Here is a 55,055-nt window from a genome sequence, read left to right on the forward strand (position 1 = left end):
CAGCAACGCGTCGAGAATGGTGTCGCTGATCTGGTCAGCGATCTTGTCGGGATGTCCCTCGGTGACGGACTCCGAGGTGAACAGACGACGGGACATGGCTCTCCAGACGTTGCGGGACGTGCTCCGGACTCTCACGGGGATCGGTCGGGGGCCGCTCGACCGGGGCCGCCCTCCCCGGCGCGTGCCGCGGCGGCGGAACGGCCGCCGTCAGGAGGCCCAGGTGCCCGGCGCGCGGTACGCCGGTCCGGGCCGGTGGGGAAGCCTGCCGCTCCGCGGTCCGGCGGACGGACCGGTCTCGTGGAGCCGGCACAGACGGGCCATGAGCAGCGCGGCCACGGCGGCGGTCTCCTCGGGCGTGGGGTTTCCCCGGGAGATGTGGATCGAGGCCATCGCCAGCGCCGTCGAGGGCGGAGGGCCGGCGGGTCCGGCCGGCCGGGGCGGGTGGTCCGGCGCGTTCCCGGAAGCGGGCGTGCGGGTGCCGTCGTTCGCCGGCGGCCGTTCGTCGACGGTGCTCATGCGGGCCCTTTCGGCAGTACCTTCCGGAAACGTCCGGCGTCGCGTTCCCCGGCTCTCCGGAGACGCTCGATCCCGACTCGGGCCGTCCCTTCGGAACGCCCGGTGAATACCGCTCCGCTCCACCGGCCCGGCGGCCGTCCGCAGCTTTTCCGTCGGAACGAATTCCGACGGAAAGAATTCCAGTGGAATTCGAGAGCCGCACGGAGGGCGCCGGGCGGAATTCATTCGGCGCGCACGGGAATCCGTCGCGGTCGCGCCGGAGGAGGGGGCCGCGTCCGGTGGGCGCCGCCGGGCCCGCCCCTCCGGATCAGAAGTTGCCGAGGCCGCCGCAGACGTTGAGGGCCTGGGAGGTGAGGGAGGCCGCCGTGTCGGTGGTCAGGTAGCCGACCAGGCCGGCGACCTCCTCCGGGGTGGAGTAGCGGCCGAGCGGGATCTTCGCGGTGAACTTCCGCATGATCTGCTCCTCGGAGGTGTCGTACGCGGCCGCGTAGCCGGAGCGCACGCGCTGGGCCATGGGGGTCTCGACGTATCCCGGGCAGACGGCGTTGACGGTGATGCCGGTGGGGGCGAGTTCGTTGCCGAGGGCCTTGGTGAAGCCGACGACACCGTGCTTGGAGGCGGAGTAGGGGGCTCCGAGGACGACGCCCTGCTTGCCGGCGGTGGAGGCGATGTTGATGATCCGGCCGCGGCCGGATTCCCGCATGCCGCCGTTCCTGAGGACCTCCCGGGTGAGCCGGAAGACGCTGGTGAGGTTGGTGGCGATGACGTCGTCCCACAGCTCGTCGGTGAGGTCGGCGGTGGGGCCGCCGCCGCTGCGTCCGGCGTTGTTGACGAGGACGCCGATCGGGCCGAAGGTCTCCACGGCGGTCGCGACGAGCGCCACGACCGACTCGGGGTCGCGGACGTCGGCGACGGCGCCGGCCACCTCCAGGCCCTCGGCGAGCAGTTCCGCCACCGTCTCCTTGACCTGCCGCTCGGTCCGGGCGCAGAGGAAGACCCGGTGACCGCGGCGGGCGAGGTCGCGCACCACGGCCAGTCCGATTCCGCTGGTGCCGCCGGTGACGAGGGCCGCCGTGCTGGTCTGTGTGGTCATGGGTCTACCTCCGTCAAGGTCATGGATGCCCCCGACCTTTTCCCGGCCCACTCGACGGCTGCCCGAGCGGCGCTTGAGGGAAGGTCTTCGCGGCCCGTTCCCGGAGTCCCGCTGGAAACGCGCTCGAATCCCGCTGCACGCTCCGTCGAATTCCTTTCCCGGATATCCCAGGAGGTTGTCGGGACGGCTTCCCGACCCGCAGGATTGCGAAAGAACCGGAGGACCGGAGACACATTCCCCGGAAGGAATGCGATGAGCAGCCAGACAGATGCCGTGCGCCGGATGATCCAGGCGTACAACACCGGAAACACCGACGACGTGGCGGAGTACATCCACCCGGACTACCTCAACCCGGCCGCGCTGGAGCACATGGACCTGCGCGGCCCCGATTCCTTCGCCATGGCCGTCAAGTGGCTGCGGATGACGTTCTCGGAGGAGGCCCGGCTGGAGGAGGTGCAGCTGGAGGAGCGCGGGGAGTGGGTGCGCGCGTACCTGGTCCTGTACGGCCGTCACGTGGGGGACCTCGTCGGCATGGCCCCCACCGGCCGCGTCTTCTCCGGCGAGCAGATCCACCTCCTCCGCTTCGTCGACGGCAAGATCCGCGACCACCGGGACTGGCCGGACTACCAGGGCACGTACCGGCAGCTCGGCTCGCCGTGGCCGGAGCCGCGCGGTTGGAGGGACTGAGCCGTGTTCCTGGTCACCGGAGCCACCGGCAAGGTCGGCCGCGAGGCCGTCGACCAGTTGCTCGCGCTGGGCCTTCCGGTCCGCGCGCTGAGCCGCAGTCCCGAGGAGGCGAACCTGCCCGGGGGCGTGGACGTGGTGGCGGGCAGTCCCGCCGATCCCGCCTCGCTGACGGCCGCCTTCGACGGGGTCACCGCCGCCCTGGTGGTGCTCTCCGGCGACGTCGGCGGTGAGGCCGCCCACGTGGCGGCCGCCGCCCGCGCGGCCGGCACCTCCCGGATCGTGCTGCTGTCCTCCGCCGGCATCGAGCACCCGGTGCCGCACGGCATCGCGGAGGAGCACCGGGCGGCCGAGGTGGTGATCGAGGGGTCCGGGGTGCCGTGGACCTTCCTGCGGCCGGGCCCGTTCCACGCCAACACCTCCTGGTGGATCCGTACGGTCCGCGAGTCGGGCTCGGTGCGCTGCTGGATCGGCAACAATCCCGGCGCCCCGATCGACGAGTACGACATCGCCTCGGCGGCGGTGGTCGCGCTCACGCGGGACGGCCACCTCGGGAAGTCGTACCTGCTCACCGGTCCGGAGACGCTGACCTCCGAGGAGCAGGCCCGCATCCTGGGCGGCGTGCTGGGACGGGAGCTGGAGTTCTCGGTGGCGCCGCCCGAGGAGGTGGTGGACGTGTTCGCCGGGATCACCGGGGACCGCCCGGCCGCCGAGAGCAACGTGGCGGCCCTGCGCAGTCCCGAGGTGCCCTGGGCCAGGCCCACCGGCGCGGTGCGCGACCTCACCGGGCGCGATCCGCGCCCCTACCGCCGGTGGGCCGCGGAGAACGCGGCCCTGTTCCGCTGAACAGCCGGGAAACGCGTCAAGGGGATGGAGGGAACGGTCAGATGAGCAGGATCCTGGTGACCGGTGCGACCGGTCTGCAGGGCGGGGCGGTGGCGCGCGAGCTGGTCCGCCGCGGCCGGCCGGTGGCCGCGCTGGTGCGGGACCCGGCCTCGGAGCGGGCGCGGGGGCTCGCGGACCTGGGGGTGGAGCTGGTCCGGGGCGACCTCGACGACGAGGCGTCGCTGCGGTCGGCGCTGGAGGGCTTCCACGGTCTGTTCGCCGTGCAGAACTTCATGACCCCGGCCGGGCTGGGGGGTGAGGTCCGCCAGGGCCGGGCTCTCGCGCGGGCCGCGAAGGCTGCCGGAACCGGTCACGTGGTGTACACGTCGGTGGGCGGCGCGGAGCGGGAGAGCGGGGTTCCGCACTTCGACTCCAAGCGGGGCATCGAGCGGTACCTGGAGAACACGGGCGTGCCGCTGACGGTGCTGCGCCCGACGTTCTTCATGGACAACTTCGCCGCTCACGGGCCCGAGCGGGTGGACGGCACGCTGGTGGTGCGGCTGGCGCTGAAGCCCGACACCCGGGTGCAGTTCATCGCGGTGGACGACATCGGCTGGTTCGCCGCCGAAGCCTTCGACCGGCCGGAGGAGTACGTGGGCCGGGCGGTGGAGATCGCCGGTGACGCCCTGACCGCGACGGAGATCGCGGAGGCGTTCTCGGTCCGCTCGGGCCTGCCGGCCCGGTTCGAGGAGCTTCCGCTGGACGCGGTGGCGGGCAACCCGTACATCCCCAACGCCCCCGACATCGCCTTGATGTTCGAGTGGTTCCAGGAGCACGGGTACCGGGCGGACATCGAGGCGCTGCGGACCGCGCACCCGGGGCTGCGGTCCTTCGCGACCTACCTGGAGGGCATCCCGGTGCCCACGGCCTGACGGCCGCGCCGGGCGGGCGACGGGGCCGGGGACCGCGCGGGCGGTCTCCGGCCCCGTCCGCGTGCGGGCCGGCGGCCGCGCGCCCGAGGCGCCGTCCGCGTGCGCGCGAGCGGGACTCCAGCGGCGGACGCGACGGTGGGAAGGCCGTCGAGCGCACCGGCAGCCCGGCGGACGGCGCGCGACGCGCACGGCCGGCACGGAACGCGAGACGAAAGCGAGACAGCCTTGGCAACCCCCACGCGGCACCGCCCCCCATCCGGCGTCGACCAGCCCGGGGAACCGTCCGGAAGAGAGAGGAAGGGAGCGCCGCCCGGGGCCCCGGCCCCGGCGGCGCGGAAACCCTTCCGGCTGAGTCCCCGAGGGCGGAAGCTGACCCTCGTCCTGCACATCCTGTCGTCGGTCGGCTGGCTGGGCCTGTCCCTGTCGATGGCCACCCTCGCGCTCATCGGACACCTCACCTCGGACCCCGGCGTGGCCGAGGGCGCGTACTACGCGATGTACGTCTTCGACGAGAGCACCGTCTCGGTGGTCAGCCTGGTCTGCGGGGTCACCGGCGTGCTGCTGGGGTGCGGGACGCCCTGGGGCCTGATGCGCCACTGGTGGCTGGTGGTGAAGTGGGTCCTCACCCTGGTCGTCACGGCCTTCGCCTGGGTGTACACCCATCCGCTGGTGCTGACCGCCGCCGAGAAGGCGGCCGCGACCGGGGGCGGGGTCCACCGGCCGAGCCCGGAGGGGACGCTGCTGGCCTGGACCGTGCCGCCGGTCTTCGGCGTGCTGGTGCTGGTGGGCGTCGTCTCGGTCTACAAGCCGTGGGGGCGCACCCGCCGGGGACTCCGGTACGCGCGGGCCCTCGCGGGCTCCTCCGTCCCGGCCCCCGGTTCCGGCCCGGCCGCCGGGCCGGTCCGGGCCGGGGACGTACCGGTGACCGTCGGGGCCGTCGACCGGCCGGCCGAGGGCGTCGTGGGCCTGCGGCTGGTCCCCGCCTCCGGGGCGGCCACCGAGCCGTGGCGGCCGGGCGCGCACATCGACCTCGTCCTGCCCTCGGGGAAGGTGCGCCAGTACTCGCTGCACGGCGATCCGGCGGACGGGTCGGCCTACCACGTGGCGGTGCTGCGGGAACCGGCGGGCAGGGGCGGTTCGGCCGAGGTCCACGGCCTGTCCGTGGGCGACCGCGTCGCCGTGCGCGGGCCGCGCAACCACTTCCCGCTGGCCGGCGCCTCCGCCTTCCTGTTCGTCGCGGGCGGCATCGGGATCGTCCCCTTCCTGCCCATGATCGAGGAGGCCGAGCGGCGGGGCACCCCCTGGCGGCTGCTGTACGTGGGCCGCAGCCGCGCCTCCATGGCGTTCCTGCCCCGGCTGGAGCGGTACGGCGCGGAACGGGTCTCCGTGTACGCGCGCGACCTGACGGGCCGTCCCGACCTCGCCGCGCACCTGTCGGCGTGCCCGGCGGGCACGGCGGTGTACTGCTGCGGCCCGGACGGGCTGATGCGGGCCGTCGAGGAGCTGATGGACACCGCCTGTCCCGGAGGGGTCCTGCACCTGGAGCGGTTCGCGGCCCCGGCGGACACGGCCGCGGGCGAGAACCTCCCGTTCGAGGTCGAACTCGGCAGCACCGGTGCGGTGGTGGGCGTCCGGGCCGACCAGTCGGCCCTGGACGCCCTGCGGCAGGAGGCGCCCGCCCTCTCCGCCTCCTGCGAGGACGGCCTGTGCGGAAGCTGCGAACTGCGCGTGCTGCGGGGCGTCCCCGACCACCGTGACCACGTCCTCTCCCCCGCCGAGCGGGAGCGTACGGACGTGATGTACCCGTGCGTCTCGCGGGCCCGCGGCGGCCGGGTCGTGGTGGACCTGTAGCGCGCGGGCCCGGGACGGACGTCCGTCCGTTCCGGGCCCGCCGCGGCGACGGCCTCCGGGGCGCCTCAGCCGTCGAGGAGCTCGGCGAGGGCTTCGGCCGGGTCGTGGCGCGGTGCGGCGGCCGGCCACCACCGGCCGTCCTCCCACCGGTACGGGTACCAGCGGCCGTCCCGGCCGTAGCGGAGCTGGAGCCCGCCGCCGGCCAGCGTCCAGCGGTTGTCCCGCACCTCCGGCTCGGGGAGTTCGTCGCCCTCCCAGCCCGCGGTGAGCGCGGTACGGGCGCGGGCGGTGTCCTGCCCGGACGGCGTCCAGGGCTCCTCCAGCACGTCCAGGCCGGCGCTCCCGCCCAGCCGCCACGCCTCGGCCGCCCGGTCGAGCCGCTCCGGGCTGCCGCACGCCTCCCTCAGGCGGGTCAGGACGCGCGCGTCGGGGCGGTTCGCCGCGATCCGTACGCAGTCCCGCCAGAGGTCGAGCGGTGCCGGCGGTTCGGCGGTGAAGCCGTGGATGTGGGCGAGCAGTTCGCGGGCGCGCACGGCCGCGGTGGTGACCAGCTCCTCCAGCGGGTCGGCTCCCGCCCCGGCGGAGGAGGCGTCCCGCCCGGGAGGCGGTCCGGGCAGCGGCGGCAGGCCGGGCAGCGCCGCCGGTTCGCGGGCGAACGCGTCCTCGGCGGGAACGCCGTCCGGCAGCGGCACGGCGGTCCCCTCCTCCTCCGTCGCGTCCTCCTCCGCGTCGGCGTCTTCCTCGTCATCGTCCTCGTCGTCGAGGTCCCCGAGGTCGCCGATGATCGCCCGCATCAGCAGGACGGACCGGAGCTCCTCCCGTGCCTCCTCCGCGTCGCGCCCCCGCAGCAGGAGGAGGAGCGTCGCGTCCTCGTCGAGGAGCCAGGACACCTGGTAGCAGAGCGCGGCCGCGTGCTTGCAGGGGTGCTCGAAGGCGTCGCAGTCGCAGTCCGCCTCCAGGTCGCCGTAGCCCGGCAGGAGCCGGACCCGCGCGTCCTCGGCGGCCTCCAGCAGGTCGGGCGGCAGTTCGCCGGCGAGGAATCCGTCGGCGACGTCGGGCCGGTCGGCGGCCTTCTCCCAGAGCGCTTCCCAGTCGTCCTCGTCGAGCCGCTCCAGGGTGAGCACCGTCCTGAAGGGGGCGTCGCCCTCGTAGCCGGTGGTGGAGACGCGTCCGGGGCTGACCGTGATCGGTCCGAGCCGGCCGGCCCGCGCGTGGGCCCGGCCCTTCTTCAGCGCCTCCTCGTCCAGGGATGTGTCCTCCAGCGCGTCCGCCCAGGCCCTGCCCCACCAGGACTGGCCGCGTGCCCGACCGCCCCGTCGCGCGGCGAAGGCCGGGAAGCCCCGTGCGCCCGTCTCGTCCCCGCTCATCCCGCGCTCCTCAGTTCGACCAGGTTGGCCAGTTCGTCGTTGGTCAGTTCCGTCAGTGCCTGCTCCCCGGAGCCCAGTACGGCGTCCGCCAGGCCCTTCTTCGCCTCCAGCAGGGCGGCGATGCGGTCCTCGACGGTGCCCTCGGCGATCATCCGGTGCACCTGGACGGCGCGCGTCTGTCCGATGCGGTAGGCACGGTCGGTGGCCTGGGCCTCGACCGCCGGGTTCCACCAGCGGTCGTAGTGCACGACGTGGTCGGCGCGGGTGAGGTTGAGTCCGGTGCCGGCGGCCTTGAGGGAGAGCAGGAAGACGGGCACCTCCCCGTCCTGGAAGCGGCGGACCATCTCCTCGCGGCGGGGCACCGGGGTGCCTCCGTGGAGCATCAGGGTGGGGACGCCGCGTTCGCGCAGGTGCCTCTCCAGGAGCCGCGCCATGGTGACGTACTGGGTGAAGACCAGGGCGGCCCCGTCCTCGGCGACGATGGTGCCCAGGAGTTCGTCGAGGAGTTCCAGCTTGCCGGAGCGGCCCGCCAGCCGGACGTCCTCCGTCTCCTTGAGGAACTGCGCGGGGTGGTTGCAGATCTGCTTCAGGCCGGTGAGCAGTTTGAGCACCAGGCCGCTCCGGGCGATCCCGTCGGTGGCCCTGATCCGCGCCATGACCTCGCGGACCTGGGTCTCGTACAGGGTGCGCTGCTCGGGGGTGAGGGAGACCGGGCGGTCCGTCTCGGTCTTGGGCGGGAGTTCGGGGGCGATGCCCGGGTCCGACTTCTTGCGGCGCAGGAGGAACGGCCGGACCAGTTCGGCCAGTCGCCGCGCGGTGGAGCCGTACTCCCCCTCCTCCCCCGGCGGCGGTCCGAACTCCTCGCGTTCCTTGCGCTCGGCCTCGATGGCGGCGATCCAGCGGCCGCGGAAGTGGCCGTGGCCACCGAGGAGGCCGGGAGTGGTCCAGTCGAGGAGGGCCCAGAGTTCGGAGAGGTTGTTCTCGACCGGGGTGCCGGTCAGGGCGATCTTGGCGTGGGCGGGGATGAGCCGCAGCGCCTTCGCGGTGCTGGAGTGCGGGTTCTTGACGTGCTGGGCCTCGTCGGCGACGACCGTGCTCCAGCGGTGCGCGCCGAGCTGCTCGGCGTCCAGGCGCATGGTGCCGTAGGTGGTGAGGACGAAGCCGGAGTCGGCGCCGGCCAGGGTGCGGGCGGGGCCGTGGTAGCGGCGGACGGGAGTGCCGGGGGCGAACCTGCCGATCTCGCGCTGCCAGTTGCCGAGGAGGGAGGCGGGGCAGACGACGAGGGTGGGGCCGGCGCTGTCCGGGTGCTCCTGGCGCAGCAGGTGCAGCGAGATCAGCTGGACGGTCTTGCCCAGGCCCATGTCGTCGGCGAGGCAGCCGCCGAGGCCGAGCGAGGTGAGGCGGTGCATCCAGCGCAGTCCGCGCAGCTGGTAGTCGCGCAGGGTGGCCGTGAGGGCGGCGGGCTGTTCGACCGCTCCGGCGCCGTCGTCGGTCTCGGTCAGGCGCCGGCGCAGGGCGAGGAGCCAGTCGCTGGGCGCGACGCGCACCTGCGCGCCGCCGACCTCGGTGTATCCGGTGAGGGCGACGGCGAGCGCCTCGATGGCGGTGAGCGGCTTGAGGTCGCGTTCGCGGGCCTTGCGGGCGATGTCGGCGCCGATGAGCACCCAGTTCCCGCGCAGCGGGACCAGCGGCTGTTCGGCGGCGGCGATCTCACCCATCTCCTGTTCGGTGAGGGGCTGTCCGTCGAGGTCGAGCCGCCAGCGCAGGTCTACCGTGCCGTCGCCGCCGAAGAAGGAGCGGAGGTCGGTGGGCGGGGTCCGTTCGCCGCCGACGACGACGTGGGCGGTCAGGGAGCGGGCGGCCTCCTCGGGCCAGATCACCTCGATGTCGTGGGCGGCGAGCCGGCCGGTGGTGTCGCCGAGCAGGTCCTGGACCTCGCGGGCGGTGAGTTCGAGGGAGGAGGGCACCGGCAGCAGGCGGGAGAGGGGCGGCCAGACGTCGGCGGCCCGTCGTACGGCGAGGACCGTGTCGGCCTGGGCCCGCGGTCCGAGCCCGGCCGCCCCGGCCGAGGCGAACAGCTCGTCGGCGTCGGCGCCGAGGGTCGGGTCGGCGCGGCTGGTCACCCGGGGGACGAGGCGCACGGCGGGCGGGCGGCCGTCGGAGGCGGGCACCAGGTCCAGGCGCAGGGCCAGCCGTACGCCCGAGTCGATGCCGGCGGAGATCTCCTCGGCCCAGGCGCGCAGCTGGGGAACGTACTGGGGCTCGACGGCGGCGAAGGCCGGGCGGCCGGCCACGGCCTGGGCGGCGGCGGTGCGCGGGAGGGTGTCGGCGACCGCGTCGACGAAGGAGCGGAGCAGGGTGGTGGCGTCGGGCAGGAGCAGCGGGCCGCCGGGCGGGACGGGCAGGGGGGTCGCGAGCGCCTCGGCCGGTGCCGCGGCGGCCAGTTCGCGGATGCGCCCGCTGTCCTCCGGGGCGAGCGGGCCGGCGCGCCAGGTGTCGTAACCGGTGGCGGAGACGCCGGGGAGCAGCCGTTCGCGGGCGGCGAGATGCAGGCCGAGGGCGGTGGCGGCGCCCCAGAACGCGGCGGACGGGCTGGGAACGACGCCGTCCGTACCGCCGCCGGCCGCCCCGGTGCGCAGCCGGCGGGCCAGGGTGAGGACGGGCAGCGCCTCGGCGACGGTCAGCCGCAGGACGCGGTGGCGGCGCACCTCGGGGGTGCCGTCGTCGGCGGTGACCAGGTCGGCCTCGCCGGGTTCGCCGGGGAGGGGCGGCGCGTCGGGGTCGCGGCCGGCCGGGGTGCCGGCGTACCGGAAGACGAGCTTTCCGGTACGCGCCGGATCGCCCGCCTCGAAGACCACCGGGCACTGCGCCAACAGGCCGGCCTGTTCACGCGACATCCACACCATCTCTGCTCCGCCCCCTGGTTCCGCGGTCCGGTCAACGCGCGCCGTTCACAAGGCGCTTCGTCCAGTCCTGCACGTAGGGGTACCACGTGGGCGCGGTGCGGTGCATGTTGAGGCTGTGCCCGGTGGCCGGAACGAGGAGGGTTTCCAGCCGGGCCCGGGGCCCGTACAGGGGGGCGGTGGCGGCCTTCAGGGCGGCGGGACTGGAGCAGTCGGCGCCCTGGTCGCCGCAGATGAGCTTGTCGTTCTGGCCGACGACGACGAGGACGGGGACCTGGATGCGTCCGTTGAGGGAGATGTCGCCGTAGGCCGGATCGTTGGGGTAGACGCTCGGCTCGGTGGTGAGTTCGTCGCGCAGCAGCACGCGCGGCTCGGTGGTCCGGCGGTCGTAGAACCAGTCGGCCTTGGCGCCGGTCCGCAGGGCGAGGTAGCCGTCGTCGAGGCGGCGCCAGGACAGCAGCGGGTGCTGCCCGGCGGGCATGTACAGGTGTCCCATCTCCTCGAACGCCGCCAGGTTGGGCGGGGCGCCCTCGCCGGTGAGGACGAGTCCGTCGATGGCGTCGGGGTGCTTGACCGCGACCATGCGGGCCACCGTCGCGCCGAAGGAGTGGCCGACCAGGACGACCTTCCGGTAGCCGCGGTCGCGCAGGGCGCGGACGAGCTGGAGGGTCACCCACTCGTGGGTGGTCTCGGTGAAGCGGGAGCTGTGCGGGGCGGAGCTGGTGCCGGTGCCCAGCCGGTCGAACGCCAGCGTGGCGTGTCCCGCCCGGGTGGCGGCCTCCACGTAGGTGGGACCGCCGGTGCGGCCGCGGGCGCTCCAGTAGTCACGGTCGTAGGTGCCGCCGTGCACCAGCAGCTGGACCGTGGTGGCGCGGGGGCCGCGCGGGGTGCAGAGGGTGCCGGCGATCCGCTGGTCGGCGGAGGTGTCCTCGGCGGGGGACACCCGGGTGGCGAACGGCACGCAGGTCGTCCCGGCCGGCCCGCCGGAGCGGGCGGTCCGCTCGGTGGAGGCGGTCCGCTCGGCGGAGGCGGTCGCGGGGTTCGCGGACAGGGACAGCAGAAGCGCGGCCGCGGCGGCTGCCGCCAGGGCTCGGGGGCGCAGGGCCATTCTGGTTCTCCTGGAGAGGTCGGTGCGGGGGGGGGCGGGGACGGCCGGTCGGGCCGTCCCCTCGGTACGGCGGTACGGCGCTGCGTCAGTACGGCGCTGCGTCGGTACGTCGGTACGGCGCTGCGTCAGTACGTCGGCGGTGTCGTCAGTTCGTCAGGTTGCGGTAGCGGTGGACGGCCAGCGGGAAGAAGACCGCGAAGAGGACGACGGGCCAGACGACGGCCATCGGGGTGGCGTGCTGCGCGATCCAGGAGTCGCCGCCCCACCCCGGGTTCCCGAACAGCTCACGGGTGGCCGCGACGGTGGAGGACAGCGGGTTCCACTCGGCGAGGGTGCCGAGCCAGCCCGGCATCGTGGCCGGTGCGACGAAGGCACTGGTCAGGAAGCCGACGGGGAATTCCAGGGTCTGCACCATGGTGATGCCCTCCGGGCCCTTCATGAGCAGCCCGAGGTAGATGCCCACCCAGGTCAGGGCGAAGCGCAGCAGCAGGAGCAGGCCGACCGCGCCCACGGTCGCGCCGGCGGTGCCGTGCGCGTCCCAGCCCATGAGGAGGCCGACCGCGAACAGCACGGCGAGGCCGAGCACCGAGTTGAGCATGTCGGTGACGCAGCGGCCGACGAGGACGGCCGAGGGGGCCATCGGCAGGGAGCGGAAGCGGGAGGTGACGCCGCGGTTCTTGTCGGCGGCGACGGCTGCCACCGTCTCGCCCATCCCGAAGACCATGGTCATGACGAACATGCCCGGGACGAGGAACTCGCGGTAGTCGCCGCCGCCCGGGACCTGCATCGCGCCACCGAAGAAGTAGCCGAACATCAGGACCATCATCACGGGGAAGAGCATCGCGCTGACGACCGTGCCGGGTTCGCGGGTCCAGTGGGTCAGTCCGCGCAGGGTGACGGTCCAGCCGTCGGCGAGCGCCCAGCGCAGCCGGGACAGCGGTCCGGCGGGGGGTTCGGGGACGGTGACGCTCATGCCTTCACGACCTCCGGCTCCGGTTCCCGTCCGGCGTCCGCCCCGGTCCGTGGCGGCCGGCCGGCTCCGGTGAGGTGGAGGAACACCTCGTCGAGGGTGGGTCTGCGCAGGGCGATGTCCTCGGCGGCGACGCCGGCGGAGTCCAGGGCCCGCACGATGTCCGCCAGGGCGGTGGCGCGGTCGCGGACCCGGACGCTGATCCGCCGGGTGTCCTCGTTCACGACCGGTTCCGCCCCGCCGACGCGGGCCACGGCGGCGGCGGCCCTGCCCAGTTCGTCGGCGCGGCGGGCCACGACGTCGATCCGGTCGCCGCCGATGCGGCTCTTGAGCTGTTCCGGGGTGCCCTCGGCGACGACCTTCCCGGTGTCGATGACCGAGATGCTGTCGGCGAGCTGGTCGGCCTCCTCCAGGTACTGGGTGGTGAGCAGCACGGTGGTGCCGCCGTCGACCAGGGCGCGGACCGCGTCCCAGACCTCGTTGCGGCTGCGCGGGTCGAGGCCGGTGGTCGGCTCGTCGAGGAACAGGACGGGCGGGGCCAGCACCATGCTCGCCGCCAGGTCCAGCCGGCGGCGCGTGCCGCCGGAGCAGTCCTTCACCGGCTTGCCGCCGGCGTCGGTGAGGCGGAAGCGCTCCAGCAGTTCGTCCGCGCGGCGGCGGGCGGCGGCCGGGGACAGGTGGTGGAGCCGGCCGAACATCACCAGGTTCTGGCGGCCGCTGAGGACCTCGTCGAGGGCCGCGTTCTGGCCGACGAGTCCGATGCGGTAGCGGACCCGGGCCGCCTGCCGGACGACGTCGAAGCCGGCGACCTCGGCGCGGCCCCGGTCCGGGGAGAGCAGGGTGGAGAGGATGCCGACGGTGGTGGTCTTGCCGGCGCCGTTGGGTCCCAGGAGTCCGCACACCGTGCCCCGCGGTACGACGAGGTCGAGCCCGTCGAGCACCTGGGTCGTGCCGTAGCTCTTGCGGAGCCCCTCGGCGACGACCGCCGGTCTGCTCGGTTCCACGTCCCGTTTCCTTTCGTTCGGAGGGGTCCGGATCAGTACGGTCCGACGAATCCGGCGTCCACCCCGGTCAGGGCGGGCACGGTGGTCCCGTTCCAGCCCACCAGGTCGAGGCAGGCCCGGGCGATCTTCTCGGCGCTGGGGTGGAACGCCTCCTCCAGCGGCCAGGACACCGGGGCGGGGCAGTCGGGGGGAGTGATCCTGCGGACCGGCGCGCGCAGTTCGCCCGGGACGCGTTCGGCGATCACGGCGGCCACCTCGGCCGAGAAGCCGTAGCGCGCCCAGCTCGTGTCGGCCACCACGACGCGGCCGGTCCGGGCGGCCGACTCGCAGATGATGTCCTCGTCCAGCGGCCGGATGCTGCGCACGTCCACCACCTCGACGCCGATGCCCTGCTCGGCGAGCAGGTCGGCGGCGCGTTCGGCCTCGTGGACCATCAGCGAGGCGGCCACCACGGTGACGTCGGTGCCGTGCCGGGCGATGCGGCCCACCCCGAAGGGGACGGGGGTGAGTTCCTCGGGCACCTCGCCCTCGACGGGGTAGAGGGAGCGGTTCTCCATCAGCACCACGGGGGTGTCCGTGCGCAGGGCGGTGGCCAGCAGGCCCTTGGCGTCGGCCGGGGAGGCGGGAGCGGCGACGTAGAGGCCGGGGAAGTGGCCGAACGTCGCGTGCAGGCTCTGCGAGTGGGTGGCGCCCTGACCCCAGCCGCGGCCGACGACGCCGCGCATGACGACCGGCACGCCGCCCTTGTCCCCGTACATGTAGCGCCACTTGGAGGCCAGGTTGATCATCGCGTCCATGGCCAGGAACATGAAATCGGCCCGGGTGTGCACCACGAGGGGGCGCAGGCCCTGGTCGGCGGCGCCGATGCAGATGCCGGCGACGGCGTTCTCGCTGTTGGGGGTGTCGATCACCCGTCCCGCGCCGAAGCGTTCGAGCGCGGAGCGGGTGGTGCCGTAGGAGCCCTTGTGGTCGTCGACGTTCTGTCCGGCGACGACGATGCTCGGATCGGCCTCCATCGCCTGGACGGTGCCCTCGGCGATGGCCTGCCAGTACGTGAGCTTCCGGCTCATCGTGCTCTCCTGTCAGCTCGTGCCGGCCGGGCGCCCGTAGGCCCCGTCGGTCAGCCGGTCCACGTCGGGGTAGGGCGCCGCCTTGGCGGCGGTGACCGCGAGCAGGGTCTCGTCGCGGAACTCCTCGTCCCAGCGGGCGACGCGCTCGTCGATGTCGGGCGTGCCGGGGCGCAGTGCCGCCGCGCTCCGGCGGACCGGGCAGCGCTCCAGCCAGCTCTCGACCTCGGGCCCGGGGCGGTCGATCCCGGTGTCGAAGCCCGGACCGACGTGCTCGCGCCAGCGGTAGGTGTCCAGTTCCAGGAGGTACGGGCCCCGGCCGGCCCGGCAGTGGGCGGCGGCCCGCAGGGCGGCCTCGTGGACGAGGGAGACGTCGTTGCCGTCGACGCGCTCGGCCGCGATCCCGTACGCCCGGGTCCGCTCGGTGATCCCGGTGGTGGCGGAGTTCGCCGGCTGGCGGGCGGAGAGCGGGGAGGAGATCGAGTAGGAGTTGTTCTCGCAGACGAGGACGACCGGGACGTGGTGGACCGCGGCGAAGTTGAGGGATTCGTGGAAGACGCCCTCCTCGGAGGCCCCGTCCCCGAAGAAGGTGACCACGACCCGTGAGGAGCCCTGCCGGGCCAGGGCCCAGGCGGCACCGGTGGCCACGGAGATCATCTCGCCGAGGATCGCCGCCGATCCGGCGAAGCCGACGGCCCGGTCGGTCAGGTGCACGGATCCCCCGCGCCCGCCCGAGCAGCCCGTCTCCTTCCCGTAGAGTTCGGCGACCATGGCGGTGAGGTCCCCGCCCTTGGCGAGGTAGGCGGCGTGGCTGCGGTGCCCGGTGTAGACGAGGTCGTCCTCGCGCAGGGCGGCGCAGACCCCGACGGCGGCGGCCTCCTGGCCGACGGAGAAGTGCACCGGGGTGCGCATCTCCTGCTCGTCGCGGTAGAGGTCCGCCAGCTCCTCCTCCACGCGGCGGATGCGCACCATGTCGCGGAGCAGCGTGGCCGGATTCGCCACCGGGTCCTCGGGTGTGTTGGGGTTCGGCACGGCCGACGGCACCTCCAGGGTGGACGGGACAACCGAGTGGTGATCGTTCCCGCGTCCGGTGGAGCACGTCTGGAGCCGGGGCGGAGCGCCGCGCGGGGTCCGCGCTCGACCGATCCTCCGCCGTGCCCGCGTAGCCTGCGCCGTGCTCGTGGCGCGGACGCGCCTGCGAGGGAGAGGGGAGCCCCCGATGGTCGTGGCGGAGAAGGAGCTGGGCCGCCGGCTCCAGCTCGTGCAGGGAATCCACTGGTTGTACGGGGCGCAGGGCGATCCGTACGCCGCGCTGCTGCGCGGGTACGACGGCCCGGACCCGCGGGAGGTGTACGCCCGCAACCGGGAGGCGGGGCCGCTGTGGCGCAGCCGTCTGGGCACCTGGGTGACCGCCCGGTACACCACGGCCGCCGAGCTGCTGGCCCTGCCGGCGGCGGACGGCGGCCCGTCGTCCGGGTCCGTGTCCCAGCCCCGGACGGCCGTGGCCTGGGACCGGGGGCTGCCCTCCCCCGGGCCCGAGGGCCCGCACGGCGCCGACCGGGTCCGGGCCCTGGCGGAACGGGCCTGCGAGCGGCTCCTGGCGGGGCTGCGCGGGGAGGTGGACGCGGTCGCCGGGATCGCCGCCCGGGTCCCCGTCGAGGTGCTGGCGGACCTGAGCGGCCTGGCCGGGGCGGACCGCGAGCGGCTGGCCCGCGCGTGCGCGGCGGTGGCCCCGGCGCTCGACGCGGCGCTGGCGCCGCCCTCGTACGAGGACGCCGCCCGGCTGCCGGACGCCGTCGCCGCCCTGCGCGGGCTGCTGGGCGGCGCGGCCGTGCCGCGGGCGGTGGTGGAGGTGCGTGCCGCGCGGGAGCTGGTCGCCGGGGCGCTGGGCGCGGGGCCGGAACGGTGGGCGGCGCTCGCCGGCCGGGGGCGGGAGGGGGCGGCCGCGGTGGTGGCGGAGACGCTGCGCCACGACCCGCCGGTGAAGGTGCACGCGTTCACCGCGGCGGCGGACGCGGAGGTGGCCGGGCAGCGGATCGCGGCCGGGGAACAGGTGGCCGTCCTGGTCGGCGCGGCCAACCGGGACCCGGAGGTCTTCGACCGGCCGGACGTCTTCGATGCCGACCGGTCCGGGCCCCGGCCGCTGGTCCCCGCGCCGTACGGGGTGCCGCTGGAGCCGTTCGCCGGGACCGTCGCCGAGACGGTGGTGGCGGCCCTCGCCGCGGCCCGTCCCGGGGCGCGCGCGGCCGGTCCCGTCGTGCGGAGCCGGCGGACGCCGGTGACGGGGGGACTGCTGAGGGTGCCCGTCCTGTTCTGACCTCCGCCCCGGTACGGCCCGGCGGGCCGTACCGGGGCGGACGCGCGAAGAGACGCCCGGCCGGGGTTTCCCGGCCGGGCGTCTCTCGTGCGCGGCTGTCGCGCGGCTCCCGGACCCGGCCGCGGGGCGGGGTCCGGGTCCGGTGCGGCCTCAGGCGGAGCGTTCGTACAACGGGGTGTAGAGGTGGGGCTCGCTGGTGCTGAGCGCCCTCAGGGCCGCGCGGTGGGCGGCGAACCCGGGGTGACCCAGGGCCTTCCGGAAGGACGCCTCGTCCTCCCACTCGGCGAGGTTGGCGTAGACGCGGGGGTCCTCGGTGTGCCGCATCAGGCGGTGCCGGAGGAACCCCGGTTGGGCGGTGAAGAACGCGGAGGTCTCGTCGAACGCCCGCTCGAACTGCTCGGTCGGTCCGGTGACCGTGAAGCGGTTGATGAAGGTGATCAAGGGGGAGCCTCTCTCTCAGTCGGGTCCGACGGGTTCGACGGGTTCGTCGGGTCAGCGGGCCGCGGTGGTCGGCTCGGCCACGGGCCGTGCCGGGCGGCCGTCGGCGGCCGGGCCGGTGGCGCCGCGCCGCGGGATCCGGGCGAGCACCACGCCGGCCAGGATGATCGCCATGCCGAGCACCTCGCGCCCGGTGAGCCGGTGGTTCTCCAGCAGGACCGTGCCCAGGGTGAGCACCACGGGCACGACGTACAGCACGCTGGAGGCCCTGGCCGCGCCCTCGTCGCGGATCAGCCAGGCGAAGCACATGTACACCAGGCCGGTGTTGAGGACCCCGAGCACGAGGAGGGCCCCGATGACGGCCGCGGAGAACTGCGGGGCGCGGTCGAAGCCGCCGTTGGGCAGGTTGATCGCGGCCCAGCCCACGCCGATGACCGCCTGCGAGGTGGCCAGCACCACGGGGCGCATGTCCTGGCCGTCCTCGGCGACCGGCTTCATCAGCTTCTCCATCAGCAGCATGGACCAGCCGTAGGCCAGTGCCGCGACGGCGTTGACGGCCGCGGCAGCCGAGAACCACTGGGCGCCCGCGTTCCAGGGCGCGTACAGGACGAGGACACCGGCGAAGCCGACCAGCAGGCCCGCCGTCAGGGTGACCGGGACGCGGCCGGTGCGGCGGCGCACCAGGTGGAGCAGGACGACGCACAGCGGCACGCTCGCGTTGAACACCGAGACCATGCCCGCGTCGGCGCCCAGGGCGTCGTCCACCAGCTCGACCAGCAGGACGGGCAGCGCGTTGGCCAGGAAGGCGATGAGGACCAGCAGGCCCCAGACGGAGGGGCGGCGGGGCAGCCGCGTACCGCTGAGGAGGAGCACGCCGAGCATGGCCACGGCGCCGACCAGGATCCGGAAGAAGCTGAACTGGGCCGAGTTCAGGCCCTGGAAGACGATTTTGATCCAGAAGTAGCTGAGGCCCCACATCAGGCCGACGATGCCGAAGCGTGCCACGGAACCGAACCGCACGACTGTTTCTCCTGTCTGTCACGGGGTGGAGGTGCGCGCGGCGGCGGCACCGGGGGGACGGATGAACACGGCGACGAGGAGGGCGGCCGCGGCGAAGCCGGCGCCGGCGAGGAAGCTGGCCGACATGCTCTCCACGAAGACGTGGCCCATGGCCTGCTCGGGCGGGGTCCCGGCCGGCAGTGCCTGCTCGGCGCCGCGGCCGGCGTGGGTGCCGACGGTCACCAGGACCGCGAGTCCCAGCGAGGCGCCGACCGTCTGCAGCGCGTTGTGCACGCTGGAGGCGGCGCCCGCCTCGTCGTCGTGCAGCCCGGAGGTGGCGAGGATGGCGGACGGGACGACGCAGAAGGCCATGCCGGAGCCGAACAGCAGCAGCGCCGGCAGGACGTCCCCGCCGTAGCCGAAGTCCGGGGTCAGACGGGACAGCCAGGCGTTGGAGGCGATCAGCAGCGTCGCGCCGGTCAGCAGCAGCCCGCGCGGCCCGAGCCGCCGCTCCAGCCAGACCGCCGCGCCGGACATGGTGATCATCGCGGCGGCCACCGGGGTCAGGGCCACGGCCGAGAGCAGGGGGCTGTAGCCGGCGAACAGCTGGAGGAACTGCACGAGGAAGAACCCCGTGCCGATCAGGGCGCCCTGGACGGCGAAGGTGCCCGCGAACGCCCAGGCGCGGTTGCGGTCGCCGAACAGCCGGAGCACCACGATGGGTTGCCGGGCCCGCCGTTCGACGGCCAGGAAGAGGAACAGCAGCACCACGCCGGCGGCGGCCGGGCCGGCGACCGTCACGTCCGTCCAGGGGTGCTCGGCGGCCCGGGTCAGGCCGAACACCAGGGAGACGGCTCCCAGGGTGGACACCAGGGCGCCCGTCAGGTCGAACCGGCCGCGGCTCGGCCGGGTCTCCTCGATCACCAGCGGTGTCAGCAGCAGGATCAGCAGGCCGAGCGGCACGTTCAGGAGCAGCACCCACCGCCAGGAGCTGAGCGAGGAGAGCGTGCCCGCGAGCAGCAGTCCGCCCGCGGTGCTGGCGGCGCCGACCGCCATGTAGAGGGCGATCGCCCGCTTCCGCGCGGTCTCCTCCCCGAACATGCTCAGCACCAGGGCCAGGGCGCTGGGCGCGGCGAGGGCGGAGCCGATGCCCTGCAGGGCCCGCAGGGCGATCAGGAGGTCCCCCGAGGTGGCGGCGGCGCGCAGCGCGGCGGCCACCGTGAACAGGGCGACGCCGGCGAGGAAGACCTTGCGGCGGCCCAGCAGGTCTCCCATGCGCCCGCCGAGCAGGAGCAGTCCGCCGAAGGTCAGCAGATAGGCGTTGAGGACCCAGCCGAGGCCGACGGGGTCGAGACCGAGGCCCCGGCTCATGCCGGGCAGGGCGATCTGCACCATCGACTCGTCGAGCAGGACCATCGCGTTGCAGCCGGCGAGCAGGGCCAGGGCGGTGCCCGCGCGTGCCGCGCCGCGCCTGGGTGCCACCGGTGACGGCCGGGGCGCCGAGAGTTCCGACGTGTGCACGGACATGCCTTGCCTCCTGAGGGGATGCGACGGGGACCGACCGGAATCGGCGGGGCGCGGGTGGGGCGGGTGCCGGGACTCCGGGAACCGGCCGTGCGGGGGAACGGTCCGGCCGACGCTTTTCGGCCCCGCCACCTTCCCAACGGGCGCTAGAGCCGCCTTCGAGTGCGGGTGGCTAGCGTCCACGGACATGACGCACTCATCCAGCAGTGACAGGGCACGGCGCACGGTCGTCGTCACCGGCGGCGGTACGGGCATCGGGCGGGCGACCGCGCGGGCCTTCGCCGCCGGCGGCGACGAGGTCCTGGTCGTGGGACGCACCGCCCGGACCCTCGCGGAGACGGCGGCCGGGCACGCCGGCGTCCGGACCCTGACGGCCGACATCACGGCACCGGACGCCGCGGAGCGGGTCGTGGCGGCGGCGGTGGAGCACTCCGGCCGGATCGACGTGCTCGTGCACAACGCCGCGGCCGTGCTGCCCGAGCCGGCCGGGTCCCTCACCCCCGGGAGCGTGCGGACCCAGGTGGAGACGAACCTCCTCGCGCCGCTGTTCCTGACGCGGGCGGCGGTGCCCGCCCTGGCGGCCGCCGGCGGCACGGTGGTGTGCGTGGGCACCGCGGCCGTGCTGGGCCGCAGGGCGTTCCCCGGGCTCTCCGTGTACGGGGCCACCAAGGCCGCGATGGACTTCCTGGTCCGCACCTGGGCGGTGGAGCTCGCGCCGCGCGGCATCCGCGCGGTGGGCGTCGCCCCGGGCGAGACCGACACGGGGATCGGCGAGCGCATGGGCTGGAGCGCCGGGGAGATCGCCCGCCACCAGGCGGAGGCGGCCGCCCGCACGCCCTCGGGCCGGGTGGGCCGCCCCGAGGACGTGGCGTGGTGGATCGTCCGGCTGGCGCGGCCCGAGGCGGGTTACGCCAGCGGCACGGTGGTGGCGGTCGACGGCGGCGCCTCGGTCGTCTGACGGGCCGAGGCCGCCATCCGCTCCAGGACCGGTACGACGTCGTTCGGCGTCGGCTCGGCGAGGACCTCGGCGCGCACCTTCGCGGCCGCCTCGGTGAAGGAGGGCTCCTCAAGCAGCCGCAGGACCGCGGCGCGCAGCCCGTCCACGGTCAGTTCGTGGGCGGGCAGGCACAGCCCGTACCCCAGCTCCTCCACCCGGCGGGCCTTGGCGACCGTGTCCCATCCGTAGGGGAGCAGGATCTGCGGCACGCCGTGGAGTTCGGCCGTGGAGCGGGTGCCGATGCCGCCGTGGTGGACGACGGCCGCGCAGGTGGGCAGCAGGTCGTTGAGCGGTACGAAGTCGACCGGGCGGACGTTGGCGGGGAGGGTGCCGAGGTCCTCGCGGGCCTGCGCGCCGAGGGTGGCGACGATCTCGGCGTCCACGTCGGCGAGCGCGTCGAGGGCCGAGGCGAAGGAGAAGGTGGCGTGGTCGATCTCGCCGGAGACCCCCAGGGTCAGGCAGACCCGGGGCCGTTCGGCCGGTGCCCGCAGCCAGTCCGGCACCACGGAGGCGCCGTTGTGCGGGACGTAGCGCACGCCGACCGTGGGCAGGCCGAGGTCGAAGCGGGAGCCGGGCGGGGTGACGTCCACGGTCCACTGGCCGGTGACCATCTCCTCGTCGAAGCCGAGACCGGGCTCGTACCGGTCCATCACCCGGCCCAGCCACTCCGCGGTGGGGTCCTGGGCGGTCCCGGGCGGCAGCTCCGCGTTCAGGCGGAGGAACTCCTGCCGGGCCCGGACGGTGATGTCCATGCCGTGCAGCAGGCGGGCGTGCGCGGCTCCCGCGGCGCGGGCGACGACGGCGCCGGCGAAGGTGTGCTGCTCCCAGACGACCAGGTCGGGGCGCCAGTGCCGGGCGTAGGCCACCAGGTCGTCGAGCATCGGGTCGTTGCTCACCGAGGCGTACAGGGCGGGCACCGCGACGGCTTCGAGGGCGAGCAGCGACTCGTGGGTCCACCGGGAGCGGTCCTCGCCGGTGAAGTCGAAGCCCTGCACGAGTCCGGAGCCCTCTTCGAGGATCTGGCCGAGGAGGTCGGGCGCCCACGGGTCGTTGACATACCAGTCGGTGACGCCGACGGGCACGGCGGTCAGGCCCGCCGCGGTGATCTGGTCGGTCAGGTCGGGGTGGCTCGCCACCCGCACCTCGTGGCCGGCGGTCCGCAGCGCGGAGGCCAGCGGCACCATCGAGAAGTAGTGGGTGTTGTGCGGGAAGGAGACGAACAGCACCTTCATCGGGCGTGCTCCGCCCTGATGGACAGCGCGTGGCTGAAGACGTCGCGGGGGTCCCAGGCGGCCTTGATCCGCTGGAGCCGGGGGTAGGCGTCCTTGTAGTAGAGGCGGTGCCAGGGCACTCCGGAGGTGTTCCACCGCGGGTCGGCCGTGTCGATGTCGGAGTAGTTGATGTAGCAGCCGTCGGTGTCGCGGCGGCCCGGCACCGGGACGCCCCCGGTCGACGCGAACAGGTCGCGGTACATCCGGCGCAGCCAGTCGACGGCCTCGGGGTCCGCGGCGGGGTCCTGCCAGGTGTTCATGTAGATCGCCTTGATGACCGAGTCGCGGTGCGGGGAGGCGGTGGCGCCGTCCGCGACCGTGTTGATCCGGCCGCCGTAGGACTGGAAGGTCACGTTGGCGAAGTCGTGCCGGTTGCCGGTGCTGTTGAGGTACCGGTAGAGGACGTCGGCCTGGGCGTCGTCGTGACCGCGGCGCAGGTACGCCGACTTGAGCTTGTGGCGACCGACGTCGCTGTCCTGGGCGCCGGCCAGGTACTCGGCGGCCTCGATCCAGGGCTTGGCGCTGATGCCGGAGATCTGGGGGGAGCCGCCCACGCCGTCGGCGACGGCGCGGAGGTAGTCCCGGAGCAGGCGTTCGGCGTCCGGCCGGGTGCCGTCCATGTAGGCGTAGCAGTTGGCCGCCGGGCCGGGGTCGCCGGTCTCGGGGCGTCCGTAGAAGACCAGTCCGCTGTACAGCCCGGCGTACGGGGAGTCGGCGTCGCTGTGCTGCTCGTGCCAGCGGCCGTGGTTGCGGACCAGACGGCGGTACGACGCCCGGTCCATGCCCTCGCGGGGGAAGCGGACCATGCCGGCCAGGATCTCGCCGGGCGGGCGGGGCAGCAGCCGGGACGGGTCCGCGCAGTGGCGGGGGGCGTCGGGCGAACGGAACCAGTAGCGGGTGACGAGGCCGAAGTTGCCGCCGCCGCCTCCGGTGTGGGCCCACCACAGGTCGCGGTGGGGGTCCGTCCGCTCCCGGGTCGCGACGACCGCGCGGGCCCGGCCGGCGGCGTCGACGACGACCACCTCGACGGCGTACAGGTGGTCCGAGGCGAGGCCGAGGGCGCGTGACAGCGCGCCGTAGCCGCCGCCGGCGATGTGGCCGCCCATGCCCACGGTGGCGCTGGTGCCGCCGGGCAGGACGACGCCCCACCCGTAGTAGAGCTTCTTGTACACGTCCATCAGCTGGGCGCCGGCCTCGACCATGAAGGCGCGGCGGCGGGCGTCGTAGGTGACGGCGTCCATCCGGCCGAGGTCGAGGACGAGGCGGACGGCCGGGTCGCCGGCGACGTTCTCGTAGCAGTGGGCCCCGCTGCGGACCGCGATCCGCCTGCCCGCGCGGACGGCGTCGCCGACCGCGCGCACCGCCTCCGCGGTGGTGGTGACGAGCCGGAAGGCGTCCGGTCGCGCGGTGAACCTCTTGTTGCTGCCGCGCGTCGACAGGGAGGCGTACCGCGGGTCGTCGGGCGTGATGAGCGTCCCCCCGCCCCCGGGGGCGGGGGGTGTCCCGGGGGCGGGGGCGTCCTGGGCGTGGGCGGGGACGATGCCGACGGCGGCGAGCCCGGCGGTGGCGCCCGCCGTGAGAGTGCCGGAGACGAAGCTCCGGCGGCTGGGAACGGTCATCGTTCACCTTTCTCGGTGGCTGTTCCGGTGGGGCGCTCACCCCGCCCGCGTACTGCCGCCGATGCTCGGGGCAACGGCCGCAGTACGGCTCGGGTACCGCTGGAGCCGCCGGGCCGGGGGCCGTGTCGACCGCGGCTCGAGAGGGGTTCCCCAGACTGTGGCGGGTCGTAGCCATGTCACACGTTCCCTGCCAGGAGACCGGATGAAGACCGATGGACGCACCGCGCCGGACCCCGCCGCCCCGATCAGCGCGCGGGCGCTGGCGGTGGAGGGGGCCTTCGTGTTCACGCCGCGGGTGCACCGCGACGGGCGGGGGATCTTCACCTCCCCGCTCCAGGGCGAGGAGTTCGCCCGGACCGTGGGCCACCCGATGCCCGTCGTGCAGACGAACCACAACCGGTCGGCGCGGGGGGTGCTGCGCGGGGTGCACTTCACCACCACCCCGCCCGGCCAGGCGAAGTACGTGCACTGCGCGCGGGGCCGGGCGACGGATTTCGTGATCGACCTGCGGCTGGGCTCCCCCACGTTCGGCGCCTGGGACACGGTGGAGATGGACACGGAGTCCTTCCGCTCCGTCTACCTGCCGGTCGGGGTGGGACACGCGTTCCTGGCCCTGGAGGACGACACGGTGATGTCCTACCTGGTGTCGTCCCCCTACCGGCCGGGGCTGGAGCAGTCCCTCGACCCGTTCGACCCGGACCTCGCCCTGCCGTGGCCCGAGGGCCTCGTGCCGACCCTCTCGGAGCGGGACGCCCGTGCCGTCGGGCTGGCCGAGGCCCGGAAACTGGGCATGCTCCCCCGGTACGAGGACTGCCTGGCGGTCACCGACGGCTACGCGTGAACCGGGGCCGTCCCGGCCGGCCGTCCCGTGCGGGCGGCGGCCGGGTCGGCCCGGTCGGCGGGCAGGAAGCCGAGCAGGGCGAGGAGCGTGCGCGCCTCCACGTTCAGATGGCTCCCGTGCCGGACGAAGCCGATGAGCTGGCGCACGGTCATCCAGGCGAACTGCGGCGGCACCCGGAGCGGGAAGTCCTCGTCCGTCTCGACGAGCGCGTAGCGGATGCGGGCGTGGTAGAAGCGCCCGCCCTCCTCGGACTGCACGGTGTCGAACCGGATCCGGTCGGGCCGGGCGGACAGCACCTCGTCCAGGAACTCCAGGCGGGGCGCGGGGCCCCCGCCGTCCCGCGCGCCGGGGGCGTAGTCGGCGGGCTGGCACTGCACGGTCGGGGCCAGCTCGACGCGGGCCAGCGCCCCGGTCTCCACGCGCGCCTGCACGAGCAGGTGCAGCACCCCGTCCACCCGTTTCGCCAGGAAGGCCGCCACGCCCTGGCTGTTCGGCATGAACATGGGCTGGGACCAGCCGGGCACCTCGCGGCGGGACTCCTCCACCCGTACGCCGAGGACGGTGAAGTGGCGGCCCTCGTCATGGGCGATGACCCCGTCGCGCATCGACCACCTCGTGGTCTGCGCCAGGGGGACGGGCCGGCGGGTGAGGGTGCAGCGCTCCTTGGCCAGCGCCAGGTGCCGCAGCAGCGTGGTGGTGTCGTGCAGGCGCCGGCCCTGCGGTTCCCACGAGGCGGCCAGCGCGCCGTGGAACGAGTCGGGGTCGGGTGCGGGGCGGGAGGGCCCGCCGGGCGGGCGCAGGCCGACGGCGCCGGAGAGCACCGTGCGCGTGTCCATGTTGATCAGGTCGTCGGTCTGGAGCAGTTCGGCGATCTGGTCGAAGGAGAGCCAGCAGAACTCCTCCAGGACGGGGACGTCCTCGTCGGTGAGGACGATCATGTTGCGGTTGCGCTTGGCGAGGAACCAGGCCGCCTGTTCGGACTGCAGGGCGTCGGAGAGGACCCGGCCCCGGCCCGGCGCGAGGAAGTGGTCGAGGTAGGGCACCGGGCGTCCGCCGTGCACCCCGGTGTAGTTGCTCCGGGTGGCCTGGACGGTCGGCGAGAGCTGGACCGGGACGGCGTTGCCCGGCTCCATCTTCGCCTGGAGCAGGCAGTGCGGGACTCCGCCGAACTCCTTGACCAGGATGCCGAGGACGCCCTGTTCCGGCTGGACGAGGATCGGCTGCCGCCAGGCGTCCACGGCGCGGCCCGAACGCGTGACGTCGAGTCCCTGGACGGAGAAGAACCGGCCGCTGCGGTGGACCAGGTTCCCGGTCCCCTCCTCCGTCACCCAGCCGTCCAGCCGGTCCAGCGGGACCCTCGTCACCTCGCACGCCTGCACCTCGCAGACCTGTTCGAACCAGCGGTGGAATTCCGTCGTGCTGGAGAACATGCGGGCCCTCTCGTCGGGTCGGCCGCGACAGCCGCGGCGGCCGCCAGCAGCCTCGCCGACGCCGCTCGCCCCCTTCTCGATCCGGGATCGAGCCGGGATCGAGCCGCCCCGGACACCGTGGGCCCGTTCGAGTCCGGCCGAGGACGAGTGGAGTACGGACATGCCTGTTCCCCCCGACGGGGTTCCCGCCGCGCCGCCCGCGCCCGGAGCGGAGCGGGCCCCCGGCCCGGTGCTGCGCCTGGGCGTGCTCGGCTGCGCCGGGTTCGCGCGCCGCCGGATGCTGCCCGCGATGGCCGCCCACGGCGGCGTGGAGCTCCGGGCCGTCGCCAGCCGGTCGGCCGGACGGGCCCGGGACACCGCGGCGCCCTACGGCGCCCGGCCGGTCACCGGGTACGCGGAGCTGCTCGCCGACCCCTCGCTGGACGCCGTGTACCTGCCGCTGCCGGCCGCGCTGCACGCCGAGTGGGTGGAGGCGGCCCTGGAGGCCGGCAAGCACGTCCTGGCCGAGAAGCCGCTGACGACGGACGCGGCGCGGACCCGCGCGCTCCTGGAGCGGGCCCGGACCCTCGGCCTGGTGCTGCGCGAGAACACGATGTTCGTCCACCACGGCCAGCACGCCGTGGCGCGCCGGCTGCTGGCCGACGGGGCGATCGGGGAACCGCGCGCGCTGCACGCCGCGTTCACGGTGCCCGCGCCCGCGGAGGGGGACATCCGTTACGACCCGGAGCTGGGCGGCGGCTGCCTCGCCGACATCGGCCTGTACCCGGTGCGGGCCGCGGTGCACCTGCTCGGCACGGAGCTCGACGTGGCCGGCGCGGTGCTGTCGGCCGCGCCGGGGCGGCGGGTGGAGACCTCCGGCGCCGCGCTGCTGCGCCGGGCCGACGGCGTCGGCGCACAGCTCACCTTCGGCATGGAGCACGCCTACCGGTCGCGCTACGAACTGTGGGGCAGCGAGGGGCGGATCACCGTGGACCGGGCGTTCACCCCGGCCGCCGACCACCGCCCCCGGCTGCTCGTCGAACGGGCCTCGGGCACCGAGACGGTGACCCTGCCGGCCGAGGACCAGGCGGCGGCGTCCCTCACCGCGTTCGCCGCCGCCGTGCACGGCCGGCGGGCCGGCGCCGGCGACGAGGCGGAGCTGCTGGCCCAGGCGGACCTGATCGAGCGGATCCGGCGGGCGGCGGCCCCGTGGGGCGTCCCGCGCGGCTGAGCCGGCGGGCCGCGCGCCGCCCGCCGCGCGCGGGGTCTCAGGCGAGGCAGCGGGGAAGGCCGCCGTTGTACTCGGTCATCTCGCGCAGCGCCGTCTCCATGACGGGCATCGGCAGCGGTTCCGCGGCGCCGGTGCCCGCCAGTTCCGCGAAGGCGCGGTGCAGGTTGGGGACCAGTCGCTCGGGGTCGAGGAGTTCGGCGTACGGCCCGAGGTCGGCCTCCCGGGCGGTCTCGATCGGGGTGAGGCCGGCGGCGCGGCCCCGCTCGGCCAGCTCCAGGACCAGCCGCAGGTAGCCCTCCACGGTGTCGAGGACCTCGGGGCCGGAGACCGGGCCGTGGCCGGGGACGATCGTGGTCGCGCCGAGGGCGCGGAGCCGCTCCAGGACCGCCAGGGAGCCCTCGATCGATCCCATCAGGCAGAACGGCGTCACTCCCGACATCACCAGGTCCCCGGCGAACAGGACCCGCTGTTCGGGCAGCCACACCACGGAGTCGTTGGAGGTGTGGGCGCGCGGCCCCATGTGCACCACCTCGGCGCGGACCGAGCCGACGTGGAGGGTGAGGGCGTCCCGGTAGGTGACGGCCGGCGGCACCAGTTCGACGGCTCCCCACTCCACGTCGGGCCACAGGCCCGTCAGGTGCAGGCCGGCGGCGATCATCTCCGACCGGGTGCGCTCGTGGCCGATGACCAGCGCCTCGGGGAAGAGGAAGTTGCCGAAGGCGTGGTCGCCGTGGAAGTGGCTGTTGACGACGGCCTTCGGGGGGGCCGGGTTCAGGCGCAGCGCCGCCTCGCGCAGGGCGCGGGCCCGGGATTCGGTGGCGACGGTGTCGACGAGGACGCTCTGCCCCTCGGAGACGATCACGCCGGCGTTGTTCAGGCACCATCCGCCGGGCGGCTGGACGAAGGCGTGGACGCCGTCGGCCATCTCGGCCGCCCGTGCGGGTGGTGGCGCGGGGGTGGTGACGGGGGTGGTGGTACGTGACGGCACGGCCGGTCTCCTCACACGGGTGCGGCGGACGTGCCGAGTCTGCTCGGGGCCGCTCGCAGCGCGGTCGAAGGTCCGCTGAGGAGCGGCGGGCCGGCCGGGGTCAGAGCTGGTCGCCCCAGCCGCCCTGGATCATGGTCTGGAAGGCCCAGGTGCCGTCCTTCCTGACGAGGACGTCCGCGTAGTGCGTGCGCTGCTCCTCGCCGTCCACGGTCATGACGCAGTCGGTGAAGACCACCGCCATCGCCGCGGAGAGGAAGACGGGGGTGCGGGTGGAGGAGAAGGAGACCCCCTCCCCCATGACGTGCTTCATGGTCTCGACGAACTGCCGCCGGTCCCACTGCGCGGAACGGCCGTGGCCCCGGGAGTCGTCGCTGACGAGGTTGAGCGGGAAGACGGCCATGTCGGCCATGTCCTCGATCCGGCAGGCGGTGCAGTGGGAGTCGTACTCCGCGAACCACGCCTCCAGGGAGGCGCGGTCCTCCGCGGTCGGGGCGTAGCCGGTGTCGACGGGAAGGGTCACAGTACGCCTCCAGCGTGCTGGTCAACTTTTACTAGAGTGACCGACCGTACACGCCGCGCAACCGAAAAAGGGGTCGCCCGTTCCGCGTGTCGTCCCGGCTCCAACGAGGCTCCGGTGTACCTCCACGGGGCCCGGAGAGGCTCGACCGGACGTGCAACGACTGCTACCCGATGGGGGTTTCGCGAGATGACGCAGACAACGGTCGGCCAGCCGGCGGTTTCGGCTCTTCAGAAGGCCGTGCAGGGCGCGGCGGACCGCCTCGTCGAGGCGGGTGCGGCGGGTGTCCAGTTCCGGGTCGCCCGCGGCGACGAGGCGTTCGTCGTGACCTCGGGCATCGCCGAGCTGGGCACCGACCGGCCGGTGCCGGCCGACGGCCGCTTCCGGATCTCCTGCATCACCAAGCCGTTCGTGGCGGTGGTGGTGCTCCAGCTGGTCGCCGAGGGGAAGCTCGCCCTCGACGACACCGTGGAGAGCCACCTGCCCGGCCTGCTGCCGTACGGCGAGAAGATCACCATCCGCAACCTGATGCAGCACACCAGCGGCCTGTACAACTACTCGGACTCGTTCCAGAAGCCGGGCGACCGGTTCCTGCGCGACCGCTACAAGCACTACGAGCCGACGGACCTGATCGCCATCGCCGCGGCCAAGCCGCTGGAGTTCGAGCCGGGCACCAAGTTCGCGTACTGCAACACCAACTACTTCATCATCGGCCTGCTGATCGAGAAGATCACCGGCCGCTCCTACCGCACGGAGATCACCGAGCGGGTGCTGGAGCCGCTGGAGCTGAAGGAGACGGTGCTGCCGGGCGACGACCCGAACCTCCCCGGCCCGCACGCCCGCGGCTACATGCAGATCGGCGGCGAGGCGGTGGACGTCACGCTGATGAACCCGTCCGAGGCCGGCTGCGCGGGCGAGATCATCTCCACCACCCGCGACCTGGACACCTTCTTCTCGGCCCTGTTCTCCGGAAAGCTGCTGAACGAGCCGGAGTTCGCCGAGATGACCACGCCGCTGCCCCCGGAGATGATCGAGAACCTCCCGATGGGCATCGGCTACGGCCTGGGCATCATGAAGCTGCAGAACGACGACGACCTCGACCTGTGGGGCCACGGCGCCGGCATCCCCGGCTACGCCACCCTCGCGGCCACCACCCGCGACCTGTCGGCCCGCGTCCAGCTGTCGTTCACCATCGGCGACAAGGACTTCGGTCCGGAGGCCGAGCAGGCCGTCATCCGCGGCGTCAACGTCGCCCTGTGCTCCTGAGGCCGGCGATGACACGGGCGACGCCTTCCGGCGACAGGGCCGTCGTCGTCACCGGCGGCGGCACCGGGATCGGCGCCGCGACCGCCCGCGCGTTCGCCGAGGACGGCGCCCGGGTCCTGGTCGTCGGCCGGACCGCGGCGAACCTGAAGGAGACCGCGGCGGGCCACGAGCGGATACGGACGATGACCGCGGACGTCCACGACGAGGACGCGCCGGGGCTGATCGTGCAGCGGGCGCTGGAGGAGTTCGGCCGGCTCGACGTCCTGGTCAACAACGCCGCCGTCACCGGGTTCGCCACCCTCGACGGCCTGGAGCGGGACACGGTCCGGGCCCAGCTCGGCACGAACCTGCTGGCGCCGGTCTTCCTCGCCCAGGCCGCCCTGGACGCCCTGGAGGAGACCCGGGGCGTGGTGGTCAACGTCAGCTCGGCCGGTTCGCTGGGCCGCCGGGCCTGGCCGGAGAACTCCGTGTACGGCATGACCAAGGTGGCGCTGGACTTCCTCACCCGCACCTGGGCGGTGGAACTGGCGCCGCGCGGCATCCGCTCCGTGGGCATCGCGCCCGGCGTCGTGGACACCGGCGTCGGCGTGCGGGCCGGAATGCCCGAGGACGCCTACCGGGGCTTCCTGGAGCAGATGGCCGGACGCATCCCGGCCGGCCGGGTGGGCCGCCCCGAGGAGATCGCCTGGTGGATCGTGCAGCTGGCGTCCCCCGAGGCGGCGTACGCCAACGGCACCGTCCTGGCCGTGGACGGCGCCCTGTCGGTGACCTGAGGCCGCCGGCGACGCACCCACCGCGCCCGGCCGGGACGTCCCGGCCGGGCGCGGTGCCGTACGCGCCGGTCCCCCGGCCGGCGACGAGGAAGGCGGCACCCCGGAGGCCCGGGGTGCCGCCTTCCTCGGTGTTCAGCGGGCGACGGTGGCCGTCACGTAGCGGACGGGCACGTCGATGCGGACGGGGCCGCCGTCCTCGCGCAGGGCGTCGAGGGCGGTGACGAGCCGCGCGCGCAGGGCGGCGGCCTCCTCCCGGGGCAGGTGCTGCCACAGCAGCCGCATGCCCTGCGTGTGCGACCAGTCCACCCACGCCTCGCCGGACACCGCGGTCATCCGGACGTTCTCGTCGGTGATCCGCACGTCCGTGAAGCCGGCCTTCTCCAGGGCGGCCGTGAGGTCCGCGGGCTCCTCCAGCCAGGAGTGCAGCTGCCGGTGGAGCTGCTCCGGGTGCCAGGCCGCCGGCAGGTGCTCCAGCAGGGACATCGGGATCAGCTCGGTGAACATCGGGGGCAGGAAGGGGAAGGTGTCGCGGGTGAAGACGGGGCTGGTGAAGGCGATCCGGCCGCCGTCGCGCAGCAGCCCGGCGTAACGGGCGAGGGCCGCCCGGGCGTCCGGCAGGAAGATCACGCTGTAACTGCCGAGCACCAGGTCGAAGGAGCGGGCCGGCAGGTCGGGGTGCTCGCCGTCCATCACGCGCAGGTCGACGTTGCGGATGCCCTGGCGGCCGGCCTCCCGGCCGGCCTCCTCGATCATCGCCTCCGCGATGTCGATGCCCAGCGCGGTGCCCTCCGGACCGATCCGCGCGGCAGCGGGCAGCAGGGTGGCGCCGAGGCCGCAGCCGACGTCCAGGACCCGCAGGCCCGGTCGCGGATCGGCCAGCTCCACCAGCCTGCGGCCCATCGGCGTGAAGAACTCCACGCCCAGCCGGTCGTAGGTCGCGGCGGCCTCGTTGAAGGCGTCGGTCACTTTCGTCTTGTACAGCGCGCTGTCCACATTCGACTCCGTCTTCTCGTGGTGGGGTTGGGGCGTGCGTGGGCGGGGAACCGCTGCCGGCCCCATCCTGCGGACCGCGCCACGGGGCGCACTGGAGTGCCCGTCGAGGCGCGGCCGGTGCCGGGTCAGGCGCGGGCCTCGTCCAGCCGTGCGCACCACGCCGCCGGGCTGGGCGCGCGGAGCAGGCCGGTGCCGATCAGCAGGCCCTGGAAACCGGCGTCCAGGAGCAGGGCGGCCCGGTCGGGGTCGGCGATGCCACTGGCGCTCACCGCGCAGCGGGTGCCGGTCCGCAGGACGGCGGGCAGCAGGTCCGTGCTGCGGTCCCCGTCCCCCGGGAACCGTTCGCGGGTGGCGATGTCCTTGTTGTTCACGGCGACGACGCAGTGGGGTCCGGGCGGCACCGCGGCGGCCTCCGCCTCGTCGGCGACCTCCACGAAGGGGGTCAGCCCGAGCTCCAGGGCCTGCGCGGCCAGCCGGGCGAGGACGCCCGCCGGCAGCAGCTTCGCGGTCAGCAGCACCGCCGAGGCGCCGAGTTCGCGGGTGCGGAGGAGCTGGCCGCGGCCGGTGACGAAGTCCTTGCGCAGCAGGGGCAGGTCGGTGAGCGCGGCGACCTCGGCGAGCAGTTCCTCGGTGCCGCCGAACCAGTGTCCGGTGACCACCGAGACGCAGGGCGCGCCCGCCTCCTCGTAGAGGGCGACGACCTCGGCCACCGACCGGCCGCCCAGCAGGTCGTTGCCGTCGGCGTCCTGTCGCTTGACCTCCATGATCAGGGGGCGGTCGGCGGAGGTGAGCGCTTCGGCGAAGGTCGGGGTCATGACGCCTTCCAGGCGTGGACGAGGTCCGCCGTCCGTGCCCCGTCGAGCAGGCCGGCGTCGCCCCGGACGGCGGAGTCCACGTCGATGCCGAGGAAGCCGGGGTGCGCGAGGGTCGCGCCGAACCGGTCCCGGTTGGCGTGGCGCAGGCCGCCCGCGAGCAGGAAGGAGCGTGTCGTCCGGTCGGCCAGGGCGGTCACCGTGCGGTCGTCCAGGGTGTGGCCGGTGCTGCCGACCCGCCCGTCGGTGGTGACGGCGTCCAGCAGGAACAGGTCGGTGCCGGCCCGTTCGTAGGCCCCGATCAGGCCGGCCTCCGGGCAGGCGCCGTCGCGGACGTGCAGCACCTTGACGACGCGCGTCCGCCCGGGGAGTTCCGCCCGCAGGGCCCGGACCACGGCGGGCGGCTGGTATCCGTGGAGCTGGATCCAGTCGGTGCCGACGGCGGTGGCGGTCCGGGCCAGGGCCGAGGGGTCGGAGCCGAAGGTGACCAGTACGGACCGCAGCCGGCCGGTGGTCCGGGCCTCGGCGGCCAGCGCGGCCAGCCGGCCGGCGGACAGGTCCGCGTGCCCGCCGGGGACGCCGTGCCACAGGCCGACGAGGTCCGCGCCGGCCCCGGCGACGGCCCTGACCTCCTCCGCGGTGGTCGCACCGCAGACCTTGACGAGCATCAGGCCGTCGCCGTGTCGTGGGCGTCCCGGACGAGGGAGCCGCCGGCGAAACGGGGGGTCCCGTCCTGGAACAGTCCCGGGTGCGCGGCCCGCAGGTCGGCGATGACCCAGTCGTAGGGCAGGTCGTCGAACTCGCCGTGGAAGCGCAGGAACTCCATCTGCTGCCGCCCCCGCTCGTCGAAGGGGTGGAAGAGGCTGTCGGCCGTGCCGTCGAACTCCAGCGGGGCCATCCGGTACAGCCGGCACAGCGTCCGGTTGAAGACGGGGGTCGCCTTCACCCAGCGGTCCTCCAGGTGCACGGCGGTCAGGGCGTGCTGGTGGAACACGTCGCCGCCGATCAGCTGCTTGAGCCGGGCGGAGGCGAGGTGGTTGCGCACGTCGGTGAGGACCAGGCGGGCGGGGACCCCCAGCGAGCGCAGACCGGCGGTGTACAGCACCGACTTGTGCAGGCACATGCCGGAGCCGCCGGTCGCCACCCGGCTCGCGCGCAGTCCCTCGCGGGACAGGTCCGCCCCGTACACCTCGTAGCGGATGCCGTCGCGGACGGCGTAGTACAGCGCCACCGCCCGCTCGGTGGGGGTGGTGGCGTCCGCCGGGACGGCGTCGCGGACGAAGGCGCGGACCTCGGGGCTCTCGTGGTCGATGAACTCGGTCGCGGCCAGGTCCCCGGTGGCCACGGCGGCGGATCCGGAAGGGGGTTTCATGGTGGCGTCGTCCGTTTCTTTCGGTGCCGGGTTTCACAGGTCGAGCATCGAGGCGAGGCGGTTGCGCTGGATCTCGGAGGTGCCGGAGTAGATGGTTCCGCCGACCGCGTTGCGCAGCTCCTTCTCGATGCCGTGTTCGGCCATGTAGCCGTTGCCGCCGAAGATCTGTACGGCGGCGAGCGCCGAGGCGAGGTTCGCCTCGCTGGTGACGAGCTTGGCGATGGCCACGTCCTTGGCGGCGTTCTCGCCGGCGACGAGCTTGCGGGCGGCGGAGAACAGCCAGTGGCGGGCGGTCTCCACGCCGATCTCCATGTCCACGATCTTGTGGGAGACGGCCTGGTAGGAGCCGATGGGTTTGCCGAACTGGACGCGGTCGCGGGCGTACCGGACGCACCGTTCGACGCGGTCGCGCATCTCCCCCGCGTTGACGGCGAAGGAGCAGAGGACCTCCCAGCGCATCACGTGGTCCAGGACGAGGAAGCCGCCGCCCGGACGGCCGATCACCCGTGAGGCGGGGACGCGGCAGTCGGTGAAGAACAATTCGCTCAGCGGCGAGGTGCGCAGCCCCATCTTGGCGATCGGCGTGCCGACCGTCAGGCCGGGAGTGTCGCGGTCCACCAGGAACGCGGTGATGCTCAGCGGGCCGGGGCGGTCGCTGGTCCGGGCGTAGACGGTGATCAGGTCGGCCACCGGCCCGTTGCTGACGAACGCCTTGCTGCCGTTGAGGACGTAGGAGTCGCCGTCGCGGACCGCCCGGGTGCGCATGGCCAGGGCGTCCGAACCGCTGTCCGGCTCGCTGATGGCGTGCGCGCCGATGAGTTCGCCGGAGCACAGGCGCGGCAGGTGGCGCTCCTTCAGCTCGTCCGAGCCGAACCTCTGCAGCGGGACGCCGGTGCTGACGACGTGGCTGGTCACGGAGAAGTTCAGCCCGGCGTCGCGGCAGCCCTGTCCGAGGCCCTCCAGGACGTACATGGTGGTCACCAGGTCCTGGCCGAGCCCTCCCCAGCGCTCCTCGAAGGGCAGGCCGAGGATGCCCGTGGCACGCAGCAGGTCCCACTGTTCCCGGGGGAAGGCCGCACGGGCGTCGCGCTCGACGTGCCCTTCGCTGATCCTGCCCAGCAGCGGCCGCAGTCCCTCGCGCAGCCGCCGCTGGTCGTCGGTCCAGGAGGTCATCAGTACTGGGAGAACTCGGGGGAGTCGAGGTTGTGCACCTCGTCGCCGCGCAGGGCCGGGGAGAAGACGCAGACCAGGCGCAGGTCCTCGTGCGGGCTGGCGATCAGCCAGTGCGCGTCGTGCTGGTCGAGGGCGTAGAGGGTGCCCGGCGTGATGGGGTACGAGTCGCCTTCGGTGTCCACGACCTCTCCGCTGCCCTCGACGCAGTAGCAGGCTTCCAGGTGGCGGCGGTATTCCAGGCGGGACTTGGTGCCGGCCCGCACGATGGTGTCGGTGACGGTGTAGCCCAGGCCGTCGGCGGCGGTGAGGAACCGGCGGCTGACGCCGTTGCCCCAGTCGACGCAGCGCACGTCTTCGAGCTTGCGGACGATCATGGTGGACTTCCTTTCGTGGGGTGTTCAGGGATGCGGGCGGCGCAGTTCCCGTACGAAGGAGGCGAACTCCCCTACGGGGTCGCGCCCTTGGGAGAGGGCGTGTTCGATGCGGGCGACGCCGGCGCTGCCGACGACCGCCGCGTCCGCGCCGAGGTCCTCCAGCGCGGCGACATCGGCCCGGGTGCGGACGCCGAAGCCGACCGCGACCGGGGAGGTGGTCCCGGCGCGCAGCGCGGTGAGCGCGGCGGCCAGGCGGTCCGGGGCGGCCGTCGCGCGCGTGCCGCTGCGGCCGTAGTGGGCGACCAGGTAGACGTAGGCGGAGGCGTGCCGGGCGGCCTCGGCGACGGTCCGCGGGTCGGAGACCGCGTAGCAGGTGGTGACGAGCGGCAGTCCGGCGTCGTGGGCGGCCGCGTACTGGGCGGCGCGGAGCCGGGGCGGCAGCCCGTGCAGCAGCAGGGCGTCGCAGCCGGCGTCGGCGACGGAGCGCGCGAAGTGCCCCAGGTCGGTGCCCCTGACGCTGTGGCTCCAGTCCGCGAGCAGGGCGACGCGCAGCCGGCGCAGGGACGGCCGGACGGCGGCGACCGCGTCGAGGACGGACTCCAGGGTGGTTCCGCCGGCCAGCGCGCGGTCGGCGGAGCGGCGGATCACCGGTCCGTCGGTGGCGGATCCGGGGAACGGGACGGCGAGTTCCAGGCAGTCGACGTCGTGGTCGTCGAGCATCGCGGCGAGTTCCGGCAGTGCGGCGAGGGGCGGGTCGCCGGCGTTGGCGAACACCGCCAGTCCCGGCCGCCCCGGGCGCCGCCCGGCGAAGAAGCCGGGGCGGGTGCCGGGGGGCGGGGCCGCGAGCGGCGCGGTGTCAGGCATGCGCGGCCTCCAGGGACCGCAGCCGCTCGACCCGGGCGAGGGCCGAGCCGTCCCGCAGCACGGCGTCGGCGGCCGCCAGCGCCTCGTGCCAGTCCCCCGTCAGCCGGCCGGCCACGGCGAGCGCCGCGGCGTTGAGGCAGACCGTCTCGCGGGCCGTCCGGCCGCACCGCCCGGCGAGCACGTCGAGGAACAGCTCGGCGCCGCGGTCCGCGCCGCCCTCGGCCGCGGCGAGGTCGGACAGCCGGCCGGTGCCCAGTCCGAGCGCGCCGGGGGCCAGTTCGAACTCGCTCCCGGCGCCGTCCTCGTAGGCCCGGACCGTGTTGGCGGTGAACCCGAGCAGTTCGTCGGCGCCGGTTTCGTTGGCGGCCAGCCAGACGGACCGGCCGGTGGCGCGCGAGACGTGTTCGGCGGCGTGGCCCAGCGCCTCCAGGTGCCGGGGCCTGGAGACGCCCGTCACCTGGGCGGCGACCGGCATGTCGGCGAGGAAGGGGCCGAGGGTGTTGACGAAGGGGCCCAGCCGGCGGATGTCCAGCGGCGTCACCGCCCGGGCGAGGAGGGAGATCTCCCGCGGGTAGACGAAGAACCCGGCGAAGGCGATGCCGCAGTGGTCGAGGACCGCCCGGGTGTGCTCGTACGAGGTGGTCGGGGTGATGCCGAGCCGGGTGAGCAGGTCGATGGAGCCGAAGCGGCTCGTGTAGGCCCGCGAGCCGGTCTTGACGACGGGGACGCCCATGGCCGCGGCGACGAAGGCGGCCGCGGTGGAGATGTTGAAGGTGGCCGGGCCGCCGCCGGTGCCGACGATGTTGACGGCGCCGGCGAAGGGGGCGGCGGGGCGGGGCGGCCGGCGCTCGTCCAGGGACTCGAGGAGTCCGTGCAGGGTGACGCGGTCGGGCATCCGGGTGGACAGCGAGGCGAGGAGGGCCGCGGCTTCACCACGGAGCAGGCCACCGGCGTGCAGCCGGTCCCAGAACGACCGCCAGACCGGCAGTTCCACGGGGTGGTCGCGGCCGATGAGCGAGACGACGGCCTCGTGCATGGCTACGCGGCCCCGGCGTTCTTGGACGCGGACCGCTCGATGAACGCGGTGATCGACGCGACCGTGGTGAAGGACTCCGGGTCGAGGTCGACCGTGTCGGCGTCGATGCCGTAGCGGTCCTCCAGCCAGGCGATCACCTTGAGCAGTCCGAGGCTGTCGACGACGCCGTTCTCCAGGAGGTCGTGGTCGTCGGTCAGCTCGCCGGCGGGGACGTCGGGCAGGAACTCCTCGACGATGAACGTCCTGACGGCCTGGGCGTGGGTCATGTCAGTTCTCCTTGGGGAAAGGGGCCTGGACGGCGAGGCCGCGGTCGACCTTGCCGGTCGAGGTCCTGGGAAGCGGGTCGTCGGTGATGCGCAGGGTCGAGGGGACGGCCGCGCGCGGCAGCCGGCGGGCCAGGTGGCCGCGGAGCGCCAGGCTGTTGAGGTCACGGCCGGCGGCGCGGCGCACGACGGCGTGCAGCAGGCGTCCGGCGACGGGGTCGGGCAGGGCCAGTACGGCCGCCTCGGTGACGTCCGGGTGGTCGAGCAGGACGCTCTCCACCTCCTGGGTGTTGACCCGGACCCCGCGCACCTTGACCTGGTGGTCGGTGCGTCCTTCGAGGTGGAGCGTGCCGTCCGGGTGCCGTCGCACGAGGTCGCCGCTGCGGAAGTAGCGGCGCGCTCCCCCGTCCGACGGATGCGGTGCGAAGACCCGCGCGGCGGCGGCCCGGCCGAGGTAGCCGTCGGTCTGGAAGGGGGTGGAGACGAGGAGTTCGCCGGTGCCCGGCCCCTCCAGGACGCGCCCGTCGCCGTCGAGGAGGAAGTGGTCGACGCCGGCCAGCGGGCGGCCGAGCGGCAGGGGGGCGGCGGCCTCGGCCCGGGCGTCGGTCACCTCGTGCCAGAAGCTGTCGTTGGTCTCGGTGCACCCGTAGACGTTGTGCAGCCGGGCGGCGGGCATCAGGCCGGGCAGCCGGGCGAGGACCGGGCCGGGCAGGGCGTCACCGGTGAAGACGGCGTGGCGGACGGACGGGAGGACCGTTCCGGCGTCCCGCGCGGCGTCGGTGACCAGCCGGAAGAACATGGGGACGCCCTGGACCACCTCCGCCCGGTGGCGGTCGAGCAGGGCGAGCAGCCGGGGGCCGTTCAGCGCCTGGTCGGGGTCGACGAGGACGACCCGGCCGCCGTGGGCGAGGGTGGTCCAGACGTCGAGCAGGCACAGGTCGAAGTTGAGCGGCGCGTAGTTGAGGACGGTGGTGCCGGGGCCGATGCCGAAGGCGTCGGCGGCCCAGTGGACGAAGGCGTCCACGGCCTCCGCGCCCAGCGGCACGATCTTGGGCAGTCCGGTGGAGCCGGACGTGGTCAGCAGCAGGGCGGGCCGTCCGGAGGGTGCCCCGGGCGGGTCCCCGGGGCCGGTGTCCGTGGGGTCCGGTTCCGTGCCGGGACCGCTGTCCGTGCCCGGACCGGTGGTGTCCGCCGGATCGAGCACCTCGTCCACGCCGGCCTCGCCGTACAGCCGTTCCAGGGCGTCGGCGCCGAGGGTGGCCGAGGGCAGCAGAACCGGCCGGCGTTCCAGCAGGCAGGCGAGCACCAAGGCCACGGTCCCGGGGGTCTTCACGGCGGGGACGCCGACCGGTCCGGCGCCGTCCGGGCGCCGGAGGAGGGTGCGCAGCGCCCGCGCGTGCCGCAGCAGGGTGCCGTAGTCGATCTCCTCGTCGCGCCAGACCAGGGCGGTCGCGCGCGGGTCCCGGCGGGCGTGGGCGAGGAATCCGCCGACCAGCCCGCCGGGGTGCCCGCCCGGAGCGTCACCGGTGTCCGATGCGGCCCGTACGGTGTCCGGCGCCGTGTCCGCGCTGCTGTTCACAGCCCCTCCCTCTCGCCCCTGTACCCGGGGTGTGCGTCCGATGGTGGTTTCGCGGTCTGGAGACCGGATGGAGCCCCGCTGAACTCCGGGGCGGCCGGGCCGGCGGGCGCGGGAGACCGCGCCGCCGGGTGGCGGGCGGCCCCTCCCCGGGGCCGTCCGCTCCCGGCCTCTCGCGCCGCCCGCCGTCGCCGGCCGGGCTCAGACGGCGGTGCGTCCGGACAGCGCCCGGTTGACGACCTCCACGTACTGGCGCGGGGTCTCGGCCTCGGAGACGGCCTCCTCGTCCAGGAGCACCCCCCACTGCCGTTCGACCAGGCCCGTGGTCTGGAGCATGGCCAGCGAGTCGTAGCCGAGATCGGCGAACGGGACGTCCTGGACGTCGCCGTCCAGGTCCACTCCCTCGTCCTCCCCCGCGGACTCGCGCAGCAGGGCGATCAGGTCGGTGAGTTCGAAGCGGGTCATGTCGTACCTCGTGTCTCTCGTGGACGGACGGGGTGGCCGTCCGTGGCGGGCTGTTCTCCGTACGGGAAAGGGCGCCGGCGCGGTTCAGGCGCGGACCACGGCGGCGGCGTTGAATCCGCCCCGGCCGCGCGCCAGTACCAGTGCCGTCCGCAGCTCCGCACCGGTGCGCGGGGCGCCGGTGACCAGGTCCACGGGGCAGTCGTCGGCCGGCCGGTCGGTGCCGGTGGTGGGGGGGATCACCTGGTCGCGCAGGGAGAGCAGCGCCGCGGCCAGGTCGAGGGAGGACCCTCCGGCGGAGAGCCGGCCGGTCATGCTCTTGGGCGCGGTGACGGGCACGCCCCGTTCGCCGAACAGGTCGGAGATCGCCCGTGCCTCGGCGCGGTCGGCCTCCCGCTCACCGGCGGCGTCGGCGAAGACCACGTCGACCTGGTCGGGCCGCACCCCCGCGTCGGCCAGGGCGAGCGCGGCGGCGGCGCCGAGCCGGGAGTCACCGGTCCCGGGGGGCGGGTCGAAGGTGGCGGCGCAGCCGGCGACCGAGCCGTACACCCGGGCGCCCCGGGCCCGGGCGGCCTCGGCGTCCTCCAGCACCAGCAGGGCGCCGCCCTCGCCGGGCACGTAGCCGGAGGCGTCCGCCGAGAAGGGCAGGAAGGCGCGGTCGGGGTCCTCGCGGGGGCTCATGCGGCCCTCGGCGACGTGGGCGACCCAGCCCCACGGGCACAGGGCGGAGTCGATGCCGCCGGTGACGACGAGCGAGGAGCCCTTGCGCAGCTGCCGGCGGGCGTGGGCCACGGCGTCGAGTCCGCCGGCCTGTTCGGTCACCAGCACCCCGCTGGCGCCCCGCAGTCCGTGCAGGATGGAGATCTGGCCGGTGTTGACGGCGTAGAACCAGGCGAAGGACTGGTAGGCGCTGACGTACTGGCCGCCCTTGCTCCACAGGGCCTGGAGTTCGCGCTGGCCGAACTCGAAGCCGCCGGCGGAGCTGGAGGTGACCACCCCGGCCGCGTACTGCGGCAGTCGGGCCGGGTCCACCCCGGCGTCGTCCAGCGCCTCCTTGGCGGCCGCCAGGGACAGCCGGGTCACCTGGTCGGTCTGGGCCAGCAGCCGGCTGCGCACGTGGTCCTCGGGGACGAACCCGGGCACCTCGCCGGCGAGCCGGACCGGGTAGGTGGAGGCGTCGAAGCGGGTCAGCGGGCGGATGCCGTTCTCGCCCCGCAGCACGGCGTCCCACCAGGCGCGGGTGCCGAGCCCGTTGGGGGCGGCGACGCCGATGCCGGTGACCACGGCCCGCGGGCGGCGGACCGCGCCGGGGCCGTCGTCGCGGAGGCGGTCGAGGGTGGCGGTCATGCGGTCGCTCCCAGGTGCGGGCGGGTCAGGATCATGGCGCTCTGGAAGCCGCCGAACCCGCTGCCCACGGTGAGTACGGTGTCGGTCCGCTGCTCGCGGGCCACGAGCGGGGTGTAGTCCAGGTCGCACGCGGGGTCGGCCTCGTGCAGGTTGGCCGTGGGCGGCACGGTGTCGTGCGCGATGGCCAGGGCGCTGGCGGCCACCTCCAGGGAGCCGATCGCGCCGAGGGAGTGGCCGATCATCGACTTGATGGAGCTGACCGGAACCTCGTAGGCGCGCTGTCCGAGGCTGCGCTTGAACGCCGCGGTCTCGTGACGGTCGTTCTGCTTGGTGCCCGAGCCGTGGGCGTTGACGTAGTCGACGGCGCCGGGGTCGAGCCGGGCCTCGTCCAGGGCGGCGGTGATGGCCTCGGCCATCTCCACCCCGTCCGTCCGCAGGCCGGTCATGTGGTAGGCGTTGCTGCGGCTGGCGAAGCCGGATATCTCGGCGTAGGCCCGGGCCCCGCGGCGGCGGGCGTGCTCCAGCTCCTCGATGACCAGGACGGCCGATCCCTCGCCGAGCACGAACCCGTTGCGGGTGCGGTCGAAGGGCCGCGAGGCGGTCTCCGGCTCGTCGTTGCGCGGGCTGGTGGCCTTGATCGCGTCGAAGCAGGCCACGGTGATCGGGGAGATCGGTGCCTCGGTGGCGCCCGTGACCATGACGTCGGCGCTGCCCTCGCGGATCAGTTCCACGGCGTGGCCGACGGAGTCCAGGCCCGAGGTGCAGCCGGTGGAGACCAGCGACACCGGACCCTGGGCACCGGCCAGGCGGGCGACCTCGGCCGCCATCGAGCTGGGCACGAAGTAGTCGAAGAGATGGGGGACGGCCCGGGTGTGGTCCAGTACCCAGTCCGCGCCGTTGCGGCTCACCTGCGCGTACTCCACGTCGAGGCCGGTGGTGCAGCCGACCGCGCTGCCCAGGGTGACACCGGTGCGCAGGGGGTCGAGCTCTTCGGCGAGCCCGCTGTCGGCCAGGGCTTCACGCGTGCTGACCAGGGCGAACTGGGTGGCCCTGTCCAGGCGCGCGGTCTCGGCCGGGGTGAACCCGTGTTCGGCGGGGTCGAAGTCCGCCTCCGCGGCGATGCGGGAGCGGAACTGCGCCGGGTCGAACAGGGTGATGCCCCGGGTGGCGGTGCGACCGGAGGTGAGTACCGACCAGAACTCCTTGGTACCCACGCCGCCCGGTGCGACCACGCCGATTCCGGTGATCACAACCCGCCTCATCGGCTTTCCTTCACAGTTGTCCTCCAGGGGGTCACGGCGACCGCGCGGATCGCCGCCGCGCACGCGACGCAACCACCGCACGTGCTTGGAGCCTCGCCGACCTTCCTGGAGGCCCGCTCGAACCCGCCCCTGTCTCCCGCCGGAGGGAGTCCGGCCGTCCCGGGGAACGCGGGCACCCCGCCGGCGGAACCGGCGGGGTGCGGCGGAGAAGGGCGGTCGGGGTGTCAGCGGGCCGGGGAGGCGCTCTCCGCGAACCGCTTGGCGAGGGCGAGGGTGGCGCCGGAGTTGCGGCCCAGGGCCTCGCGGACGTAGCGGCGGGCGGTGGCGACGTCCGCGTCGGGGCCGAGGATCCGCGCGATGTTCTCCGGGCGCAGCACGACGCTGTGCCGGGAGGTGACGGTCACGCCGGTCCCGTCGTGCCTGAGGGACCATTCCCCGGTGTGGGCGGCCATCAGGGCCGGGGTGGCGGTCTGCTTGTACACGATGCGCCGGGCCTCGGGGAAGCACACGCGGACCGATTCGGTGGTGTGGACCGATCCGTCGGCCGTGCGGGTGTCCATCGACATGACCTGTACTCCCGGCGTCTCCTCGACCAGGTCCAGGCGGTCCACGTGGGGCACCCGCTCGGGCCAGTCGCCCACCCGGTACAGGAAGTCGTAGACGAGTTCCGCCGGCCCCTCGACGTGCGTCGAGTCCTCGAAGGACAGGACGAGGTCGTCCAGTTCGGTCCAGCGTTCGGCGAGCGCCTTGAGGCGGCCCAGCTCGGACTCGCTGTTGGTGTCGGTGGCCCGCAGCACCCACGCGACGTCCTCGGCTCGGTCGTCGGCGACGGTGAAGTCGTGGAGCAGGGTCAGCCGGGTGGAGGCGGCGCCGAGTTCCTCGACGATCCAGGTACCGCCCATGCCGGTCAGCGGAGCGGCCGGGACCTCCTGGCGGAACTCGACGCGGCGGCGGCCGGGGTCCAGTTCGCGGCGCGAGGTCCACGTCTTCACCGTGCCGTTGGCGGTCGCCCACATCCGCAGGCGCTCGTGCCGGCCGTCGCCCCCGAGGCGCTCGACGTGAACGTTCGGCGGGAAGTACAGCGGCCACTTCCCCGTGTCCGCGACGATCCCGTAGACGACCCCCGCGGGCGCGGCGACCTCCACCTCGTGCGACGTACGGTGCACCTGTTCTGCGGACACCATTCCCACCCTTCGCTGCTCGGCTCTGCGGTGGTTCCGACGGTGTCCCGGCCCGCTGGAGGGCGGGCGGAAGGCGGCTGGAGGGCCGGGGTCCGGGGCGGGCGGTCCAGGGATCCTCGAAGGGGGTGCGACCCGCGGCGCGCAGCATGGGCGCAGCCAAGGAACGAAAGGGAGACCCCATGACGACCGCGTCCGACCTCGCGCCCGGGACCACCGCCTGGAGCGCCGCGCTCCACGCCGAGGTGCAGCAGTTCTACGCGCATCAGATGCAGCTCCTCGACCTCGCCGAGGCGGAGCGCTGGGCCGCGACCTTCACCGAGGACGCGACCTTCGCCGTGCCGACGCTGCCGGAGCCCGTACGGGGCCGGGCCGGCCTGGTCGCGGCGACCACCCGCAGTCACGCGGAGCTGGCCGCGGCCGGGCAGCGGCACCGGCACTTCATGGGCATGCTGGACGTCCGGCCCCGCCCCGACGGCGCCGTGGACGTCCGTTCGTACGCCGTCGTCTACGCCTCCGAGATCGGCGGCGCGTCCCGGGTCCACCGGGTGTGCGTCTGCGAGGACGTGCTGGTGCGGGGCGAGGACGGCGGACTGCGGGTGTCGGCGCGCACGGTCACCCGGGACGACCTGGCCTGAGTCCGGTCCCGGCGGTACCGGACGCGCCGCGCCCCCGCGGGAACCCTGGGTTCCCGCGGGGGCGCGGCGCTGTTCAGAGGACGTCGGCGGGGACGAACCCCAGCTCCTTCAGCATCGGCAGGTAGTTGAAGACGTCGTGGTGCTCGATGATCCGGCCGGCGTCGTCGAAGAGGAGTTCCTCGAGCATGAACCAGGTCACCTTCTTTCCGGTCGGGGCCTTGCCGAGGAACTCGCCGAGGTGGGTGGCGGTCACCGTGATGCGCAGGATGACGCGGTCGCCCTCGGCGACGATGGACCTGACGTCCAGGTGGAGGTCGGGGAAGGCGGCGAGGCCCCCCCGCATGGCGCCGATCATCTGCTGGGTGTCGACCGGGCGGTCCTCGGAGTAGTGCCTGACGTCCGGGGCCCAGTGCTTGAGGATGCCGTCCAGCTCCCAGCGGTTCCAGGCGGCGGCGCAGGCGAGCGCGGTCTCCTTGTTGCGCTCCTGCGCGCTCCGGCCGGCGGGACGCTCGTTCACCGTTGCGGTCATGGCGGGAATTCCCCTCGTCTGCTGCGGAGTCGAATGGCTCGGGGGTGTCGGCGCCGGCTCGGGGGCCGGTGCCGGCACGGGAGATTCGGTACCGGCTCGGAAGATCGGTACCGGCTCGGGAGACCGGTGCCGGCTCGGGAGACCGGTGCCGGCTCAGGGGGTCAGGACGTGCTTGCCGACGCTGCTGCCGTCCAGCAGGGCGCGTACCGCGGCGGCGGCTCCGTCCAGCGGGTGGCGGCCGGCGATGCGGGGGGTGAGGACGCCGTCCTCGGCGAGCCTGCACAGCTCCGCGTAGTCGGCGTTGAAGTCCGGGCCGGGTTTGACGTAGTACATGCTCATCCGGCGGCCTCCGGTGAGGCCGAGGAGACGGGCGAAGAAGCGGGCCGCGGTGCGGCGCAGGGCCGGGACGTGCGGCCGGAACCACTGGCCGGGTCGGTAGCCCGCCACGGAGGAGTCGAAGGAGACGAGGGTTCCGCCGGGGGCGAGCATCGCCCAGCCGGCGTCGAGGCCGCGGCCGCCGATGTGGTCGAAGACGGCCTGGACGCCTTCCGGGGCGAGGGCCCGGACGGCCGCGGCGAGGTCGGGGGTCCGGTAGTCGAGCGGCTCCGCGCCGAGTTCCCGCACGGCGTCGTGCTTGGCGGGCGAGGCGGTGCCGATGACCCGCAGGCCGTGGTGGACCGCGAGCTGGGTGAGCAGGGCGCCGACGCCTCCGCTCGCTCCGTGCACCAGGACGGTCCCGCCCGGTCGCGGACGGGTGAGGCGGTGCAGCATCTGGTAGGCGGTGACCCCGTTGACGACCAGGGCCACGGCCACGGCCGCGTCCAGGGTCGCGGGGACGGCGGCCAGGGTCTTGGCGGGCAGTTCGACGAAGCGCTGCCAGGCGCCCTGGCGGGGCATGGCGGCGATCCGGTCGCCGGTCTTCCAGCCGGTGACTCCGGGGCCGACCTCGACGATCCGCCCGACCAGGTCGTAGCCGGGCACGAAGGGGAACGCGGGCGGGAAGGGGTGGAGGTGCTGGAGCATCTGGACCTCGGCGAAGGACACGCCGGCCGCCTCCACCTCGACCAGGACCCTGTCCTTGCCCGGGGCGGGCCGGGGACCCCCGTCGGTGTGGATCCGTTCCTCGGGGGTGCCGCTGCCGGTCATCCGCACCAGTGTGTTGGCGGCGCGGCGCGTCCCGCCGGTGGTGCCGGGCGCCGGGCGTCCGGCGGATTCCGTGCTCATGCCGCACCCTCCGTCGGCCGGGGGGCGAAGTCGGCGGCGTGGTCGGCGGCCCAGCGGGCGAAGGTCAGCGCGGGGCGGCCGGTGACCTTCTCGACGGTGTCGAGCGGGACGGGCGGGTTCGCGACCGCGTCGGCGAGGTAGCCCAGGACCATCTCGACCACCGGCGCGGGCATGACCCGGCCCATGTCCTGCCGGGCCCGGTCGGGGGTGATCTCCTCGAAGGCGATCGGGCGGCCGGCGGCGCGGGCGATCTGCCGGACCTGCTCGGCCTGGGTGACGGCCTCGGGGCCGGTGAGCACGTGGGCCCGGCCGGCGTGCCCGTCCTCCAGGAGGGCGGTCGCGGCCACGGCCGCGACGTCGGCCTCGTGGATCAGGACGCGCTTCGCGTCGCCGTAGGGGGCGCGCACGACGTCCTCGGTGCGGATGGAGTGGCCCCATTTCCACAGGACGTTCGTGGCGAACTCGTCGGGGCGGACGAAGGTCCACTCCAGGCCGGACTCCTCCGCTGCGCGCTCGACGGTCCGGTGGTACTCGCCGCTGTGGTTGCCGCTCGACGTGTCGAGCACCGAGGAGGAGGAGAGGACCACGACGCGGCGGACGCCGGCCTCCCGGGCCAGGGCGACGACCTCGCGGGCGGTCTCCGGCACCGGGAAGAGGTAGAGGCGGTCCACTCCGGCGAAGGCCGCGCGCAGGCTCCCGGGCTTCTCCAGGTCGCCCTCGACGACCTCGACCGGCTCCGGCAGGCTCGCGGCGGCCGGGTCCCGGGTCACCGCGCGCACCGGCTCACCCGCCGCCACGAGCCGGTCGACCACAAGCCGGCCCACGGCTCCCGTCGCTCCAGTCACCAAGATTGTCACGTACCCGCTCCACCCTGTTCGGCCCGGTCGTCCCGGGGTTTCCGCTCGGTAGTGCTGCCCAGTTTCGGGCGCGCCGGTGGAGGAACCTTGGAGGGCGCTTCGAGGACGCCTCGCACCGGGGGCGGCCCGGTGTCCGCCGGGACGGGGCGCGGCCGGCGGGCCGGTTCAGCGGGCCGCCAGGCCCTCCTCGACGGCGCTCGTGAACTCCCGGTCGAGCATGGTGCGGGCGGTGGTGTCCCGGGCGGTGCCGAGCCCGGTGTCCTGGCAGGCCGTGCTCACGAGGTAGCGGCCGTCCAGCACGAGGTGGGTGGTGAAGGTCCAGGCGCCGAGGGGGGCCGGGGAGCCGTCGGGAGCGGCCGGGGCCCCGCCGCCCAGGCCGAGGCCGAACCGGGTGAAGCCGAGCCGCATCCCCTGTCCGAGGGCCTTGGTGTACGCCTCCTTCAGGGTCCACAGCCGCAGCAGCTCCGACGCCTGCCGGTCGGGGGGCATCCGCGCCAGCTCGGCGCGCTCGGCGGGGGTGCACATGTGCCGGCGGAGCAGTTCCGGGGAGACCGCCCGGCCCGCGGGTTCGGCGTCCACGCCGATCCGGCCGGTGCGGCCGACCCCGACCGCGATCAGGTCGCCGGTGTGGCTCAGGCTGACGTCGATCTGGTCGAAACCGCGGATGAACGGCCTTCCCGTGATCCCGTACGCGAGGTCGAGCGCGGCCGGGTCCGTTCCCAGGACCGCGGCGGCCGTGTACTTGACGATCATGCGGGAGGCGAGGAAGCGGTAGCGGGCGGTCGCGTCCCGGGTGCGCCGGTAGCGCTGCCAGTCGTGGCCGAGCAGCGGGCGCAGCGCGGGGTCGGCGAGTGCGGCGGTCAGCCACTCGCCCCAGGTGGCGACGGCGACGGCGCTGCCGTCCCGTTCGAGGCGGGAGCGCACCGTGCGCCAGGGCCGGCCGGGCCCGGGGCCGGGGACGTGCACGGGCGGCGGGGGCGTTCTCCCGCCGGCTGCGGACCGGTGCGGCACGATGGGTCTCCTCCTCAGTGACCGGGTCCGCCGTCGAGACCGCAGTCGCGGTCGGCGCGGAGGCGGCGGACGAGTTCGTCCAGCGTCTGCGCCACACAGCCGTCGGGCGGGCCGGGCGCGGTGATGCCGAGTCTCCGGGCCAGCCGTGACAGCGCCAGCACCGCCCAGGCGGGTTCGGCGAGGAAGGCGTCCGTGCCGTCCTGGCCCTCCCAGACGCCGAGCACCGCCGCCGCGGCCTGGAGCAGGGCGTAACGGTCGCTGAGGACCACGGCGGCCGGACCGGGAACGGCGGGCAGGGCCGCGCACCGGGAGCGCAGTGTCCGCAGTTCGTCCGTGAACGCTCCGGCGAGGCCCGCGAGTACGGCGATCCGGCCGTCGGCGTGCGGAGCGGCGGCCAGCCGTCCGGCGGAGCCGACGAGGGAGGCGGCGAGGAGGTCCTCCCCTCCGGCGACGCCGAGCAGCCGGTGGTCGAGGGCGGGCAGGCCCGCGCCGGTGCCGAACAGCTCGGGCGGCGGTTCCGCGGACCTGAACCAGGAGCGCTCGGCGAGCGGTCGCAGCTGGGGGATCAGGACGGCGTGGCAGGCGGCCGTACCGGTGTGGCCGAGGCTCGCGAACGGCAGGTCGCGCGCCAGCTTGTCCAGGAACCGGTGGGGCGGGCCGTCGTGCGCGCGGCCGGGCACGCCGAGGACGGTGGCGAGCTCTTCGAGGTTCTCGCGCAGCAGGTCCGGGACCACGTACCTGACGGCCGCGGCCAGGAGGTGGGCGCGGTCGGGCAGCAGACCGAGCGCGCGGAGCGCGACGGTGACCATGCTGTCGCAGGTGAGCAGGTCGGCGAAGACCCCGGCGAGCGGCTTGTGCCAGCGCCGGGCCACCGGCCCGGTCCGGCCGGCGGTCGCGGCGCGCACGGCCGAGCGCAGTACGGTTCCGGTGGCCGCGACGGCCGCGGCCGGGACGAGGCAGTGGTCGATCTGGAGGGTGCGCAGGAGCAGCGCGGTTCCCTCGCCGGGACGGCCGACCAGGGCGTCCGGGGGGGCCGGGCAGCGCGTGAACTCCAGGCCGGAGAAGGGGGTGCCGCGCAGGCCGGAGGTGGGCACCCGGGGCAGTCCGCGGAACCCCTCGGGGGGAAGCCCGTCGGGGTCCAGGAGGAAGAGGGAACGGCTGCGCGGGCCGCGTTCGGGCGCGGTGCGCGCGCAGGCGACCCAGGCGTCCGCCCGGGACGCGTTCATGACGAGGTCCTTGCGGCCGTCGAGGATCCAGCCGTCGCGGTCCGGGACGGCGGTCAGCTCGCCGCGCGCGAAGGCGTTGGCGTGGGCGGGTTCGTGGTGCACGGCGGCCACCCGGCCGCCGCGCAGCAGCAGGTCGGCGGTCCCCTGTTGCTGCCGTGCGCCGCCCGCGGCCCAGACGGGGGCGGCCGCCGAGAGCGAGACGAGGCCGAGGCCCAGGGCGAGGTCGCGGCGGAACAGCGGGCGCAGCGCCGTGACGAGCAGGTCGGCGCGGGTGAGCAGCCCGCCGGACCGGGCCGGGACGAACTCGGCGGCGAGGCCGGCTCCGGCGAGCAGGGCCTCGGTCGGCTCCGGGGGTTCGCCCAGGGCGTCGGCGGCGGCGAGGGCCGCGGTCCCGTGCGGGTTGGCCGGGTCCTGGGGGTCGCCGAGGAGCGCCTCCAGCCGGGCGGCGCGGAGGCGCGCGGCGGCGTCGGCCCGCACGTCGGCGACGGACGCGGTTCCGGACGCGGTGCCGGCTCCGGGGCGCGGGGAGGCGGCCGTGGTCGTGGTGATCGGCTCCTGGTTCACGGGGTGCGGGCGGCGGTTTCCGCGCGCTGTCCGGCGGGGCCCGGGAGGCGGGCGGGAACAGCCGCCCGGCCGCCCGGGGACGGGAACGGGCCGACGGGCGCCGCCCGGCGGGAGCCGGCACGACGGGCCCCGGCGTCCGGGGGGCGGCGGAACGGGCGGAACCTCGCCCCGCCGTCCCCGGCACGTCCCCGGAACCCGCCCCGGGCGCCGCCGTGGTCCGGCGGTCCGGTGGGGAGGTCCCGCGCCGGGAACAGCGGCCGGGTGGTGTCCGCGGCCGGTTCCCGGACCGCGCCGGCCGACACGTCCCCGTACACGTCCGCCTCCGCGCCCGCGTCCGCCGAGTCCGTCCTGCGGCGCGCTCGTTCGACCGCCATCGGCTCCGCCCTTCCTCGACGCCTGCCCCGAGGTTCACCGGGACGGCCGGAGAACTCCTCGAACGGCCCTGGACCACGACCGGGTGCCGGAAGACGCGGACCCGACCCGGCCGCCCGGACACGCCGGGGCCCTCCCCGGCCGGCCGGCCCCGTTCCGTACGTCCGTCGCGTCTCCCGCGTCCCGTGCGGCGGAACGCCGTCCGCGCGGCGGGGGACGCCGTGCCCGGTCACGGCCCGGCTCACGCCCCCGCCCGGCCCACGACCCGGCAGGCCCGGCCGAGCAGCCGGGGAAGTTCGCCGTCGCGGACGAAGAAGTGGCCGCCCGGCAGGGTCCGGTGGACGAAGCGGCCGTCGGTCCAGGTGCTCCAGCCGCGCATCGTCTCGGTGGGCACCAGGACGTCCTCGCTGCCGCCGACGGCCAGCAGGGGCACCGGGACCGGTCCGCCGGTGGCGGGGTCCTGGGCGGCGGCGCGCAGATCGGCGGCCAGTTTCAGGTCGTCGCGGAGCACCGGCAGGACGAGGCGGTGCCAGGGGTCGCCGGGGACGGCGTCCTCGGGCATCGCCTCGAACCCCCGCAGCACCCGCGTCAGTTCGTGGTCGGAGGCTTCGGCGGAGGAGATCAGGCCGCCCCGCTCGCCGGGTGACGGGCAGGCGCCGACGGCCAGCAGCGCCGGCAGCGGCAGCCCCGCCGCGTGCAGGGCGCGGGTGAGGGTGTAGGCGATCAGGCCGCCCAGGCTGTGCCCGTACAGGACGTACGGTCCGGGCGGCTGTCCCGCGAACAGGTCGTGCAGATCGGCGAGGAGGGCCCGCCGGGTGGTCACCCGGGGCTCCCGGTGCCGCGCGCCCCGGCCGGGCAGCTGCCGCGGCTCGGGGGCCGCCGCGGCACCCAGCAGGGTGTTCCAGCGGTGGAACGCCGAGGTGCCGGCTCCCGCGTGCGCGAAGCACACCAGTCGCACACCGTTCTTCTCTGCCATGCCCGGCCCTTCCTGCTGCGCCGTCTCTCCCGGCGTGGTCGGTCGGTACTCACGGGGCGCCCGGGGCGCCGTTCGGGAGCCCCGTCGTCGCGGTCGTGCCCGTCGGTCCGTCGGACGGTCGCTCACGCCGCGTACAGGTCGAACGTGGACCCCCTCCGGGAGCTCGCGATCACGTCCAGCGCCGGGTCCACCGCCAGCATCGCCTGGTGGAGCCGCTGGAGCTGCGGCGAGGGCTCGACGCCGAGGTCCTCGATGAGGCGCACCCGCAGCCTGCGGTAGATGTCCAGCGCGGTGGCCTGGCGGCCGGAGCGGTAGAGCGCCACCATCGCCTGCGAGTGCAGGCTCTCGTGCTGCGGGTGCCGGGCGATCAGCTCGGTGAGTTCGGCGAGGAGTTCGGTGTGCCGTCCCAGCCGCAGGTCGACGTCGATGCGCCGTTCCACGGTCACCAGCCGGCTCTCCTCCAGCCGCATGACGTCGATCTCCAGGATCGGTCCCACCCGCACGTCGACCAGGGCCGGGCCCTTCCAGAGCCCGAGCGCCCGTCGCAGCAGGGCGGCGGCCCGCTCGTCGTCGCCCACGTCGAAGGCGCTCTGGCCCTCGGCGACCAGCCGGTCGTACGCGTGGACGTCCACGCTCTCCGGGGCGATCTGGAGCAGGTAGCCGCCGTGGCGGGTGGCGAGCATCTCCTTGGCCCCGCCCGGATTGCCCGGCCCCATGGCCATGGCGAGCCTGCGGCGCAGCTGCAGGATGTAGGTCTGCAGCGTGGTGAGCGCGCTCTGCGGCAGTTCGGTGCCCCAGACCTCCTCCATCAGGGTGGGCACGGGCATCACCCGGCCCGGATAGAGCGCGAGCAACGCCAGGATCTGGCGCGGTTTACCGGCCGTCGGAACAATCGATCCCCCGTTGACCTCGGCGCTCAACGGACCCAGAACCTGAATCATCACGGTCTCCCAGCTGGTGGTCGAGTTCACATCGGTAGAGCGTTCGACTGGGGAAGAGTAGCGGGGCCCGGGGCATCGTCAACATTTTCTTGAGTCCATGTCGAGTGCGTCTCCAACAAGGATGGCTCCCCGTTTTCCGGTGCTGCCGCATTCACAATTTCCACCGGGCGTCAAGAAGGCGTCGGGGAAAGGGGGCCGGGCGCCCGGCCCGTGGGGGTGCTCCCACCGGCAGGCTCCGCGCAACCGCACCCTCGGACCGGGGGCGGTTCCGCTCGCCGGCGGGGCGCGGAGGAGCGGCGGACGCGGAGGGGCGGCGGACACAGAGGAGCGGCGGGCTCGCGGGGCGGTCGAGGCCAGGGGGACGCGGCGCCCCCGCCAGGACGAGATATGCGGTAAACGAGCTTTCACCTGCGGTTTCAGTCCGGGCGCAGAACCGCGGGAGTCGGCTGATCATGATCGCCGGAGAGGCCCGGAAACGCGGTCGGCGGTCGCTCCGGGTCCCGGGCGCGGTGGGAGCCGCCCCCGGAACAAGGGGGCGGAACCGGCCCGGTGGCAGCCGGGTCCGGAGGCCGCCTCGCCACCGCCCGCCCCGCCGGAGGCGCCGGGTTTCGCGGCGGGCACGGGTTCCGTGGAAACGCAACGGTGAACAGGGAGGGAAAACCGGCCGCCCGCAGGCCGAATTGACACTGCCGACCGCATGAAAAGAGAAAACCGTCTTCCGCTTCCGGCCCGGGTTCCCTTTTCCGCCGGGCCCCGTTCACCGCACCTGACGTATTTTCGGAACGGTCGCGTTCCGCAGAATGCCGCTCCAGATGCGCTCAAGTGGAATTCCGGCCGGTGATGCTTTCCGCAAGGGCGGATTCCGGACCCGACGCGCCGCCGGGCTCCCGGAAATCCGTGGTGCGGGCAGGGGGGCGGCGGGGCCCTGCTTCCCGGCCGGAGCAGTGCGGGGCGGGGCGGTCAAGAGGGCGTTTTCGGCACGGTCGCGGGCCGTCGGAGGGTCGGGACCGGGCCGTGAGGCGCACGGGCTCACGGGCTCACGGGCTCACGGGCTCACGGGCTCACGGGGGAACATTCCGAAAAGAACCGCCGTCCGCCCGCGATGTCCGGCGCGCGGGGCCGCCCCGGGCCCACGCGCCCGGGGGGGGACATCACGAGACGAAGCGTCCCTTCACGCACGGGGCCCGCGCGGACGGCGCGGCAGGGTGCCGCACCGGACGACGTGACGAGCGCGGGGCCGGGGGTGCCGCGACCCGGGCGGGACTACCGCGACGGGCGCGGGTGCCGCAACCCGGGCGAAACTACCGCGACGAACGCGGGGACGCGGGCCCGTTCGGCGTACGAACGGAGCGGAAGGTCCGGCACGACGGAACGGAGGCGCGGGGCGCCGTCTCAGCCGGCGCGGACGAGTCGTTCGCCGTGGGGCTCCGTCGTCCCGGCGGGGGCGTCGGGGCCGGCCATGAGGATCGAGCGCTGCAGCCTGCGCAGCACGGGCGAGGGTTCGATCCCGAGTTCGCGCACCAGGGTCTGGTGCAGTCGCTGGTAGACGTCGAGGGCTTCGCCCCGGCGGCCGGAACGGTGCAGGGCCAGCATGAACTGGCCGTGCAGGTTCTCGTGGGTGCGGTACCGGGCGGCCAGCACGGTCAGCTCCGCCAGCAGCTCCCGGTGCCGCCCGATCCGCAGGTCGGCCTCGATGCGCCGGTCGAGGGCGCACAGCCGGGTCTCCTCCAGCCGCCGCGCCTCCGTGTCCAGCTGGACACCGCCGGAGACGTCGGCGAAGGCCGGCCCCGACCACAGGGACAGCGCCTCGCGCAACAGCCGTGCGGCGCCCGGGAAGTCGCTCGCGTCCATGGCCCGGGAGCCGCTGTCGACGAGCCGGTCGAACTCGCGGACGTCGCTGGTGCCGCCGCCGGTGTCCAGGAGGTAGCCGCCGGGCAGGGTGACCAGCACGTCCTTGGCGGTGCACCGGCCCGCGCGGCCTCCGCCGTCGCCCTGCTCCAGGGCCGTCGATATGAGGGTCCGCAGCTGCAGCACGTACGTCTGGAGCGTCGTGCGGGCGCTGCGCGGCGGGGTGCCCGCCCAGAGCTCCTCCGCCAGGGCGGAGACCGGGACGACCCGGTCGGCGTGGAGCGCCAGCAACGCCAGTACCTGTCGCGGTTTGGGAGCGGTAGGCGTGATGGAGCGCCCCTGCTCCCGAACCGCCAGAGTGCCCAGTAGTTCGATGTCCACGCCTACTCCCTGTCCATGGATGGCGACTCAGTAAAAAACAGGGCCGACGGTTTTGTCAACGCAAAACAGACCGAGCCGTCTCCCCCTTCCGACCGACCTGACAGACTTCCAACTGCCTTTCCCACCAGGGGTTTTGGCACCCCCGTACACACCTCCTCCGACGCCGGACCACTCCCCCGCCCCTCCCCGGCGGTCCGAGAGGGCCGAAAACAGACCCCGAGGTCTCCTTGGTGACGCGCCCGCACGCGAAAGCCCCGGCGCTCCGCGCGTGCGGGGCACCGGGGCGTGGTCCGGCCGGTCCTACCGGAAGCGGGTTCCGTCGATCTCGAGATCCGCCAGGAGGGCGGTCGGCGCGACGGCCGGCAGCAGCAGGCGCCAGATCCGGCTCACGGTGGCCGCCGAGAGCCACATCGCGTCCCGTACACCGAGCACTTCGAGCCCCGCCATGGCGGCGACCACGACGGTCAGCACGTCCTGTGCCGTCACCTCCGCGCGCAGTTCGCCCCGCGCCTCGGCGCGCTCCAGCTCCTCCCCGACCCAGCGCCACCAGTGCTCCCGCGGCCCGGTCCGCGCCGGACGGGACAGCTCGCCGCCGAGGGCGAAACCCGTCCGCAGCACGACGTCGCCGCGCAGTTCGTGGGCGAGGCGGTGAGTGACGTCGACCAGGAGCTGGACATGGCTCGTTCCGGCCGGGAGTTCGGTACGCGTGAGGGCCAACAGCCTTGCCAGCGCCTCCGCTTCGACGGCGTCCGCCAGGGCGGCCTTGCTCTCGAAGTGGAAGTGCAGCGCCCCGCTGCTGACCCCGGCGGACGAACTGATCGCGGTGAGCGAGGCCCTGGTGAAGCCCTCTCGGCCGAAGACCTCCGCCGCGGACCGGATCAGGGTTTCGCGCGTACGCATCGCACGCTCCTGTTTGACCATCGACCGCTCCGTCACTGCAGGGGGATTGCCGTGCCCGTCGAAGGGGAGGCCAGAGAGTTGACTACGGCGCTTCACGAGGAGAGCCCGGGATCGGGCACGCGTGGGCGCCCCTCACCGCCACGGCCACTGTCTCCGCCGTGGTGCGCCCTCTCGCGAGGGAGCATAACAAACCGTCCGTGCCGTTTCTATCGGTCGGACGAGGCAACGCCTTCCGGGCCGGACGGAGCCGGTCCCCGGCAGGACCGGGGCGGTGCGGCACCGGGGGCACGTTCGTCCGACCCGCTCGCGGACGGCTCGGACGGCGCCGGACCGGCCGGGGCGGACGGCGGCACCCGCGAGTGCGTT

General features: G+C 74.5%; 52 protein-coding genes. 11 read left to right on the plus strand and 41 right to left on the minus strand.

The window, feature by feature from the left end:
- From ACFYZY_RS27555 to fabG, 3 genes are all read right to left on the minus strand, one after another.
- On the minus strand, nt 1-96 hold a 96-nt coding region (locus tag ACFYZY_RS27555; protein WP_352332740.1), incomplete at its 3' end, for an S-adenosylmethionine synthetase N-terminal domain-containing protein.
- Nucleotides 97-207: 111 nt separating this feature from the next.
- Nucleotides 208-516 carry an acyl-CoA carboxylase epsilon subunit gene (locus tag ACFYZY_RS27560; RefSeq protein ID WP_388699340.1) on the minus strand — a complete coding sequence of 103 codons (309 nt, stop codon included), beginning with the start codon at nt 514-516 and terminating at the stop codon, nt 208-210.
- 307 nt (nt 517-823) lie between these two features.
- Nucleotides 824-1,609, minus strand: a complete 786-nt coding sequence (gene fabG, locus ACFYZY_RS27565; RefSeq protein ID WP_388699343.1) for a 3-oxoacyl-ACP reductase FabG — start codon at nt 1,607-1,609, stop codon at nt 824-826.
- A 252-nt stretch (nt 1,610-1,861) separates the two neighbouring features.
- Between fabG and ACFYZY_RS27570 the strand changes: the two genes are divergently transcribed.
- The 4 genes from ACFYZY_RS27570 (at nt 1,862) to ACFYZY_RS27585 (ending at nt 5,901) form a co-directional block, all read left to right on the plus strand.
- Nucleotides 1,862-2,296 (plus strand): SnoaL/DnrD family polyketide biosynthesis methyl ester cyclase, encoded by a 435-nt coding sequence (locus tag ACFYZY_RS27570; protein WP_388699346.1) that lies wholly within the window; start codon nt 1,862-1,864, stop codon nt 2,294-2,296.
- A gap of 3 nt (nt 2,297-2,299) precedes the next feature.
- The gene (locus ACFYZY_RS27575) at nt 2,300-3,139 is read left to right on the plus strand and encodes an NAD(P)H-binding protein (RefSeq protein WP_388699348.1); all 840 of its coding nucleotides are present in this window, start codon (nt 2,300-2,302) and stop codon (nt 3,137-3,139) included.
- 41 nt (nt 3,140-3,180) lie between these two features.
- Entirely contained in the window at nt 3,181-4,050 is an 870-nt protein-coding gene (locus tag ACFYZY_RS27580; protein WP_388699351.1) for an NmrA/HSCARG family protein, read from the plus strand.
- Nucleotides 4,051-4,821: 771 nt separating this feature from the next.
- Nucleotides 4,822-5,901 carry a PDR/VanB family oxidoreductase gene (locus ACFYZY_RS27585; protein ID WP_388699482.1) on the plus strand — a complete coding sequence of 360 codons (1,080 nt, stop codon included), beginning with the start codon at nt 4,822-4,824 and terminating at the stop codon, nt 5,899-5,901.
- 65 nt (nt 5,902-5,966) lie between these two features.
- Here the strand turns inward: ACFYZY_RS27585 and ACFYZY_RS27590 are convergent, their stop codons facing one another.
- From ACFYZY_RS27590 to ACFYZY_RS27620, 7 genes are all read right to left on the minus strand, one after another.
- Nucleotides 5,967-7,268: an SWIM zinc finger family protein gene (locus ACFYZY_RS27590; RefSeq protein ID WP_388699354.1), complete on the minus strand. Its 1,302-nt coding sequence runs from the start codon at nt 7,266-7,268 to the stop codon at nt 5,967-5,969.
- Nucleotides 7,265-10,174, minus strand: coding sequence for a DEAD/DEAH box helicase (locus ACFYZY_RS27595; protein WP_388699357.1), 2,910 nt, complete (start codon nt 10,172-10,174; stop codon nt 7,265-7,267). The genes ACFYZY_RS27590 and ACFYZY_RS27595 overlap by 4 nt, the downstream gene beginning before the upstream one ends.
- Before the next feature lie 31 nt (nt 10,175-10,205).
- Nucleotides 10,206-11,279 carry an alpha/beta hydrolase gene (locus ACFYZY_RS27600; RefSeq protein WP_388699360.1) on the minus strand — a complete coding sequence of 358 codons (1,074 nt, stop codon included), beginning with the start codon at nt 11,277-11,279 and terminating at the stop codon, nt 10,206-10,208.
- A gap of 145 nt (nt 11,280-11,424) precedes the next feature.
- Nucleotides 11,425-12,252, minus strand: coding sequence for an ABC transporter permease (locus tag ACFYZY_RS27605; RefSeq protein ID WP_388699363.1), 828 nt, complete (start codon nt 12,250-12,252; stop codon nt 11,425-11,427).
- Nucleotides 12,249-13,253: an ATP-binding cassette domain-containing protein gene (locus ACFYZY_RS27610; RefSeq protein ID WP_388699365.1), complete on the minus strand. Its 1,005-nt coding sequence runs from the start codon at nt 13,251-13,253 to the stop codon at nt 12,249-12,251. The genes ACFYZY_RS27605 and ACFYZY_RS27610 overlap by 4 nt, the downstream gene beginning before the upstream one ends.
- Nucleotides 13,254-13,285: 32 nt before the next feature.
- The gene (locus ACFYZY_RS27615) at nt 13,286-14,323 is read right to left on the minus strand and encodes an alpha-ketoacid dehydrogenase subunit beta (RefSeq protein ID WP_388699367.1); all 1,038 of its coding nucleotides are present in this window, start codon (nt 14,321-14,323) and stop codon (nt 13,286-13,288) included.
- A gap of 12 nt (nt 14,324-14,335) precedes the next feature.
- Nucleotides 14,336-15,352 (minus strand): thiamine pyrophosphate-dependent dehydrogenase E1 component subunit alpha, encoded by a 1,017-nt coding sequence (locus ACFYZY_RS27620; protein WP_388699368.1) that lies wholly within the window; start codon nt 15,350-15,352, stop codon nt 14,336-14,338.
- A 187-nt stretch (nt 15,353-15,539) separates the two neighbouring features.
- On the opposite strand from ACFYZY_RS27620, the gene ACFYZY_RS27625 reads away from it, so the two are divergent.
- A complete protein-coding gene (locus ACFYZY_RS27625; RefSeq protein WP_388699371.1) occupies nt 15,540-16,637 on the plus strand; it encodes a cytochrome P450 in 1,098 nt (365 codons plus the stop codon).
- A gap of 150 nt (nt 16,638-16,787) precedes the next feature.
- Here ACFYZY_RS27625 and ACFYZY_RS27630 read toward each other — a convergent pair whose 3' ends face one another.
- The 3 genes from ACFYZY_RS27630 to ACFYZY_RS27640 are packed head-to-tail and all read right to left on the minus strand — an operon-like array spanning nt 16,788 to nt 19,601.
- Nucleotides 16,788-17,078 (minus strand): antibiotic biosynthesis monooxygenase family protein, encoded by a 291-nt coding sequence (locus ACFYZY_RS27630; protein ID WP_388699374.1) that lies wholly within the window; start codon nt 17,076-17,078, stop codon nt 16,788-16,790.
- Nucleotides 17,079-17,129: 51 nt separating this feature from the next.
- Nucleotides 17,130-18,095: a DMT family transporter gene (locus ACFYZY_RS27635; protein WP_388699376.1), complete on the minus strand. Its 966-nt coding sequence runs from the start codon at nt 18,093-18,095 to the stop codon at nt 17,130-17,132.
- An 18-nt stretch (nt 18,096-18,113) separates the two neighbouring features.
- Complete coding sequence (locus tag ACFYZY_RS27640) at nt 18,114-19,601, minus strand: MFS transporter (RefSeq protein ID WP_388699378.1); 1,488 nt, start codon at nt 19,599-19,601, stop codon at nt 18,114-18,116.
- 184 nt (nt 19,602-19,785) lie between these two features.
- Here ACFYZY_RS27640 and ACFYZY_RS27645 point away from each other — a divergent pair, with 184 nt between their 5' ends.
- Nucleotides 19,786-20,556, plus strand: a complete 771-nt coding sequence (locus ACFYZY_RS27645) for an SDR family NAD(P)-dependent oxidoreductase (protein WP_388699381.1) — start codon at nt 19,786-19,788, stop codon at nt 20,554-20,556.
- On the opposite strand, the gene ACFYZY_RS27650 is transcribed toward ACFYZY_RS27645, so the two are convergent.
- Both ACFYZY_RS27650 and ACFYZY_RS27655 read right to left on the minus strand, forming a co-directional pair.
- Nucleotides 20,505-21,827, minus strand: coding sequence for an activator-dependent family glycosyltransferase (locus ACFYZY_RS27650; protein ID WP_388699384.1), 1,323 nt, complete (start codon nt 21,825-21,827; stop codon nt 20,505-20,507). The genes ACFYZY_RS27645 and ACFYZY_RS27650 overlap by 52 nt on opposite strands.
- Nucleotides 21,824-23,485: an FAD-binding protein gene (locus ACFYZY_RS27655; protein ID WP_388699387.1), complete on the minus strand. Its 1,662-nt coding sequence runs from the start codon at nt 23,483-23,485 to the stop codon at nt 21,824-21,826. The genes ACFYZY_RS27650 and ACFYZY_RS27655 overlap by 4 nt, the downstream gene beginning before the upstream one ends.
- Before the next feature lie 202 nt (nt 23,486-23,687).
- Between ACFYZY_RS27655 and ACFYZY_RS27660 the strand changes: the two genes are divergently transcribed.
- Nucleotides 23,688-24,326, plus strand: a complete 639-nt coding sequence (locus tag ACFYZY_RS27660) for a dTDP-4-dehydrorhamnose 3,5-epimerase family protein (protein ID WP_388699390.1) — start codon at nt 23,688-23,690, stop codon at nt 24,324-24,326.
- Here the strand turns inward: ACFYZY_RS27660 and ACFYZY_RS27665 are convergent.
- Nucleotides 24,317-25,918 (minus strand): NDP-hexose 2,3-dehydratase family protein, encoded by a 1,602-nt coding sequence (locus ACFYZY_RS27665; RefSeq protein ID WP_388699393.1) that lies wholly within the window; start codon nt 25,916-25,918, stop codon nt 24,317-24,319. The genes ACFYZY_RS27660 and ACFYZY_RS27665 overlap by 10 nt on opposite strands.
- On the opposite strand from ACFYZY_RS27665, the gene ACFYZY_RS27670 reads away from it, so the two are divergent.
- Complete coding sequence (locus tag ACFYZY_RS27670) at nt 25,917-26,966, plus strand: Gfo/Idh/MocA family protein (RefSeq protein WP_388699396.1); 1,050 nt, start codon at nt 25,917-25,919, stop codon at nt 26,964-26,966. The genes ACFYZY_RS27665 and ACFYZY_RS27670 overlap by 2 nt on opposite strands.
- A 37-nt stretch (nt 26,967-27,003) precedes the next feature.
- Here the strand turns inward: ACFYZY_RS27670 and ACFYZY_RS27675 are convergent, their stop codons facing one another.
- Entirely contained in the window at nt 27,004-27,954 is a 951-nt protein-coding gene (locus tag ACFYZY_RS27675) for an MBL fold metallo-hydrolase (protein WP_388699399.1), read from the minus strand.
- Between the two features lie 100 nt (nt 27,955-28,054).
- Nucleotides 28,055-28,474: a nuclear transport factor 2 family protein gene (locus ACFYZY_RS27680; RefSeq protein WP_388699402.1), complete on the minus strand. Its 420-nt coding sequence runs from the start codon at nt 28,472-28,474 to the stop codon at nt 28,055-28,057.
- Between the two features lie 186 nt (nt 28,475-28,660).
- Between ACFYZY_RS27680 and ACFYZY_RS27685 the strand changes: the two genes are divergently transcribed.
- Nucleotides 28,661-29,737, plus strand: coding sequence for a serine hydrolase domain-containing protein (locus ACFYZY_RS27685; RefSeq protein WP_388699405.1), 1,077 nt, complete (start codon nt 28,661-28,663; stop codon nt 29,735-29,737).
- A gap of 8 nt (nt 29,738-29,745) precedes the next feature.
- Entirely contained in the window at nt 29,746-30,510 is a 765-nt protein-coding gene (locus ACFYZY_RS27690) for an SDR family NAD(P)-dependent oxidoreductase (protein WP_388699483.1), read from the plus strand.
- A gap of 132 nt (nt 30,511-30,642) precedes the next feature.
- Here ACFYZY_RS27690 and ACFYZY_RS27695 read toward each other — a convergent pair whose 3' ends face one another.
- The 14 genes from ACFYZY_RS27695 to ACFYZY_RS27760 all read right to left on the minus strand — a co-directional run bounded on the left by ACFYZY_RS27695 (nt 30,643) and on the right by ACFYZY_RS27760 (nt 43,225).
- Nucleotides 30,643-31,503 carry a class I SAM-dependent methyltransferase gene (locus tag ACFYZY_RS27695; protein ID WP_388699407.1) on the minus strand — a complete coding sequence of 287 codons (861 nt, stop codon included), beginning with the start codon at nt 31,501-31,503 and terminating at the stop codon, nt 30,643-30,645.
- Nucleotides 31,504-31,628: 125 nt separating this feature from the next.
- Nucleotides 31,629-32,318: an indole-3-glycerol-phosphate synthase gene (locus ACFYZY_RS27700; protein WP_388699409.1), complete on the minus strand. Its 690-nt coding sequence runs from the start codon at nt 32,316-32,318 to the stop codon at nt 31,629-31,631.
- Nucleotides 32,315-32,983, minus strand: a complete 669-nt coding sequence (locus ACFYZY_RS27705) for an N-(5'-phosphoribosyl)anthranilate isomerase (RefSeq protein WP_388699412.1) — start codon at nt 32,981-32,983, stop codon at nt 32,315-32,317. Before ACFYZY_RS27705 ends, ACFYZY_RS27700 begins: the two co-directional genes overlap by 4 nt.
- Nucleotides 32,983-33,687: a transglutaminase family protein gene (locus ACFYZY_RS27710; RefSeq protein ID WP_388699415.1), complete on the minus strand. Its 705-nt coding sequence runs from the start codon at nt 33,685-33,687 to the stop codon at nt 32,983-32,985. Before ACFYZY_RS27710 ends, ACFYZY_RS27705 begins: the two co-directional genes overlap by 1 nt.
- Before the next feature lie 33 nt (nt 33,688-33,720).
- Nucleotides 33,721-34,860 (minus strand): acyl-CoA dehydrogenase family protein, encoded by a 1,140-nt coding sequence (locus tag ACFYZY_RS27715; RefSeq protein ID WP_388699417.1) that lies wholly within the window; start codon nt 34,858-34,860, stop codon nt 33,721-33,723.
- Nucleotides 34,860-35,234, minus strand: coding sequence for an ectoine synthase (locus ACFYZY_RS27720; RefSeq protein WP_388699420.1), 375 nt, complete (start codon nt 35,232-35,234; stop codon nt 34,860-34,862). The genes ACFYZY_RS27715 and ACFYZY_RS27720 overlap by 1 nt, the downstream gene beginning before the upstream one ends.
- Nucleotides 35,235-35,258: 24 nt before the next feature.
- Nucleotides 35,259-36,098 carry a tryptophan synthase subunit alpha gene (gene trpA / locus ACFYZY_RS27725; protein WP_388699423.1) on the minus strand — a complete coding sequence of 280 codons (840 nt, stop codon included), beginning with the start codon at nt 36,096-36,098 and terminating at the stop codon, nt 35,259-35,261.
- Entirely contained in the window at nt 36,091-37,134 is a 1,044-nt protein-coding gene (locus ACFYZY_RS27730) for an anthranilate phosphoribosyltransferase (protein WP_388699426.1), read from the minus strand. Before ACFYZY_RS27730 ends, trpA begins: the two co-directional genes overlap by 8 nt.
- A 2-nt stretch (nt 37,135-37,136) precedes the next feature.
- Nucleotides 37,137-37,400: an acyl carrier protein gene (locus tag ACFYZY_RS27735; RefSeq protein WP_388699429.1), complete on the minus strand. Its 264-nt coding sequence runs from the start codon at nt 37,398-37,400 to the stop codon at nt 37,137-37,139.
- 1 nt (nt 37,401) lies between these two features.
- Complete coding sequence (locus tag ACFYZY_RS27740) at nt 37,402-38,976, minus strand: AMP-binding protein (RefSeq protein ID WP_388699432.1); 1,575 nt, start codon at nt 38,974-38,976, stop codon at nt 37,402-37,404.
- Between the two features lie 198 nt (nt 38,977-39,174).
- The gene (locus tag ACFYZY_RS27745; protein WP_388699435.1) at nt 39,175-39,438 is read right to left on the minus strand and encodes an acyl carrier protein; all 264 of its coding nucleotides are present in this window, start codon (nt 39,436-39,438) and stop codon (nt 39,175-39,177) included.
- Nucleotides 39,439-39,522: 84 nt separating this feature from the next.
- The gene (locus ACFYZY_RS27750; protein ID WP_388699438.1) at nt 39,523-40,782 is read right to left on the minus strand and encodes a ketosynthase chain-length factor; all 1,260 of its coding nucleotides are present in this window, start codon (nt 40,780-40,782) and stop codon (nt 39,523-39,525) included.
- Nucleotides 40,779-42,044, minus strand: a complete 1,266-nt coding sequence (locus tag ACFYZY_RS27755; RefSeq protein WP_388699441.1) for a beta-ketoacyl-[acyl-carrier-protein] synthase family protein — start codon at nt 42,042-42,044, stop codon at nt 40,779-40,781. The genes ACFYZY_RS27750 and ACFYZY_RS27755 overlap by 4 nt, the downstream gene beginning before the upstream one ends.
- Nucleotides 42,045-42,268: 224 nt before the next feature.
- Nucleotides 42,269-43,225: an aromatase/cyclase gene (locus ACFYZY_RS27760; RefSeq protein ID WP_388699486.1), complete on the minus strand. Its 957-nt coding sequence runs from the start codon at nt 43,223-43,225 to the stop codon at nt 42,269-42,271.
- Nucleotides 43,226-43,404: 179 nt separating this feature from the next.
- On the opposite strand from ACFYZY_RS27760, the gene ACFYZY_RS27765 reads away from it, so the two are divergent.
- Nucleotides 43,405-43,860 carry a nuclear transport factor 2 family protein gene (locus tag ACFYZY_RS27765; protein WP_388699444.1) on the plus strand — a complete coding sequence of 152 codons (456 nt, stop codon included), beginning with the start codon at nt 43,405-43,407 and terminating at the stop codon, nt 43,858-43,860.
- A 73-nt stretch (nt 43,861-43,933) separates the two neighbouring features.
- Here ACFYZY_RS27765 and ACFYZY_RS27770 read toward each other — a convergent pair whose 3' ends face one another.
- From ACFYZY_RS27770 to ACFYZY_RS27810, 9 genes are all read right to left on the minus strand, one after another.
- On the minus strand, nt 43,934-44,389 hold the full coding sequence (locus ACFYZY_RS27770; RefSeq protein ID WP_388699445.1) for an ester cyclase: 456 nt from the start codon (nt 44,387-44,389) through the stop codon (nt 43,934-43,936).
- 153 nt (nt 44,390-44,542) lie between these two features.
- Entirely contained in the window at nt 44,543-45,613 is a 1,071-nt protein-coding gene (locus tag ACFYZY_RS27775) for a zinc-binding dehydrogenase (RefSeq protein WP_388699447.1), read from the minus strand.
- Nucleotides 45,610-46,470: an NAD(P)H-binding protein gene (locus ACFYZY_RS27780; protein ID WP_388699448.1), complete on the minus strand. Its 861-nt coding sequence runs from the start codon at nt 46,468-46,470 to the stop codon at nt 45,610-45,612. The genes ACFYZY_RS27775 and ACFYZY_RS27780 overlap by 4 nt, the downstream gene beginning before the upstream one ends.
- Nucleotides 46,471-46,635: 165 nt before the next feature.
- Entirely contained in the window at nt 46,636-47,481 is an 846-nt protein-coding gene (locus tag ACFYZY_RS27785; protein ID WP_388699450.1) for a 4'-phosphopantetheinyl transferase family protein, read from the minus strand.
- A 14-nt stretch (nt 47,482-47,495) separates the two neighbouring features.
- Nucleotides 47,496-49,271, minus strand: a complete 1,776-nt coding sequence (locus ACFYZY_RS27790; protein WP_388699453.1) for an acyl-CoA dehydrogenase — start codon at nt 49,269-49,271, stop codon at nt 47,496-47,498.
- 613 nt (nt 49,272-49,884) lie between these two features.
- Nucleotides 49,885-50,619, minus strand: a complete 735-nt coding sequence (locus ACFYZY_RS27795; protein ID WP_388699455.1) for a thioesterase II family protein — start codon at nt 50,617-50,619, stop codon at nt 49,885-49,887.
- 122 nt (nt 50,620-50,741) lie between these two features.
- Nucleotides 50,742-51,563: a BTAD domain-containing putative transcriptional regulator gene (locus tag ACFYZY_RS27800; RefSeq protein WP_388699489.1), complete on the minus strand. Its 822-nt coding sequence runs from the start codon at nt 51,561-51,563 to the stop codon at nt 50,742-50,744.
- A 1,389-nt stretch (nt 51,564-52,952) separates the two neighbouring features.
- Nucleotides 52,953-53,789, minus strand: a complete 837-nt coding sequence (locus tag ACFYZY_RS27805) for a BTAD domain-containing putative transcriptional regulator (protein WP_388699457.1) — start codon at nt 53,787-53,789, stop codon at nt 52,953-52,955.
- A gap of 300 nt (nt 53,790-54,089) precedes the next feature.
- Nucleotides 54,090-54,689, minus strand: a complete 600-nt coding sequence (locus ACFYZY_RS27810; RefSeq protein ID WP_388699460.1) for a ScbR family autoregulator-binding transcription factor — start codon at nt 54,687-54,689, stop codon at nt 54,090-54,092.
- Nucleotides 54,690-55,055 lie beyond the last annotated feature (366 nt).

Source organism: Streptomyces sp. NPDC001744 (assembly GCF_042892575.1).
Classification (GTDB): Bacteria; Actinomycetota; Actinomycetes; order Streptomycetales; family Streptomycetaceae; genus Streptomyces.

Excerpts from the sequence above, each read along its gene's own strand:
- ACFYZY_RS27590 (WP_388699354.1), bottom strand. The coding sequence starts at position 7,268 with ATGAGCGGGGACGAGACGGGCGCACGGGGCTTCCCGGCCTTCGCCGCG.
- ACFYZY_RS27685 (WP_388699405.1), top strand. The coding sequence starts at position 28,661 with ATGACGCAGACAACGGTCGGCCAGCCGGCGGTTTCGGCTCTTCAGAAG.
- ACFYZY_RS27605 (WP_388699363.1), bottom strand. The coding sequence starts at position 12,252 with ATGAGCGTCACCGTCCCCGAACCCCCCGCCGGACCGCTGTCCCGGCTG.
- ACFYZY_RS27765 (WP_388699444.1), top strand. The coding sequence starts at position 43,405 with ATGACGACCGCGTCCGACCTCGCGCCCGGGACCACCGCCTGGAGCGCC.
- ACFYZY_RS27580 (WP_388699351.1), top strand. The coding sequence starts at position 3,181 with ATGAGCAGGATCCTGGTGACCGGTGCGACCGGTCTGCAGGGCGGGGCG.
- ACFYZY_RS27775 (WP_388699447.1), bottom strand. The coding sequence starts at position 45,613 with ATGAGCACGGAATCCGCCGGACGCCCGGCGCCCGGCACCACCGGCGGG.
- ACFYZY_RS27615 (WP_388699367.1), bottom strand. The coding sequence starts at position 14,323 with ATGAGCCGGAAGCTCACGTACTGGCAGGCCATCGCCGAGGGCACCGTC.
- ACFYZY_RS27745 (WP_388699435.1), bottom strand. The coding sequence starts at position 39,438 with ATGACCCGCTTCGAACTCACCGACCTGATCGCCCTGCTGCGCGAGTCC.
- ACFYZY_RS27705 (WP_388699412.1), bottom strand. The coding sequence starts at position 32,983 with ATGCTCGTCAAGGTCTGCGGTGCGACCACCGCGGAGGAGGTCAGGGCC.
- ACFYZY_RS27625 (WP_388699371.1), top strand. The coding sequence starts at position 15,540 with ATGGTCGTGGCGGAGAAGGAGCTGGGCCGCCGGCTCCAGCTCGTGCAG.
- ACFYZY_RS27600 (WP_388699360.1), bottom strand. The coding sequence starts at position 11,279 with ATGGCCCTGCGCCCCCGAGCCCTGGCGGCAGCCGCCGCGGCCGCGCTT.
- ACFYZY_RS27770 (WP_388699445.1), bottom strand. The coding sequence starts at position 44,389 with ATGACCGCAACGGTGAACGAGCGTCCCGCCGGCCGGAGCGCGCAGGAG.
- ACFYZY_RS27650 (WP_388699384.1), bottom strand. The coding sequence starts at position 21,827 with ATGAAGGTGCTGTTCGTCTCCTTCCCGCACAACACCCACTACTTCTCG.
- ACFYZY_RS27570 (WP_388699346.1), top strand. The coding sequence starts at position 1,862 with ATGAGCAGCCAGACAGATGCCGTGCGCCGGATGATCCAGGCGTACAAC.
- ACFYZY_RS27720 (WP_388699420.1), bottom strand. The coding sequence starts at position 35,234 with ATGATCGTCCGCAAGCTCGAAGACGTGCGCTGCGTCGACTGGGGCAAC.
- ACFYZY_RS27665 (WP_388699393.1), bottom strand. The coding sequence starts at position 25,918 with ATGTCCGTACTCCACTCGTCCTCGGCCGGACTCGAACGGGCCCACGGT.
- ACFYZY_RS27710 (WP_388699415.1), bottom strand. The coding sequence starts at position 33,687 with ATGAAACCCCCTTCCGGATCCGCCGCCGTGGCCACCGGGGACCTGGCC.
- trpA (WP_388699423.1), bottom strand. The coding sequence starts at position 36,098 with ATGCCTGACACCGCGCCGCTCGCGGCCCCGCCCCCCGGCACCCGCCCC.
- ACFYZY_RS27640 (WP_388699378.1), bottom strand. The coding sequence starts at position 19,601 with ATGTCCGTGCACACGTCGGAACTCTCGGCGCCCCGGCCGTCACCGGTG.
- ACFYZY_RS27660 (WP_388699390.1), top strand. The coding sequence starts at position 23,688 with ATGAAGACCGATGGACGCACCGCGCCGGACCCCGCCGCCCCGATCAGC.
- ACFYZY_RS27655 (WP_388699387.1), bottom strand. The coding sequence starts at position 23,485 with ATGACCGTTCCCAGCCGCCGGAGCTTCGTCTCCGGCACTCTCACGGCG.
- ACFYZY_RS27700 (WP_388699409.1), bottom strand. The coding sequence starts at position 32,318 with ATGACCCCGACCTTCGCCGAAGCGCTCACCTCCGCCGACCGCCCCCTG.
- ACFYZY_RS27645 (WP_388699381.1), top strand. The coding sequence starts at position 19,786 with ATGACGCACTCATCCAGCAGTGACAGGGCACGGCGCACGGTCGTCGTC.
- ACFYZY_RS27730 (WP_388699426.1), bottom strand. The coding sequence starts at position 37,134 with ATGCACGAGGCCGTCGTCTCGCTCATCGGCCGCGACCACCCCGTGGAA.
- ACFYZY_RS27560 (WP_388699340.1), bottom strand. The coding sequence starts at position 516 with ATGAGCACCGTCGACGAACGGCCGCCGGCGAACGACGGCACCCGCACG.
- ACFYZY_RS27735 (WP_388699429.1), bottom strand. The coding sequence starts at position 37,400 with ATGACCCACGCCCAGGCCGTCAGGACGTTCATCGTCGAGGAGTTCCTG.
- ACFYZY_RS27755 (WP_388699441.1), bottom strand. The coding sequence starts at position 42,044 with ATGAGGCGGGTTGTGATCACCGGAATCGGCGTGGTCGCACCGGGCGGC.
- ACFYZY_RS27690 (WP_388699483.1), top strand. The coding sequence starts at position 29,746 with ATGACACGGGCGACGCCTTCCGGCGACAGGGCCGTCGTCGTCACCGGC.
- ACFYZY_RS27795 (WP_388699455.1), bottom strand. The coding sequence starts at position 50,619 with ATGGCAGAGAAGAACGGTGTGCGACTGGTGTGCTTCGCGCACGCGGGA.
- ACFYZY_RS27595 (WP_388699357.1), bottom strand. The coding sequence starts at position 10,174 with ATGGTGTGGATGTCGCGTGAACAGGCCGGCCTGTTGGCGCAGTGCCCG.
- ACFYZY_RS27750 (WP_388699438.1), bottom strand. The coding sequence starts at position 40,782 with ATGACCGCCACCCTCGACCGCCTCCGCGACGACGGCCCCGGCGCGGTC.
- fabG (WP_388699343.1), bottom strand. The coding sequence starts at position 1,609 with ATGACCACACAGACCAGCACGGCGGCCCTCGTCACCGGCGGCACCAGC.
- ACFYZY_RS27810 (WP_388699460.1), bottom strand. The coding sequence starts at position 54,689 with ATGCGTACGCGCGAAACCCTGATCCGGTCCGCGGCGGAGGTCTTCGGC.
- ACFYZY_RS27670 (WP_388699396.1), top strand. The coding sequence starts at position 25,917 with ATGCCTGTTCCCCCCGACGGGGTTCCCGCCGCGCCGCCCGCGCCCGGA.
- ACFYZY_RS27715 (WP_388699417.1), bottom strand. The coding sequence starts at position 34,860 with ATGACCTCCTGGACCGACGACCAGCGGCGGCTGCGCGAGGGACTGCGG.